This window comes from Allobosea sp. (genome assembly GCF_051860145.1).
Lineage (GTDB): Bacteria > Pseudomonadota > Alphaproteobacteria > Rhizobiales > Beijerinckiaceae > Allobosea.
The window spans coordinates 55,884-110,749 of sequence record NZ_JBHYEM010000005.1 but is presented as its reverse complement, the minus strand read 5'-3'; the positions used below and the strand labels follow the sequence as shown (position 1 = coordinate 110,749).

At 67.5% G+C, this 54,866-nt stretch carries 52 protein-coding genes and 1 tRNA gene (2 of these 53 cut by a window edge); 30 read left to right on the top strand and 23 right to left on the bottom strand.

Annotation, left to right across the window (positions count from 1 at the left end; genetic code table 11):
- From ACTIF2_RS10600 to upp, 6 genes are all read left to right on the top strand, one after another.
- Positions 1 to 698 carry the 3' portion of a glycine--tRNA ligase subunit alpha gene (locus tag ACTIF2_RS10600; protein ID WP_439497027.1) on the top strand. Its footprint begins 247 nt before the window's first position, so 698 of the gene's 945 nt are visible here — the last part of the coding sequence; the start codon falls outside the window, past its left edge; its stop codon occupies positions 696 to 698.
- Positions 698 to 3,061, top strand: coding sequence for a glycine--tRNA ligase subunit beta (gene glyS / locus ACTIF2_RS10595; protein WP_439497026.1), 2,364 nt, complete (start codon positions 698 to 700; stop codon positions 3,059 to 3,061). Before ACTIF2_RS10600 ends, glyS begins: the two co-directional genes overlap by 1 nt.
- Positions 3,062 to 3,323: 262 nt before the next feature.
- A complete protein-coding gene (locus ACTIF2_RS10590; protein ID WP_439497025.1) occupies positions 3,324 to 3,491 on the top strand; it encodes a Thivi_2564 family membrane protein in 168 nt (55 codons plus the stop codon).
- Positions 3,492 to 3,607: 116 nt separating this feature from the next.
- Positions 3,608 to 4,870, top strand: coding sequence for a GTP cyclohydrolase II (locus tag ACTIF2_RS10585; protein ID WP_439497024.1), 1,263 nt, complete (start codon positions 3,608 to 3,610; stop codon positions 4,868 to 4,870).
- A 14-nt stretch (positions 4,871 to 4,884) separates the two neighbouring features.
- Entirely contained in the window at positions 4,885 to 6,102 is a 1,218-nt protein-coding gene (locus ACTIF2_RS10580; RefSeq protein ID WP_439497023.1) for a URC4/urg3 family protein, read from the top strand.
- Between the two features lie 31 nt (positions 6,103 to 6,133).
- Positions 6,134 to 6,775: a uracil phosphoribosyltransferase gene (gene upp, locus ACTIF2_RS10575; RefSeq protein WP_439497022.1), complete on the top strand. Its 642-nt coding sequence runs from the start codon at positions 6,134 to 6,136 to the stop codon at positions 6,773 to 6,775.
- Positions 6,776 to 6,889: 114 nt separating this feature from the next.
- Here upp and ACTIF2_RS10570 read toward each other — a convergent pair whose 3' ends face one another.
- The 9 genes from ACTIF2_RS10570 to ACTIF2_RS10530 form a co-directional block, all read right to left on the bottom strand.
- Positions 6,890 to 7,330, bottom strand: a complete 441-nt coding sequence (locus ACTIF2_RS10570) for a DUF1236 domain-containing protein (RefSeq protein WP_439497021.1) — start codon at positions 7,328 to 7,330, stop codon at positions 6,890 to 6,892.
- A 120-nt stretch (positions 7,331 to 7,450) separates the two neighbouring features.
- Positions 7,451 to 7,978 carry an ureidoglycolate lyase gene (locus ACTIF2_RS10565; protein WP_439497020.1) on the bottom strand — a complete coding sequence of 176 codons (528 nt, stop codon included), beginning with the start codon at positions 7,976 to 7,978 and terminating at the stop codon, positions 7,451 to 7,453.
- Between the two features lie 87 nt (positions 7,979 to 8,065).
- Positions 8,066 to 9,043 (bottom strand): tripartite tricarboxylate transporter substrate-binding protein, encoded by a 978-nt coding sequence (locus ACTIF2_RS10560; protein ID WP_439497019.1) that lies wholly within the window; start codon positions 9,041 to 9,043, stop codon positions 8,066 to 8,068.
- A gap of 65 nt (positions 9,044 to 9,108) precedes the next feature.
- Complete coding sequence (locus ACTIF2_RS10555) at positions 9,109 to 10,611, bottom strand: tripartite tricarboxylate transporter permease (protein WP_439497018.1); 1,503 nt, start codon at positions 10,609 to 10,611, stop codon at positions 9,109 to 9,111.
- A gap of 3 nt (positions 10,612 to 10,614) precedes the next feature.
- Complete coding sequence (locus ACTIF2_RS10550) at positions 10,615 to 11,133, bottom strand: tripartite tricarboxylate transporter TctB family protein (protein ID WP_439497017.1); 519 nt, start codon at positions 11,131 to 11,133, stop codon at positions 10,615 to 10,617.
- Positions 11,133 to 12,122, bottom strand: a complete 990-nt coding sequence (locus ACTIF2_RS10545; RefSeq protein WP_439497016.1) for a LysR family transcriptional regulator — start codon at positions 12,120 to 12,122, stop codon at positions 11,133 to 11,135. The genes ACTIF2_RS10550 and ACTIF2_RS10545 overlap by 1 nt, the downstream gene beginning before the upstream one ends.
- Before the next feature lie 136 nt (positions 12,123 to 12,258).
- Positions 12,259 to 13,170 carry a DMT family transporter gene (locus ACTIF2_RS10540; protein WP_439497015.1) on the bottom strand — a complete coding sequence of 304 codons (912 nt, stop codon included), beginning with the start codon at positions 13,168 to 13,170 and terminating at the stop codon, positions 12,259 to 12,261.
- Positions 13,171 to 13,301: 131 nt separating this feature from the next.
- Positions 13,302 to 13,964 carry a glutathione S-transferase family protein gene (locus ACTIF2_RS10535; RefSeq protein ID WP_439497014.1) on the bottom strand — a complete coding sequence of 221 codons (663 nt, stop codon included), beginning with the start codon at positions 13,962 to 13,964 and terminating at the stop codon, positions 13,302 to 13,304.
- 75 nt (positions 13,965 to 14,039) lie between these two features.
- On the bottom strand, positions 14,040 to 15,197 hold the full coding sequence (locus ACTIF2_RS10530) for an acyl-CoA dehydrogenase family protein (RefSeq protein WP_439497013.1): 1,158 nt from the start codon (positions 15,195 to 15,197) through the stop codon (positions 14,040 to 14,042).
- Positions 15,198 to 15,520: 323 nt separating this feature from the next.
- Between ACTIF2_RS10530 and mgtE the strand changes: the two genes are divergently transcribed.
- Positions 15,521 to 16,894 carry a magnesium transporter gene (mgtE, locus tag ACTIF2_RS10525; protein WP_439497012.1) on the top strand — a complete coding sequence of 458 codons (1,374 nt, stop codon included), beginning with the start codon at positions 15,521 to 15,523 and terminating at the stop codon, positions 16,892 to 16,894.
- A 118-nt stretch (positions 16,895 to 17,012) separates the two neighbouring features.
- Here mgtE and ACTIF2_RS10520 read toward each other — a convergent pair whose 3' ends face one another.
- Entirely contained in the window at positions 17,013 to 18,959 is a 1,947-nt protein-coding gene (locus tag ACTIF2_RS10520; RefSeq protein ID WP_439497011.1) for a M23 family metallopeptidase, read from the bottom strand.
- A 130-nt stretch (positions 18,960 to 19,089) separates the two neighbouring features.
- The gene (locus tag ACTIF2_RS10515) at positions 19,090 to 22,029 is read right to left on the bottom strand and encodes a sensor histidine kinase (RefSeq protein ID WP_439497010.1); all 2,940 of its coding nucleotides are present in this window, start codon (positions 22,027 to 22,029) and stop codon (positions 19,090 to 19,092) included.
- A gap of 217 nt (positions 22,030 to 22,246) precedes the next feature.
- On the opposite strand from ACTIF2_RS10515, the gene ACTIF2_RS10510 reads away from it, so the two are divergent.
- From ACTIF2_RS10510 to ACTIF2_RS10490, 5 genes are all read left to right on the top strand, one after another.
- Positions 22,247 to 22,642, top strand: coding sequence for a phasin (locus ACTIF2_RS10510; protein WP_439497009.1), 396 nt, complete (start codon positions 22,247 to 22,249; stop codon positions 22,640 to 22,642).
- A 95-nt stretch (positions 22,643 to 22,737) separates the two neighbouring features.
- Positions 22,738 to 23,697, top strand: coding sequence for a hypothetical protein (locus tag ACTIF2_RS10505; RefSeq protein ID WP_439497008.1), 960 nt, complete (start codon positions 22,738 to 22,740; stop codon positions 23,695 to 23,697).
- A gap of 139 nt (positions 23,698 to 23,836) precedes the next feature.
- Positions 23,837 to 23,913, top strand: a tRNA-His gene (locus tag ACTIF2_RS10500).
- A gap of 213 nt (positions 23,914 to 24,126) precedes the next feature.
- Positions 24,127 to 24,555: an Hsp20 family protein gene (locus tag ACTIF2_RS10495; RefSeq protein ID WP_439497007.1), complete on the top strand. Its 429-nt coding sequence runs from the start codon at positions 24,127 to 24,129 to the stop codon at positions 24,553 to 24,555.
- 112 nt (positions 24,556 to 24,667) lie between these two features.
- Complete coding sequence (locus ACTIF2_RS10490) at positions 24,668 to 24,934, top strand: BQ00720 family protein (protein WP_439497006.1); 267 nt, start codon at positions 24,668 to 24,670, stop codon at positions 24,932 to 24,934.
- Positions 24,935 to 24,944: 10 nt separating this feature from the next.
- Here the strand turns inward: ACTIF2_RS10490 and ACTIF2_RS10485 are convergent, their stop codons facing one another.
- Positions 24,945 to 25,718 carry an alpha/beta hydrolase gene (locus tag ACTIF2_RS10485; protein WP_439497005.1) on the bottom strand — a complete coding sequence of 258 codons (774 nt, stop codon included), beginning with the start codon at positions 25,716 to 25,718 and terminating at the stop codon, positions 24,945 to 24,947.
- Positions 25,719 to 25,830: 112 nt separating this feature from the next.
- Between ACTIF2_RS10485 and ACTIF2_RS10480 the strand changes: the two genes are divergently transcribed.
- Complete coding sequence (locus ACTIF2_RS10480; protein ID WP_439497281.1) at positions 25,831 to 27,048, top strand: glycosyltransferase family 4 protein; 1,218 nt, start codon at positions 25,831 to 25,833, stop codon at positions 27,046 to 27,048.
- 130 nt (positions 27,049 to 27,178) lie between these two features.
- Complete coding sequence (gene infC / locus ACTIF2_RS10475; protein WP_439497280.1) at positions 27,179 to 27,721, top strand: translation initiation factor IF-3; 543 nt, start codon at positions 27,179 to 27,181, stop codon at positions 27,719 to 27,721.
- A 203-nt stretch (positions 27,722 to 27,924) separates the two neighbouring features.
- On the opposite strand, the gene ACTIF2_RS10470 is transcribed toward infC, so the two are convergent.
- From ACTIF2_RS10470 to ACTIF2_RS10445, 6 genes are all read right to left on the bottom strand, one after another.
- Complete coding sequence (locus ACTIF2_RS10470; RefSeq protein WP_439497004.1) at positions 27,925 to 28,218, bottom strand: GYD domain-containing protein; 294 nt, start codon at positions 28,216 to 28,218, stop codon at positions 27,925 to 27,927.
- A gap of 221 nt (positions 28,219 to 28,439) precedes the next feature.
- On the bottom strand, positions 28,440 to 29,459 hold the full coding sequence (locus tag ACTIF2_RS10465) for an amino acid ABC transporter substrate-binding protein (RefSeq protein ID WP_439497003.1): 1,020 nt from the start codon (positions 29,457 to 29,459) through the stop codon (positions 28,440 to 28,442).
- 46 nt (positions 29,460 to 29,505) lie between these two features.
- The gene (locus ACTIF2_RS10460; RefSeq protein ID WP_439497002.1) at positions 29,506 to 30,837 is read right to left on the bottom strand and encodes an aspartate aminotransferase family protein; all 1,332 of its coding nucleotides are present in this window, start codon (positions 30,835 to 30,837) and stop codon (positions 29,506 to 29,508) included.
- On the bottom strand, positions 30,834 to 31,727 hold the full coding sequence (locus ACTIF2_RS10455) for a MurR/RpiR family transcriptional regulator (protein WP_439497001.1): 894 nt from the start codon (positions 31,725 to 31,727) through the stop codon (positions 30,834 to 30,836). The genes ACTIF2_RS10460 and ACTIF2_RS10455 overlap by 4 nt, the downstream gene beginning before the upstream one ends.
- A 108-nt stretch (positions 31,728 to 31,835) precedes the next feature.
- Complete coding sequence (locus tag ACTIF2_RS10450; RefSeq protein ID WP_439497000.1) at positions 31,836 to 32,660, bottom strand: 3-oxoadipate:acetyl-CoA acetyltransferase; 825 nt, start codon at positions 32,658 to 32,660, stop codon at positions 31,836 to 31,838.
- A gap of 67 nt (positions 32,661 to 32,727) precedes the next feature.
- Complete coding sequence (locus ACTIF2_RS10445) at positions 32,728 to 33,321, bottom strand: TetR/AcrR family transcriptional regulator (protein ID WP_439496999.1); 594 nt, start codon at positions 33,319 to 33,321, stop codon at positions 32,728 to 32,730.
- Between the two features lie 117 nt (positions 33,322 to 33,438).
- On the opposite strand from ACTIF2_RS10445, the gene ACTIF2_RS10440 reads away from it, so the two are divergent.
- The 3 genes from ACTIF2_RS10440 to rplT all read left to right on the top strand — a co-directional run bounded on the left by ACTIF2_RS10440 (position 33,439) and on the right by rplT (position 35,406).
- Entirely contained in the window at positions 33,439 to 34,641 is a 1,203-nt protein-coding gene (locus ACTIF2_RS10440; protein ID WP_439496998.1) for an MFS transporter, read from the top strand.
- A 161-nt stretch (positions 34,642 to 34,802) separates the two neighbouring features.
- Positions 34,803 to 35,003, top strand: coding sequence for a 50S ribosomal protein L35 (gene rpmI, locus ACTIF2_RS10435; RefSeq protein ID WP_043233081.1), 201 nt, complete (start codon positions 34,803 to 34,805; stop codon positions 35,001 to 35,003).
- A 28-nt stretch (positions 35,004 to 35,031) separates the two neighbouring features.
- On the top strand, positions 35,032 to 35,406 hold the full coding sequence (gene rplT / locus ACTIF2_RS10430; protein ID WP_439496997.1) for a 50S ribosomal protein L20: 375 nt from the start codon (positions 35,032 to 35,034) through the stop codon (positions 35,404 to 35,406).
- Positions 35,407 to 35,623: 217 nt separating this feature from the next.
- On the opposite strand, the gene ACTIF2_RS10425 is transcribed toward rplT, so the two are convergent.
- Positions 35,624 to 36,385: an LOG family protein gene (locus ACTIF2_RS10425; protein WP_439496996.1), complete on the bottom strand. Its 762-nt coding sequence runs from the start codon at positions 36,383 to 36,385 to the stop codon at positions 35,624 to 35,626.
- A gap of 261 nt (positions 36,386 to 36,646) precedes the next feature.
- Between ACTIF2_RS10425 and pheS the strand changes: the two genes are divergently transcribed.
- The 7 genes from pheS (at position 36,647) to ACTIF2_RS10390 (ending at position 45,096) form a co-directional block, all read left to right on the top strand.
- Positions 36,647 to 37,729 carry a phenylalanine--tRNA ligase subunit alpha gene (gene pheS / locus ACTIF2_RS10420; RefSeq protein ID WP_439496995.1) on the top strand — a complete coding sequence of 361 codons (1,083 nt, stop codon included), beginning with the start codon at positions 36,647 to 36,649 and terminating at the stop codon, positions 37,727 to 37,729.
- Positions 37,730 to 37,757: 28 nt separating this feature from the next.
- Positions 37,758 to 38,945: a glycosyltransferase gene (locus tag ACTIF2_RS10415; RefSeq protein WP_439496994.1), complete on the top strand. Its 1,188-nt coding sequence runs from the start codon at positions 37,758 to 37,760 to the stop codon at positions 38,943 to 38,945.
- The gene (pheT, locus tag ACTIF2_RS10410; RefSeq protein WP_439496993.1) at positions 38,942 to 41,365 is read left to right on the top strand and encodes a phenylalanine--tRNA ligase subunit beta; all 2,424 of its coding nucleotides are present in this window, start codon (positions 38,942 to 38,944) and stop codon (positions 41,363 to 41,365) included. The genes ACTIF2_RS10415 and pheT overlap by 4 nt, the downstream gene beginning before the upstream one ends.
- A gap of 196 nt (positions 41,366 to 41,561) precedes the next feature.
- Positions 41,562 to 42,473 carry an alpha/beta fold hydrolase gene (locus tag ACTIF2_RS10405; protein ID WP_439496992.1) on the top strand — a complete coding sequence of 304 codons (912 nt, stop codon included), beginning with the start codon at positions 41,562 to 41,564 and terminating at the stop codon, positions 42,471 to 42,473.
- On the top strand, positions 42,470 to 43,549 hold the full coding sequence (locus ACTIF2_RS10400) for a tartrate dehydrogenase (RefSeq protein WP_439496991.1): 1,080 nt from the start codon (positions 42,470 to 42,472) through the stop codon (positions 43,547 to 43,549). The genes ACTIF2_RS10405 and ACTIF2_RS10400 overlap by 4 nt, the downstream gene beginning before the upstream one ends.
- Before the next feature lie 82 nt (positions 43,550 to 43,631).
- The gene (locus ACTIF2_RS10395) at positions 43,632 to 44,336 is read left to right on the top strand and encodes a TerC family protein (protein ID WP_439496990.1); all 705 of its coding nucleotides are present in this window, start codon (positions 43,632 to 43,634) and stop codon (positions 44,334 to 44,336) included.
- Between the two features lie 19 nt (positions 44,337 to 44,355).
- The gene (locus ACTIF2_RS10390; protein ID WP_439496989.1) at positions 44,356 to 45,096 is read left to right on the top strand and encodes a TerC family protein; all 741 of its coding nucleotides are present in this window, start codon (positions 44,356 to 44,358) and stop codon (positions 45,094 to 45,096) included.
- Between the two features lie 6 nt (positions 45,097 to 45,102).
- Here ACTIF2_RS10390 and ACTIF2_RS10385 read toward each other — a convergent pair whose 3' ends face one another.
- Positions 45,103 to 45,714: a 4'-phosphopantetheinyl transferase family protein gene (locus ACTIF2_RS10385; RefSeq protein WP_439496988.1), complete on the bottom strand. Its 612-nt coding sequence runs from the start codon at positions 45,712 to 45,714 to the stop codon at positions 45,103 to 45,105.
- Between the two features lie 132 nt (positions 45,715 to 45,846).
- Here ACTIF2_RS10385 and ACTIF2_RS10380 point away from each other — a divergent pair, with 132 nt between their 5' ends.
- The 4 genes from ACTIF2_RS10380 to ACTIF2_RS10365 all read left to right on the top strand — a co-directional run bounded on the left by ACTIF2_RS10380 (position 45,847) and on the right by ACTIF2_RS10365 (position 48,860).
- Complete coding sequence (locus ACTIF2_RS10380) at positions 45,847 to 46,578, top strand: AzlC family ABC transporter permease (protein WP_439496987.1); 732 nt, start codon at positions 45,847 to 45,849, stop codon at positions 46,576 to 46,578.
- Positions 46,565 to 46,882 (top strand): AzlD family protein, encoded by a 318-nt coding sequence (locus ACTIF2_RS10375; RefSeq protein WP_439496986.1) that lies wholly within the window; start codon positions 46,565 to 46,567, stop codon positions 46,880 to 46,882. The genes ACTIF2_RS10380 and ACTIF2_RS10375 overlap by 14 nt, the downstream gene beginning before the upstream one ends.
- Positions 46,883 to 47,006: 124 nt before the next feature.
- Positions 47,007 to 47,873 (top strand): branched-chain amino acid aminotransferase, encoded by an 867-nt coding sequence (locus ACTIF2_RS10370; RefSeq protein ID WP_439496985.1) that lies wholly within the window; start codon positions 47,007 to 47,009, stop codon positions 47,871 to 47,873.
- Positions 47,874 to 47,879: 6 nt separating this feature from the next.
- Positions 47,880 to 48,860: an NAD(P)H-dependent flavin oxidoreductase gene (locus ACTIF2_RS10365; protein WP_439496984.1), complete on the top strand. Its 981-nt coding sequence runs from the start codon at positions 47,880 to 47,882 to the stop codon at positions 48,858 to 48,860.
- A 9-nt stretch (positions 48,861 to 48,869) separates the two neighbouring features.
- Here the strand turns inward: ACTIF2_RS10365 and murJ are convergent, their stop codons facing one another.
- Together murJ and ACTIF2_RS10355 are read right to left on the bottom strand one after the other, a co-directional pair.
- Complete coding sequence (murJ, locus tag ACTIF2_RS10360; RefSeq protein ID WP_439496983.1) at positions 48,870 to 50,396, bottom strand: murein biosynthesis integral membrane protein MurJ; 1,527 nt, start codon at positions 50,394 to 50,396, stop codon at positions 48,870 to 48,872.
- 153 nt (positions 50,397 to 50,549) lie between these two features.
- Complete coding sequence (locus ACTIF2_RS10355; protein ID WP_439497279.1) at positions 50,550 to 51,536, bottom strand: glycosyltransferase family 2 protein; 987 nt, start codon at positions 51,534 to 51,536, stop codon at positions 50,550 to 50,552.
- A gap of 212 nt (positions 51,537 to 51,748) precedes the next feature.
- Between ACTIF2_RS10355 and ACTIF2_RS10350 the strand changes: the two genes are divergently transcribed.
- Together ACTIF2_RS10350 and ACTIF2_RS10345 are read left to right on the top strand one after the other, a co-directional pair.
- Complete coding sequence (locus tag ACTIF2_RS10350) at positions 51,749 to 52,579, top strand: ChbG/HpnK family deacetylase (RefSeq protein WP_439496982.1); 831 nt, start codon at positions 51,749 to 51,751, stop codon at positions 52,577 to 52,579.
- Between the two features lie 138 nt (positions 52,580 to 52,717).
- Positions 52,718 to 54,412, top strand: a complete 1,695-nt coding sequence (locus ACTIF2_RS10345; protein ID WP_439496981.1) for a methyl-accepting chemotaxis protein — start codon at positions 52,718 to 52,720, stop codon at positions 54,410 to 54,412.
- 180 nt (positions 54,413 to 54,592) lie between these two features.
- Here the strand turns inward: ACTIF2_RS10345 and ACTIF2_RS10340 are convergent, their stop codons facing one another.
- Positions 54,593 to 54,866, bottom strand: the final stretch of a protein-coding gene (locus ACTIF2_RS10340) for a superoxide dismutase (protein WP_439496980.1). The gene runs 326 nt beyond the window's last position; the window shows 274 of its 600 coding nt (coding positions 327-600); its start codon lies off the right edge, out of view; its stop codon occupies positions 54,593 to 54,595.

The window sequence follows — 54,866 nt, the reverse complement described above, 5'->3', positions numbered from 1 at the left end:
GCCTCCAGCACTACTACCAGTTCCAGGTCATCCTGAAGCCGTCGCCGCCGGATTTGCAGCAGCTCTATCTCGACTCGCTGCGCGCCATCGGCGTCGATCTCGCCTTGCACGATGTCCGTTTCGTCGAGGATGACTGGGAAAGCCCGACGCTCGGCGCCTGGGGCCTCGGCTGGGAATGCTGGTGCGACGGCATGGAGGTCAGCCAGTTCACTTACTTTCAGCAGGTCGCCGGCGTCGAATGCGCGCCCGTGGCGGGTGAGCTGACCTATGGGCTCGAGCGCCTCGCCATGTATGTCCAGGGCGTCGAGAACGTCTACGACCTCAACTTCAACGGGCTCGAGGGCGAGGACCGCATCTCCTATGGCGACGTCTTCCTCCAGGCCGAGCAGGAATTCTCGCGCCATAATTTCGAGCATGCCAATACCGAGATGCTGTTCCGGCATTTCGGCGACGCCGAGGCCGAGTGCAAGGCGCTGCTCGAGGCAGGCGAGGCCGCCAAGGGCAGCAACGACCTCAGCCACAAGCTGGCGCTGCCGGCCTATGACCAGTGCATCAAGGCGAGCCACATGTTCAACCTGCTTGATGCGCGCGGCGTGATCTCGGTCACCGAGCGCCAGAGCTACATCCTGCGCGTGCGCGATCTCGCCAAGGCCTGCGGTGCAGCCTGGCTGAAGACGGCGGGCGGGGGAGCGATCTGATGCCCGATCTCCTGCTCGAACTCTTCTCGGAAGAGATTCCCGCCCGCATGCAGCGCAAGGCGGCCGAGGACCTGAAGAAGCTCGTCACCGACGCGCTGGTCGAGCGCGGCCTCGTCTATGAGGGCGCCAAGGCCTATGCCACGCCGCGCCGGCTCACCTTGCACATCGCCGAGCTGCCGGTGCGCGGCCGCGACGTGCGCGAGGAGCGCAAGGGCCCGCGCGTCGGCGCGCCCGAGGCGGCAGTCCAGGGCTTCCTCAAGGCGGCGGGGCTGGCCTCGCTCGATCAGGCCACCATCGTCAGCGATCCGAAGAAGGGCGACAGCTATGTCGCAATCATCGAGAAGCCGGGCCAGGAGACGGTTTCCGCCATCGCCGAGATCGTGCCGCAGGTGATCCGCGCCTTCCCCTGGCCGAAATCGATGCGCTGGGGCAAGGCCTCGGCGGCGGGCGCGAGCCTGCGCTGGGTCCGCCCGCTCCACTCCATCCTCTGCACCTTCGGCCCCGAGACCGAGGATCCGGAGGTCGTGCATTTCGAGGTCGACGGTATCGCCTCGGGCAACGTCACACGCGGCCACCGCTTCCATGCGCCGGAGCCGATCACGGTGAAGCGCTTCGAGGACTATGTCGCGAAGCTGGAGAAGGCCAAGGTCGTGCTCGACGCCGACCGGCGCAAGGAGATCATCGCGACGGACGCGAAGAACCTCGCCTTCGCTGCCGGCCTCGAACTGGTCGAGGACGAGGGTTTGCTGGAGGAGGTCGCTGGCCTCGTCGAATGGCCGGTCGTGCTGCTAGGCGATTTCGAGGAGCGCTTCCTCGAGATTCCCGGTGAGGCGATCCGCGCCACCATCCGCGCCAACCAGAAATGCTTCGTGCTGCGCGATCCCAATTCCGGCGAACTCGCCAATCGCTTCATCCCCGTCTCGAACCTGATGGCCAGCGATGGTGGCCTGGCGATCACCGCCGGCAATGGCCGCGTCGTGCGGGCGCGGCTCTCCGACGCCGCCTATTTCTGGCAGACCGATCGCGGTCCGCTGCCCGATCTCGACACGCTTAGGGGCTGCGCCGACAAGCTCGAACTCGACCTTGCCAAGCCGCTCGACCAGCGCATGGCCAAGCTCGACAGGCTCGGCGTCGTCTTCCACGCCAAGCTCGGCACGCAAGGCGAGCGCGTGCAGCGTATCGCGGCACTGGCGAAGGAGCTGGCCCCGATCGTCGGCGCCGATCCCGCGCTGGCCGAGCGCGCCGCCAGGCTCGCCAAGGCCGATTTGCCGACCGAGATGGTCGGCGAGTTCCCCGAATTGCAGGGGTTGATGGGCCGCAAGTATGCGGAGCTGCAGGGCGAGAACCCCTCGGTCGCCGCCGCGATCGAGGAACATTACAAGCCGCTCGGCCCCTCCGACCGCGTGCCGACCGATCCGGTCTCGGTCGCCGTCGCGCTCGCTGACAAGCTCGACACGCTGGTCGGCTTCTGGGCGATCGACGAGAAGCCGACCGGAAGCAAGGACCCCTATGCGCTGCGCCGCGCGGCGTTGGGTTTGATCCGTCTGGTGGTTGAGAATGGGGTGCGGTTGCCGCTTGAGAAGTGGCTCCATTACCAGGTGAATGGTTTTGAGTTTGCGTGGCTTGCGGCTCCCCGTTGGGGGGCGGTTGATCAAGTCTTTGCGGCACTGAACACCGCTCTTTCGCAAGCTTCTAAAAGCGACTTAGATCGATCGTTCTTAGACGCGTCGGATGCTTTGATGCAGGCCGCTCGCCTACTAAATGTCGACAACGAAGCGGAGCTTATCAGACAAGCTGTCGCTGCGGGTAAGCCGAAGGCACTCGACCTCCTCTCCTTCTTCCACGACCGCCTGAAGGTCATGCTGCGCGACCAAGGCGCGCGGCATGACCTGGTCGACGCAGTGCTGGGCGAGGGCGCGTCGGGCAATGACGACCTCCTGCTCATCACCCGCCGCGTCGCGGCGCTCGGCCGCTTCCTCGACACCGAGGACGGCAGGAACCTGCTCGCCGGCTATCGCCGGGCCGCCAACATCCTCAAGGCCGAGGAGAAGAAGGACGGCGAGGGTGCCTTCGCCGGCGCGGTCCATCTTCAACTGATCGCCGAGACAGGACTGATCGAGGAGAAGGCGCTCGCAGTCGCGCTCGCGCAGGCGACGCCGAAGGCCGAGGCAGCCGTCGCCGCCGAGGATTACGAGGGTGCCATGGCGGCGCTGGCCGAGCTGCGTCCGGCGGTCGACGCCTTCTTCGACAAAGTCACGGTCAACGATCCCGATCCGGCCCTGCGCGCCAACCGTCTCAGGCTGCTCAACCAGCTGCGCGAGGCGACGCGCGCCGTGGCGGATTTCGACCGCATCGCGGGGTGACGCTTCGCATCATGGTCGGGCTTGACCCGACCATCTCGTGAAGAACGGCACGGTTTGAAGGAGCCCCGTCCTGCCCGGGATTCTCGGGTCTGCGCTTCGCTCCGCCCGAGAATGACGTGGTTGAGGCTAAGCCGCCTCCACCGCTCCCGGAACCTATTCCCACCCTGCGACGTTCTGTCCGCAGAGGTTTTCGTGTCGCGAGCGCGTCGTGCGCACGGCCTCCGGGGGGCCGGCGAGCGGCCGCGACCAAGGGATACTGCTCATGTCATTGCTGATTTCGCTTCTCATCACGATTCTGGTCATCGGTCTGGTGCTCTATCTGGTGCGGATGCTGCCGCTCGACGCCCAGATCAAGAACATCATCCAGATCATCGTCATCATCATCGGCATCATCTCGTTGCTGCGTTACCTGAACGTCTTCACGATCTGACCGCGCTGCGCGCGTATTATTGACGGCGGCAAAAAGCCGGTTCAGACTTTACTCGGTCCAAGGGCCCCGGACGTCGCCGTCGCGGGGCCCTTTCCGATTCGAGAGCGAGCAAGGCGATGACCTCGCAGAACCGCACCACCCATATCCGCCTGACGTCGCATCCCGAACCCGGCAGCGCCGCCTCGCGCTTCCCGATCCATTGGGGCGCCGGAGACGCGACCGAGCGCGGCCCGATCATCGCCTCGACGACGAGCCCGGGAGACCGCAACGTCATCGGCGCCCATGGCGGCTCCTATTCGGTCTATCGTGCGCTCGCCATCTCGGCCCGCGCCATGAACCCGGCGCAGCGCCCCGACCTGACCAATACCCAGCCGACCACCGAGATCCCGCCGCAGCCGCAATGGTCGCAACCCGGCAAGATCGTCTCGCTCGACCCTTACGGCCACCGCGTCGCCCAGGATTTCGGCCGGCTGATCGCCGAGGGCATCGACATCCGCCCGACCATTGCCATCACGAAGGCCCGGCTCAACCTGCCGGAGATCCTCGCCGCCATGGCGGGCCATCGGCTGGCGCCAGACGAGGGCATCCTGCACAAGTCCGGCGACATCAGCGTCACCAAGATCGCGGTCGACCCCGTCTGGCACCTGCCGGGCATTGCCGAGCGCTTCGGCACCAGCGAGCAGGAACTGCGCCGGACGTTGTTCGAGCAGACCGGCGGCATGTATCCCGAGCTCGTCACCCGGCCGGACCTGCGCGTCTTCCTGCCGCCGATCGGCTCGATCACCTGCTACATCATCGGCGAGGTCTCGGCGATCGCCGACCCGAAGCGCAAGGTCGCCTGCCGCGTCCATGACGAGTGCAACGGCTCCGACGTCTTCGGCTCCGACATCTGCACCTGCCGGCCCTATCTTGTGCATGGCATCGAGGAGGCGGTGAAGGAGGCGCAAAGCGGCGGCGTCGGCCTCATCGTCTATAACCGCAAGGAGGGCAGGGCGCTCGGCGAGGTCACAAAATTCCTCGTCTACAACGCCCGCAAGCGCCAGGAGGGTGGCGATTCCGCCGCGACCTACTTCGAGCGCACCGAATGCGTCGCCGGCGTCCAGGATGCCCGCTTCCAGCAGCTCATGCCCGATGTGCTGCACTGGCTCGGCGTCACCCGCATCGACCGGCTGATGTCGATGTCGAACCTGAAATATGACGCGATGGTCGAGAGCGGCATCGAGATCGGCGAGCGCGTCGCCATTCCGCCCGAGCTGATCCCGCTCGACGCCTCGGTCGAGATCGAGGCAAAGAAGGCGGCGGGCTATTACTCCCCCGACGGCGCACCCGGCGACAATGCGCTGAAGGCCACCGTCGGCCGCGACCTCGACAAGTTCTGAGAGCAGCCACCCGCATGCCCGACCACGACCCCGAGGCCGTTCGCCTGCTCCTCAAGCCGGCCGCGATCCGCGAGCGGGCTCGCGAGATGTTCCGGCTCGGCCATGATGGCAGGCTGCTGCATTTCACCGTTCACCCGGAGCGGCTCGAGGCCTGCGCCGACTACGTGCTCGACACGATCCGCACCAATTATCCGACGCTCGACATCCCGTTCCACGCGCGCTGGCGGCATTTCACGGTCGGCGGCATCGATCGCTGGAGCGTGCTCGATCTCGGCGCCCATTTTTCCGATGCCGGCGCGCGTGGCCGCGCGGCTTATGACCTTGCCGTCGTCAGCGTCCTGCTCGATGCCGGCGCCGGGCCGGACTGGCATTATCACGACGGCGTCACCGGCAAGGCGATCGGCCGCTCGGAGGGGCTTGCGCTCGCCTCGCTCGATATGTTCGCGGGCGGCCTGTTCTCCAGCGATCCGGCGGAGCCGCTGCGCGCCGATGCGGTTGCGTTGAAGCGGCTCGATGCGGCCCAGCTCGCGGAAGGTTTCCAGGCCGGCCCCGCCAACCCGCTGCTGGCACTGCAAGGCCGTGCCGCTCTGCTGAACCGGCTCGGCGAAGAGCTGGAGCGTCAGGAGTTGGCGCGCCCCGGAGACCTCTTCGACCGCTTCAGCGAAACCGCGGCGGGCGGCTCGATCCGCGCCGCGCATATCCTGTCGGAGGTTCTGGCCGTCTTTGGCGGCATCTGGCCCTCGCGCCTGACGCTGGCGGGGATCGCGCTGGGAGACACCTGGCGCCACCCGCTCATCGCCCGGGACAGCCCGACGCCGGGGCTGGTGCCCTTCCACAAGCTGTCGCAGTGGTTGTCCTACTCGCTGATCGAGCCGCTGCAATGGGCGGGGATCACCGTCGCCGATGTCGATGAGCTCACCGGGTTGCCAGAATACCGCAATGGCGGCCTCCTGGTCGATCTCGGCGTGATCGCGCTGAAGGATGCGGGTGACGCCGGCCGCGCCCATGAGGTCGGCTCGCCGCTGGTCGTCGAATGGCGGGCGCTGACGGTCGCCATGCTCGACGAAATCGGCGACCTCGTGCGCGCGCGGCTCGGCCGCAGCCGCGAGAGCCTGCCGCTCGCGAAAGTGCTGGAAGGCGGGACCTGGGCGGCCGGGCGGCGGATCGCGCGCGAAAAGCGCGAGGATGGCGGTCCGCCCTTGACCATCGTCAGTGACGGCACCGTATTCTGATCTCAAGAAACCGGCAGGGGGTATTTCGCCTATGACGACAAGCTCGAACGGCGTCACCGTCGTCGACCATCCGCTGGTCCAGCACAAGCTGACGCTGATGCGCGAGAAGGATCGCTCGACCAAGAGCTTCCGCCAGCTCCTCAACGAGATCGGCATGCTGCTCTGCTACGAGGTTACGCGCGACCTGCCGCTCGAGCTGACCGAGATCGAGACGCCGCTGACCAAGAGCATGCAGCCGATCATCGCCGGCAAGAAGCTGGTCTTCGCGCCGATCCTGCGCGCCGGCGTCGGCTTTCTCGACGGCATGCTGGAACTGGTTCCGGCCGCGCGCGTCGCCCATATCGGGCTCTATCGCGATCCCGACTCGCTCCAGGCGGTCGAGTATTATTTCAAGGCGCCGTCGGACATCGCCGAGCGCATGGTCGTGGTGATGGATCCGATGCTGGCGACTGCGAATTCCGCCGTCGCGGCGGTCGACCGGCTGAAGGAACGCGGCGCCCGGGATCTGCGCTTCGTCTGCCTGCTGGCTGCGCCGGAAGGCATCGCGCGCCTGCGCGCCGCCCATCCCGACGTTCGCATCTGGACCGCGGCGATCGACGAGCGCCTCAACGACCACGGCTATATCGTGCCGGGCCTCGGCGACGCGGGCGACCGCATGTTCGGCACCCGCTGAACAGGCGAAGGCCCGCCCCATCGCTGGGGCGGGCCCTGCCCGAGGACGGTTGGGTCTCGAAAGAGACCGCCCTCAGAACACCGCGATCATGCGATCGCGCTTATTCGATCACTCTTATTCGATCACCTGCACGATACGGCGCGTGCGGGGCTCGACGAGCACGGTCCGGTTGTTCACGACGGCATAGCGATACTGCGTCGCGCCATACTCGGCCGGGACCTCACGATAGACCACGCCACGCTCCGGCAGGACCTCACCGACCGTAACCGGCTCGGCATAGGTGTAGGACGGCACGCGCTGCTCGACGACATAGCGCTGGAAGCGCGGGGTGTTGTCACCCACGATCGCTCCGGTGAAGCCGCCGACCACCGCGCCGCCGACGCCGCCGGCAACTGCGCCGATCGGGCCGCCGACCACAGCGCCACCAACCGCACCCGCGGTCGCGCCGCCGACGATGCCACTGGCTGCGCCGCCCTGGGCGCCTTCCGGATTCTGGGCGAAGGCCGCGGCCGGAACCATAGTAAGAGCCGCTACGAGAGCAAGTTTCTTGAACATTTCCGTTCTCCTTCCAACGGGGAAGCTGGGAAAGGAACGGGAGGCGCCAGATTAGGTTCCTCAAAAAATAGGTAACGAGGTGTAACCGATCACAACAAGATGATCGATAATTTCACGATATCAACGACTAACGCCGATGGAGACGTGAACGGCCCTGCGAGAAAAGTCGATGACCTCGGTTCTTTTTGGGCGTTTGTCGGGCGTGACAAAAAGCTCGTTCACCGTCGCCTCCTCCGACAGGAACAGGAAATCCGCATGGGGCCCGCACTCCGGATAGGCGTCGATGGCGTGCCAGGTGCCCCGATGCAGGATGACGCCCGTCCCGTCGATGCGGAAGGCGCGCAGGCTCTCGGGCCCTGGCGCGTCCTCGCCGGGCGGCGCGACGACGATGATCGCCGGCGGCCCGGCCAGCGGCATCCGCGCTTCGCTGACATGGAGATGCCGCTCGATCGTCGTCACGACGAAAGGCCGCGCGTGATAGCGCACGATCTGCAGGCGGGCCTTGCTCTCGGCCTGGAACGGCTTGATCCAGATATCGTAGCCGTCACGGCCGGCGTCGCGGGGGCCTTCCGGCGCCAGCAGGCGGCCATAGGGAGCGAAGGCCTCGGCTTCGAGGGCGGCGACGGGAAGCTCGATCGTCGATGTCATGGCGCCATCCTATCGCCTGGCCGTCCGCAAACAAAAACGGCGGGCCTTGCGGCCCGCCGTGGTCAAGCCGCTTCGTTGCGGCGAGGCTTACTGCTTCACCGCTGCCGACAGAACCGGCGTCAGCTTGTCGGCATCGCGCTTGATCAGCGCCGCAAAACCGTCCGGCGTGCGCTCGGCGGCGGTGGGGATGACGGTGCCGAGGTCGAGCAGGCGCTTCTTGACGCCCTCGTCGTTCAGCGCCTTGTCGAGCGCGTCGACCAGCTTGTCGACCACGTCCTTGGGCGTGCCCTTCGGCGCGGCGATGCCGTTCCAGGCTTCGATCTGGTACTCGGGCAGGCCGGCTTCCTTGGTGGTCGGGACGTCGGGCAGCGCCGGCGAGCGCTCGGCCGAGGCGATCGCATAGGCCTTGATGGTCTTCGCCTTCACCTGCTCGGCGACGCTGACGATCTGGTCGCACATGAATTCGATCTGTCCGGAGACGAGATCGTTCAGGGCCGGGCCGGTGCCGCGATAGGCGACCGAATTGAGCTTCGGCACGCCGAGCTGGCCCTTGAGCAGGGTGCAGGTCGTCCACGACACCGAGCCGACGCCGGCATGCGCCTCGTTCACCTTGTCGGGGTTGGCCTTCACGAAGGCGACGAATTCCTTCAGGTCCTTCGGCGCAAAATCCTTCTTCGCCACGATCAGGATCGGCGTGCCACCGGCGAGCCCGATCGTCTGCATGCCGTTGATCGGATCGTATTTCAGGTTGGGATAGGTCGAGGGCGCCGCCGAGAAGGTGCCGAGATGGCCCATCGCGATGGTGTAGCCGTCGGGCGCAGCGGTCAGCGCGCGGGTGATGCCCGTCGTCCCGCCGGCTCCCGCGACGTTTTCGACCACGACCTGCTGGCCGAGCGTCTTGGACATGTTCTCGCTGACGATGCGGGCGATGATGTCGGTCGGGCCGCCTGCCGCGAAGGGCACGATCATCGTGATCGGCTTCTCCGGATATTTCGATTGCGCCAGTGCGCCGCCGGCGGCGGTCAGCGCGAGTGCGGCCGCAAGGCCATAGACGAGCTTCTTCATGGGTGATCCTCCCTGAGATCGGTTATGGACAGAACTGGAGCGAGGTTGCGCGTATGGCAACCCCGTCATTCGGTGAAGACCTCGTCGCGCTTCTTGGCGATCGACGGCAGGAGCGCGATGACCAGAACGATGACGGCGACGGCCAGCAGGGCCGCCGAGATCGGACGCTCGAAGAAGGTCATGAACGAGCCGCGCGAGATGATCAGCGCCTGACGCAGCTTCTCCTCCATCAGCTTGCCCAGCACGAAGCCGAGCAGCAGCGGCGCGGGCTCGAAGCCGAGCTTGATCAGCAGATAGCCGAACAGGCCGAACATCGCGGTGAAGGCGACGTCCATCGGCTGGTTGTTTACCGAGTAGATGCCGATGCAGCAGAAGATCAGGATCGCCGGGAACATCAGGCGATAGGGCACCTGCAGCAACCTCACCCAGACGCCGACCAGCGGCAGGTTGATGACGAGCAGCATCAGGTTGCCGATCCACATCGAGGCGATCATGCCCCAGAACAGCTCCGGGTTCTTGGTCATGACCTGCGGGCCGGGGATGATGCCGTGGATCGTCATCGCCCCGACCATCAGGGCCATCACCGCGTTCGGCGGGATGCCGAGCGTCAGCAGCGGGATGAAGGCGGTCTGCGCGCCGGCGTTGTTGGCCGATTCCGGCCCGGCGACGCCCTCGATCGCGCCCTTGCCGAAGCGCGACGGATCCTTGGCGATCTTCTTTTCGATGGTGTAGCTGGCGAAGGGGCCGAGCACCGCGCCGTTGCCCGGCAGGATGCCGAGCGTGCCGCCGATCGCCGTGCCGCGCACCACCGGCATGATCGACTGCTTGATGTCGCTCCAGGCCGGCAGCAACCGGCCGATCTTGGCCTTGACCACGTCGCGCGCCTCGGGGTTCTCGAGATTGCGCAGGACCTCGGCGAAGCCGAAGACGCCCATCGCCAGCACGGAGAAGTCGATGCCGTCGGCGAGCGGCGGGAAGCCGAAGGTCATGCGTTCCTGCCCGGTCTCGAGGTCGGTTCCGACCGTCGAGAGCAGCAGGCCGAGCATGATCATGCAGAACGCCTTGAGGATGGAGCCCCGCGCCAGCACGACCGCGAAGCACAGGCCCATCACCATCAGCGAGAAATACTCGGCCGGGCCGAAAAGCAGTGCGAGCTTTGTCAAGGGCGCGCCGAGCGCGGCGATGATCACGGTCGCGACGCAGCCGGCGACGAAGGAGCCGATCGCCGCGATGCCGAGCGCGATGCCGGCGCGGCCCTGCTTGGCCATCTGGTGGCCGTCCAGCGTGGTCACGACCGCCGTGGCCTCGCCGGGAATGTTGACGAGGATCGCGGTGGTCGAGCCGCCATACTGGGCACCGTAATAGATGCCGGCGAGCATGATCAGCGCGCCTGTCGGGTCGAGCCCGAAGGTGATCGGCAGCAGGATCGAGATCGTCGCGATCGGTCCGACGCCTGGCAGCACGCCGATCAGCGTGCCGACCAGGCAGCCGACGAAGCAAAGAGCGATGTTCTGAAGGCTGAGGGCGACGCCGAAGCCGAGCGAGAGATGCGCGATGGTTTCAAACATGCCTCAGATCCCCAGAAGCCAGGGGGCCAGCGGGATCGGCAGGCTCAGGGCATATTTGAACAGCAGGATGCAGGCGACCGACATCGCGATCGAGAAGAGCAGGAGCTCCTTCCATTTCATGTCGTCCGCGGCGAGGCCCGAAACCAGCATGACGAGCGGGCCCGATACGACCAGTCCCAGAGCCGGGATACGGATGGGGCCGAAATCGAAGCCGCGAATGGTGAGGCCGAACAGGCAGGCGCCCCCGAGCACGAACAGGACGCCGCGCCAGGACCAGCCCGTCAGCGGCTCGCCCTTGAAGCGCAGCGAGCCGATGCACAGCATCAGGCCGAGCGCGCCGCAGATCACCGCGAAGGCCTTGGGCAGCATGCCGGGCCCGATCTGGCGCAAGGTCCCCATCGAGAGGTCCCAGGAGAGGATGAAGGCGAGGACGGCCAGCGCGATCATGAAGGCGCCGGCGGCGAGATCCTGTTGCGAGCGGATGCGCAGTCCTTGCGCCCGCTCGATTGTGTTCAAGCTCATCAGGCTCCTCCGACGTGGGATCTGGCGGACCGGGCCGCACGTTTCAGTTTCTGGGTGGACAAGGTGAAGGGCAGGACGTTGTTCTCGTCGATCAACGTGACGCTCTCGCGCAGGATCGTGAGGAAGTCATCGCGGGCCGCGAGTTTCTGGTGCGGCCGCCAGGCGACGCCGACCAGTGCGCCGGGCGGTGGCGGATCGAGCAGTGCGCCGCGCAGGCGGCGCATCGTCACGCCCGGGAAGCTCAGCCGCGAGACCCAGTCCGGCGCCAGCGCCATGCCCAGGCCGGCAGCGACCGCCGACATCATCGCCGGCTTCTCGGTCGCCTCGATCGTGACGTTCGGCACCGTCCCGACGCTTTCGAAATAGGCCATCACCAGGTCGTAGGCGAAGGGCCGGATGCGCTTCGACGGCACGACGAAGGGCTCGCCGATCAGGTCCGGCATCGTCAGATGCTCGCGGGCGGCGAGCGGATGGCTCTCGTTGAGCACGACGATCGGCCGCTCGACGCGCAGGATCTCGAAGGCGCAATCGGTCGGCTTGCGGGGCGGGCGAACCAGGGCGACGTCGAGCTTGCCGGCTTCCAGCATCTGGATCAGCGCCGCCGTCATCGCCTCGACGAACTTGATCTCGACTCCGGGATGGCGCTGGCGGAAGGAGACCAGCGCCTGAGGGATGAAGCTGGAGGAGGCGGCGTCGATCGCCCCGACGCGCAGCACCTTGCTCGATGCGAGCGAGGCCTCGCGCACGGAGCGGGATGCATGGTCCATCTTGGCGAGGATGCCCTTGGCTTCTTCGAGCATGATCAGCCCGGCGCGCGTCAGCGCCACCTGGCGGGTGGTGCGGGTGAGGAGGCCGACGCCGAGCTCGTCCTCGAGCGCGCTGATCTGGCGTGAGAGCGCAGGCGGCGCGAGACCGAGCCGTTCGGCCGCCCGGCCGAAATGCAGCTCCTCTGCCACCGCGATGAAACATCGCAGTTGCCGGACATCCATGGCGTTCGTCTGCTCCCCTCTGGCGTATCGTTTTTTGCGATATCTTCCAGTCGCTGAAGTTATGCCCTTTAGCGGCAATCGCTATGAAAGCGACCGTAGAGCAATTCATAATTTTTTGGCAACAAAGCTCCGGCGCCTAGATGCTGCTTTTTCGTGCATGGCTTTTCCGACCCCGGCGGAAGAGCCGTCCGTCGATCAGCGCGAGGCCCAGGAAGATGGCCGCCATGCCGAAGACATGCCGTGGCAGTAGGATCTCTCCGAGAAACCCGACGCCGAGCAGGATGGCGCTGACGGGGATCAGGAAGGTGACCAGCATGGTGTTGCTGCCGCCGGCCCGGCGCATGATCTGGAAGAACATCACATAGGCGAGCGCCGTCGAGAGGACCGCGAGGCCGACCATGGCGCCGGCCGCGACAAGGCTGGGCGTCGGAAGCAGCCAGGGCGGGTTCAGCACCAGGACCAGCGGCAAGGCCATGATCGTCGTGGCGCTGAGCTGGCCGGTCGCGGTCACCAAAGGCGGCAGGTCGCGGAAGCGGCGGCCGTAAAGTCCGGCGAAGCCGTAGGACAAGGCCCCGCCGAGACAGGCGAGCTGAGGCCAGAGCGCGCCGCCGAGCCCGCCGACCGCATCCGGCCCCATCAGGATGGCGACCCCGGCGAGCCCGGCCAGGACGCCGGCGATCTTCAGGGGCGTCGCCTTCTCGTTGGTCCCGAACAAGTGGGCGACGATGACGCCGAAGACCGGCGTCGTCGCGTTCAGGATCGCTGCGAGGCCGCTGCCGATCTCGGTCTGGCCCCAGAAGATCAGCCCGAAGGGGATCAGGTTGTTGAGCAGGCCCATGCCGAAGAAGGCGAGCCACATCCGGCGACCGACGGCCATGGAGAGGCCGAGCGCGCGGACCGCGATCTGGAGCACCGCGGCGGCCAGCCCGACGCGGGCGAGCACTACCGCCAGCGGCGGCCATTCGGTCACGGCGATCTTGCCGAAGAAGAAGGACGCCCCCCAGAGCAGCGACAGCGCGAGCAGTAGAAGCCACTCGCGCGGACCCATCACGAGGGCCGCAGGTGCCGGCGGAGAGCTGGGAGCGCGCGTCATGTCGGCCGGGCTTTCGGGTGAAACGGCGACAGGTGCCGTCCTTGATCGCTAGGCCGATGTCATGCGTGTCGCCACCCGCTTTCTGGTCAGGCCGGCTCCGCCTCGCGGGCTTCCCACATTGTCTTGAAGGCCGGCCGGGCATGGCAGGCGGCGAGCCAGGCCTTCACATGAGGGGCCTCGGCGAAGAGCTCCGGCGCGCCCGCCATGGCGTAGCGGATGACCTCCGCGACGTTGATGTCGACGACCGTGAAGCGGCCGCCGACCAGATGGCCGTCCTTGCTCAGCGCCTCGTCCAGCACTGCGATCGGTGCTCGCAGGGCCTTGGCTGCCTCGTCGGCGATTGCGGCGTTGCGCTCCTGCGGCGGCTTGGCGACGCGGTGGTAGAGCAGGTTGAGCGCGTGGGTCTCGCATTCGGTGGCGGCCCAGAGCGACCACATCGCGGCCAGGCCCTCTTCGGCGACGTCCTTGGGCGCCAACGGTCCGCCATGCTTGCGGGCGAGATAGAGATTGATCGCGAGCGATTCGTGCAGGACGAAGCCGTCATCGTCGATCGACGGGACATGGCCGTTGGGATTGACCTTCAGGAACGCCTCGCTGCGTGTATGGATCGGCGCATCGGCGGCCTTTGGGTCGGCGACACGATACACCTGGATCACCGGCACATGCTTGAAGGGCAGGCCGAGCTCGTTGGCCAGCCAGATGTTGCGCGTCGCGCGCGAGCGGTAGCACCCGTAGATGGTCAGGGTCATGATCGGGCTTTCGGCGTCAGAGAGAAGAGAATTCTCCGAATCCAGCCGGATCGGAGACGATAATCTCTACGGACGTCAGGCCGTCTGGCGCAAGGTCTCGCGGGCGATGATCAGGCGTTGGATTTCGGAGGTGCCTTCATAGATGCGGGTGATGCGCGCATCGCGGGCGTAGCGTTCGACCGGGAAGTCGCGGCAATAGCCGGCGCCGCCATGGATCTGGATGGCGGTGTCGGTGCAGCGGTGGGCGGCTTCGGAGGCGAACAGTTTCGCCATCGAGGCCTCCCTGGCGAAGGGCTCGCCGCGGTCCTTGCGCGCGGCGGCGTCGAGGATCAGCAGGCGCGAGGCATGCAGGTCGAGCTCGCGATCGGCGATCATCCATTGCAGGCCCTGGAAATCACTGAGCGCCTGGTCGAACTGGCGGCGCTCCTTCGCATAGGATTTCGCCGCCTCCATCGCGGCCCGCGCGATGCCGAGCGAAACCGCGGCGACGCCGATCCGCCCGCCGGCGAGCTCGCCGACGGCGACGCGGAACCCGTCATTCTCCCGGCCCATCAGATTCGGGGCCGGGATTCGCGCACCGTCGAAATGGATCGTGTTGGTGGCCGAGCCGGTCTGGCCCATCTTCTTCTCGGCCTTGCCGATCGTGACGCCCGGCGTATCCGCCGGAACGAGGAAGACCGAGATGCCCTTGCCCTTCGCCGCGTCGGGATCGGTCACGGCCCAGACCACGAAGAGCCCGGCATATTCGCCGCTGGTGATGTAGATCTTCTGGCCGTCGAGAACGTAATGCTCGCCGTCGCGGCGCGCCTTCAGCCGCATGCCGGCCGGGTCGGAGCCGGCGCCTGATTCCGTGAGGCAGAAGGCCCCGGCCGGATAGGTGCCGTCGGCGAGGCGAGGCAGGTAGGTCGCCTTGTGCTCGGCGGTGCCGACCGCCTGGATCACCTCGCCCACCATATTGGTGACGGAGGTCGTCACCGCGGTGGAGGCGCAAGCCGCGGCCAGTTCCTCGAGCGCCAGCGCGAAGGCGACGGTGCCGGCTTCGCTGCCGCCGAACTCGGCCCGCACGTTCAGCGCCATGAAGCCGTTTTCGGCGAGCGCCTTCAGATTGGCGAGGAACTCGGCGCGGCCCTCGCCGCGGTCGAGCCTGTCGGCGAGCGGCGCCAGCCGGTCGGCCGCGAATTTCCGCGCCGTGTCGCGGATCAGCTCTTCCTCGTCGCTCAGCGCGAAATCCATGGCGGCCTCGTCATTCCCGGCGGTGAGCTTAGAGGGCACGCAAGGGAGCGCCAAGCCGTCCGGCGCGCCTGCCAACGCGAACCGGGAAGCGCATCGCCGCGCGGCATGCTGCAGCGCAAAAGATTTCGTTTGACGGCGGCCGTCGCCGGGTGCATTGCGACCCCGCCTTAGGCCTTCCCGCCGACGGCTTCACAGGAACTCCAGCGCAATGCCAACCGACAGTCCCAGTCGACAGTCGATGCCGTCCGCCGCCTCGCGCGCCTGACCGGAGACCCCGGCTCGCCTGCGATCGGCCATGACGGCCGATCGAAAAGGATAGAGCCATGAACGCCGTTGCCACCGCACCGGAGCGGGATCTTCTCGCTGTCACTCTCGCCCAGACCCTGGCGCGGGAGCATATCGCCGACATTGTCGAGACCCTGAACGATCAGGACGAGGACACGGTGGCCGCCGTGCTCCTCGCCTTGCCCTTCGACCGGGCCGTCGAGGTCCTCGACCAGCCCGAGCTCGCCGCCGCGTCTGAGGCGCTCGCTTTGCTGCCCGAGGCGCGCGCCGCGCAATTCCTCTCCGCGATGGCGGCCGACCGGGTGACCGACGTGGTCCGGGAGTTCGACGAGCCGCTGCGGCTGCGCATGCTCGGGCGCGTCGACCACGAAACCCGCGCGACCCTGAACCGGCTGCTGACCTATCCGGAGCAGAGCGCCGGCTCGATCATGACGACGGAGTTCGTCAGCGTGCCGGCCGACTGGACGGTGTCGCGCACGCTCGACTATGTCCGCCATGTCGAGCGCACCCGCGAGACGATCTACGCGATCTATGTGCTCGATCCTGCCGCCGGCACGCTGCTTCGCGCCGTCTCGCTGCGTCGGCTGATCAGCGCCGAGCCGCAGGCGCTCGTCGTCTCCGCCGCGCCCGACCGCGCGCCGATCAGCGTCACCCCCGATATCGACCGCGAGGACGTGGCGCGCCTGATCTCGAAATACGACCTTCTCGCCGTGCCGGTCGTCGATGGGGCCGATCATGTGATCGGCATCGTCACGGTCGATGACGTGATCGACGCGATGATCGCCGAGACGACCGAGGACGTGCAGAAGCTCGGCGGCATGGAGGCGCTCGACGAGCCCTATAACGAGATCAGCTTCGCCCGGATGATCCGCAAGCGTGCCGGCTGGCTCAGCATCCTGCTGGTCGGCGAGATGCTGACCGCCTCGGTGATGCAGCATTTCGAGGGCGAGCTCGAGAAGGCGATCGTGCTGACCCTGTTCATCCCGCTGATCATGAGCTCGGGAGGCAATTCCGGTTCGCAGGCGACCTCCCTGCTGATCCGGGCACTGGCGCTGCGCGAGATCAGGCTCGGCGACTGGTGGCGCGTCGCGCTGCGCGAAATCCCGACCGGCCTGACGCTGGGCGCCATCCTCGGCGCGATCGGCATCGTCCGGGTCGTGGTCTGGCAGAAGCTCGGCCTCTACGACTATGGCGAGCACTGGCCCCTGATCGCCGCGACCATCGGTGCGGCGCTCGTCGGCATTGTCACCTTCGGTTCGCTGACCGGCTCGATGCTGCCCTTCATCCTGAAGCGCCTCGGCTTCGATCCCGCCAGCGCCTCGGCTCCCTTCGTGGCGACGCTGGTCGACGTCACCGGGCTGGTGATCTATTTCGGCGTCGCCGCGACGATCCTGGGCGGGACGCTGCTCTAGAGCGATTTTCGTTCTGACGTCATTGCGAGCGTAGCGAAGCAATCCAGGGGCGGCAGCGCTCTACGCCCCCTGGATTGCTTCGTCGCTTCGCTCCTCGCAATGACGATTGCCGATCCAGTCAGCCGGAATGCCCGTTCTGGACCGTCACGGTCGGCGCCGTGCCCTGCTGGCGCAAGGCGTCGATCTGCCGCCTGTGGTCCTTGAATTCGGCGAGCGCCGCTCCGGCGAGCGCATGGCTGCTCGGCAGCTTCACCTTCATCGGGTCGACGAAATGGCCGTTGATCGTGACCTCGTAATGGACATGGGGACCGGTCGAGAGGCCCGTCGTGCCGACATAGCCGATGATCTCGCCCATATGCACCTGCGCGCCGGGCCTGATCTGCTTGCCGATGCTCGCCATGTGATTATAGGCGCTGGCATAGCCGTTCGCGTGCTCGAGCTCGATGCGGTTGCCGTAGCCGGCATGGACGCCGGCCGCGACCACTTTCCCGTCGCCGGCGGCCATGATCGGCGTCCCGCGCGGCGAGGCCCAGTCGACGCCGCTATGCAGCCGCGCATAGCCGAGAATCGGATGGCGTCGCATGCCGAAGGGCGAGCTGATCCGGCCGTTCTGGACGGGCCTGCGCATCAGGAGCTTGCTGAGCGAGACGCCTTCCTCGTCGAGATAGGCGAGATCGCCGGTTTGCGGCGAGACATAGCGATAGACGCGCTGCGTCTCGCCCCCGGCGGTCAGCGCGGCGTAGAGCAATTCGCGATGGCCGGTCGGCGTGGCCTCGTCCTCCGTGAAGATCAGATCCAGCCGGTCGCCGATGGCCGCCCTCTGCTTGAGGTCCATGCCAGCCGCGAAGACCCGGATGAAGTCGTCGATGACATCGCGCGGCACGTTGCTTTTCACGGCGCCTGAATAGGCGCTCTGGTAGATCGTCGCGCGGTCGCCGCGGTCGTCGTCGCCGTCATCCGCCTCGTCGTCGTCCTGCGCGTGCTCGCGCCGGCCATCCGTCTTGGCGACCGCGACGAAGCGGCCGCGGTCGTCGGCGGCGGCGATCTCCTGCGGGCCCTTCTCGTCGAAGAGCGTGACGCGCTGGATGGTCCGCTCCCTGCCTTCGGGCGCGATCAGGAGGCGCAGGTGCTGGCCGTCCGGCAGGTCGGTCTTGGCGCGTCGGCCGAGCGCGGCGACGATCGCGGCGGCGCGGTCATCCGTGGCGCCATTGGCCTTCAGCGCATCGGCGAGCGTCTGGCCATGGCCGAGCACGATGTCGCGGTCCTCGAACGTGTCCGGCGCTGCGCTGCCCATCGGGATGTCCGTGACGTTTTCCGGCACGATCCGGACGTCGAGCGAGCCGAAGCGGCCGGCGGCGTTCGGCGCGGCTTCGGGCTCGTCTGTTCCGGCCATGTGCAGCGTGCGCGAGAGCATCCGCTGGTTCGAGTAATCGGGAGGCAATTGCCGGGCCCCGCCCGAAAGCCGCATCAGTTCGGCGATCTGGTCTTCGACCGCAGCCTCCGACAAGCCGCGCGCATCGGCCGGGATCGACAGTTCCGCCAGATCCCGGCGAACCACGGAGACATCGGCATCGGCCGGATCGGTCGCGTTCTGCGGCTGGCTCTCGCGCTCCGCCCCGGCGAGAATCCCGGCGGGGTCGAAATCCGGGATGTCGAGATTGGCGGCGGGCAGCGGCGAGAGTTCGGCCGAGACCTGAACGAGCGCATGGACCTTGGTGATCTCGCGCTCGCCGACGCTTTCAGTGAGCGGGGCACGGAAATGCCGCGTCATGCCGATCGAGAAGCCGTGCTGGACGAGGAGGTCCGCCTTGCGGCTGGACTGGCCGGCCACCGGGGAACGGGTGGAGGCGAGCGGCACCCGTTCCGGTGCCTGCGCGACGGCGCTGTCGCCTTCGGAGACATAGAGGGACGAGGCCAGGAGTCCGGCGCCGACAAGGCCGAGCAACACGCTGGCGCCGAGCCAGCGCCATGAAAACGAGGCGTGGCCCGTCGCGTGAGGCCGCCGGGAGCCCGAATCGAACGAATCGGCTAGCGCCTCGGCATGGTCGTCGTGGAAGGAAGGCAACTCGGCTCCGTCTGTCCCGGCAGATCTCCCATCCATGGACGGAGAGCATCGAAGGCGCCCGTCTATGTGCCGCCGCAAACGGCGAAACTATGACAGGTCGGGATATGCCCCGCCGATCGTGCCGGGCCGCTCAGCCCGCCAGCACCCGCTGGGGCGGGAAGGTGATCTCGACCAGCGTTCCTTCCTTCTTGACGCTGGTGATGGTCATGGCGGCGCGGTTGGCCTCGACCAAAGCCTTGGTCAGCGGCAGGCCGAGGCCCGTGCCGCCGGAGCGGCGCGTCGTGGGCACCTGCCGGAAGGGCTCCAGCGCCAGCGCGATCTCGCCATCGTCCATGCCGATGCCGGTGTCGCGCACCCGCAGGATCGCCTCGCCCTGGTCGCCGAGCGCGGTCGAGACGATGACCTGGCCGCCGGCATCGGTGAATTTCACCGCGTTCGAGAGCAGGTTGATCGCGATCTGGCGAATCGAGCGCTGGTCGGCCACCACCGGCGGCAGTTTTGGCGAAAGCCCGGAGCGCAGCACCACGCGGCCGCGCTGCGCCTCGGGCTGCAGCAGGTTGACCACCGACAAGGCGATCTCGTTCAGATTGACGCTGACGAAGTCGAGATCGAGCTTGCCGGCCTCGATCTTGGCGAGGTCGAGCAGGTCGTTGACCAGGCTGATGACATAGCCGCCAGATTGGTGGATGTCGCGCAGGTATTCCTTGTAGCGCTCGTTGCCGATCGGCCCGAAGCGCTCCTCCGCCATCACCTCGGCGAAGCCGATGATCGCATTGAGCGGCGTGCGGATCTCGTGGCTGATCTTGGCGAGCACGTCGGATTTCTGGGCGCTCGCCTTCTCGGCCGCCTTGCGCGCCTCGACCAGCTCGCCCTCGGTCTTCTTCCAGGCGGTGATGTCGCGCAGCACTGCGCAGAAGCGCCGCTCGGCCCCGTCCGCGATCTGGCCCATCGTCATGAACAGCGGAATCCGGCCGCCCTGGCGGACCCGGCCGATGACCTCGCGCCCGTCATTCAGCACCGAGGCGACGCCGCCGCCCTTCAGGCCTTCCAGATAATCGAGCGCCGGGGCATGGCTCTCGGGCGCGAAGAGCAGCGTGAACAATTCTCCGGCGACCTCGCGCTGGTCGTAGCCGAACAGCGCCTCGGCCGTCTTGTTGAGCGAGAGGATGCGCCCGCGCTCGTCGACGGTGACGACGCCGTCGGTCGCGGTGTCGAGCACCGCGATCATCTCGCCGATCCGGGCCTCGCGCGCCTCGATGTCGAGGCGCAGGGCATCGACGCGGGCGGAAATCTCGGCTTCCTCGGCCTCGAATTCCGCGGCGAGCTCGGCGTCCTCCGCCTCTTCGGGCGTCAGGACCTTGACCTCGCCGCCGCCATTGGGATGACGGAAGGCCATCAGGGTCGCAGGCTCGCCCTGCCAGGAGACGGCCGACAGTCTCGCATCGACATTGACGAGATGTCCGGTCCGGTCGATCAGGACCATTGCGCCGCCTTCGGCGCGAGCCGCTTCCTTGATCAGGCGGCTGACGCCGCCGGCCGAGGTGAGATCGGCAAGGTCGGCATAGTCGAGCAGGTCGAGCAGGGTGCGGTTGGCGTAAAGCGCCTCCTCGCCCCGGTTGACCAGGACCGCCATCGGCAACCGGTCGAGAACGTCCGCATGCGAATTCGGCAGGCGCTGGCGCCCGCTCACGGAGGCAGGCTCCGCCGCTTCGGTGGGTGCCGGCTCCGGCGGCAAGTCCTCGAGCGTCTCGCGTGGATCGGCTTCGGGCTCGTCGAGCTTGCCCACGGGCTCCTGCGGTGCAGGCGCGTCCGTTTCATCCGGGGCGCTGTTCAACCGCATGGGCGAGGCCGGTGGCAGGCGTGGCTCCGGCTCCGCCTCGTCATCACCCGCGATGCGCGCGCCCAGCGCCTTGGCGATCTCGCGGAAGGCGTTACGCTCGGCGGAGCTGAGCAGCGGCTTCGACGGTTCGAGCACCGGCCTGACCGCGGCCAGATGGCCGTTGCGAAGCGGCACGACATTGGCACCGGACGAGCCGGCATCGCGTGCCGCCGGGGCCTCCGCCGGACGCTCGCCCGGCTCGTCCTCGGTCGCAGGCTGGCTCGCTTGCGGCGGTTCCGGCGCGATTGCGTCCTGCCTCTCGGGGGAGGGCGCTTCTGCCGATGGCGTCGCCGCGTCGGGCAGCGGCTCGGCGACGGCCTCGCTCGCAGCGACCTCAGCATCGTCGGTCGGGGGGACGGCGGCGTCCAGGAAACGCTCGCGTTCGGTCATGCGGGCGAGGCCGAAACCGCGGAAGCCGGCGAAGGCGCGCGTCGCGTCGAGAACCGGCACGCCGGAAAGCTCGACCCGCACGCCCTCGGTCGGACTGGCGGTTCGCCACAGCACAGCGTGCCCGCTCCAGGTCGCTGGCTCCGCCAGCCGCGCCGCGAGATTGCCGTCGCGGTCGAGCAGGTCGCGGCCGATCAGGTCGGACCAGTTCCGGCCGGAAAGTGCAGTCGCGGCTTCGGCCCCGACGATCTCGGCGATATCGGACGAGACGGTGGTGAGCCTGCCGGCGGCATCGCTTTGCCAGAGGAAACGAACGGTCGCGCGCTTCGGCTGCGTGGCGGGAGCGTCCTGCACCGCGGCAGGGGAAGCCGGCACAGGCTCGGCCGAAATCGCGGTCGGCTCAGCGGCAGCGGCGATCGGCCGGGTCGCGACCCCGAGCCGGCGCAGTTCGGATGCGGCGATCGCAACGGCCAGGACCGGCGGCTCGTCTCCAACGGCCAGCAGCTTGCAGCCGCAGGTCACCAGGGTGGCGGTGAAGCCGGGCGTCAGGCGCAGCCGCTCCAGGCGCAGCCCGTCTTTCGGCGCAAGCCCGGCGGCCAGCAGCTTCAGCCGTTCGCGAGTGGGCAGCGGAAGCCCGCCGCGCGCTTGCGCGAGCAGCGCGTGGGCGGCAGAATTGGTGAAGCCGGGCCGGGCCGCATCCTGGTCCCAGAGCAGGAGCGCGCCGTCGACAGCATAAGGCGCGAGCGCGGCATCCTTTGCCGCCTCGGCGCCCAATATCGTCCATTTCTGTTCGGCTTCGCTCATGCCCGTCCGTTCGTCCGAGACCTGCTCCGATATGGCTAACAAAGCTTTAATAGCGCCCAAACGATTGCAAATCCATGGAACCTGCAACCCCTCTCCCGCGTCTGATCGAAACAACGTTAACGTCGCTGTCGCGCCGATTGTCATCGCATCGCAAAAATGATATTGCAGTGCACAATAATCTGGCCGATCGCGAGCCAGCCACACAGGAGGACGACCCATGAACGGCAAGACGCCTTATGAAGTGCCGACCGAAATGCGCGAGTTTGCCGAGCGCAGCGTCGAGCAGGCCCGCAAGGCCTTCGACGGCTTCATCGGCGCGGCTCAGAAGGCGGTCGACAACGCGCATGGCTCGGCCGAATCCGCGCGCGTCAACGCCCAGGACGCGACCCGCAAGGCGATGACCTATGCCGAAACCAATGTCGCGGCCGCCTTCGACCTCGCGCAGAAGCTGGTCAAGTCGAAGGACCTGACCGAGGTCATGCAGCACCAGTCCGAGTTCCTGAAGTCGCAGATGGCGTCCCTCCAGACCCAGCTCAAGGACATGGGCGCCGCCGCCCAGGACGTCGCCGCCAAGGCCGCCGAGACCGCCGCCAAGGCGACCAAGATGAAGTGAGCGACGGCGGCCTCCGGGGCCGCCATGCTCGATGGACCATGATGCAGCCGGGCGGCTTGCCCGGCTTCAACCCATAGATTGCTAGGAGAGCCGTGATGGTGAAGCCTGCTCCGACGAAAGCCTCGTCCAAGGCCCCGATCAGCCTCGCGCCGGTCAAGGCGCTCTCGGATACCGCGCCGGTCGAGAACAAGGTCGCGGCTCCCGCCGCCCAGCCCGTCACGACCGCCACGGCGGCTCCTGCTCCGGCGAAGCCGGCATCGGCCACGAGTGCGCCCAAGCCTGCGCCGGTGGACGCTGCGCCGACCACGCCGGTCGCCACCGCTCCCGCGAAGGCAGGCCCGGTCGCTTCCTCTCCTGTTGCCGCCGCGCAAGCTCCCAAGCCGCTGGCCGCCACGGCGACGGCCAAGCCGCCGGCGAAAGCCGCTGCGACGGCGAAGCCTGCCGCGCGCAAGGTCCGGAGCGCCAAACCGCCGGCCAAGAAGGCTGCCGTCGCCAAGGCTGCGGTCACCAAGCCGGCTGTTACGAAACCCGTCCTTGCCAAGCCCGTCTCCGTCAAGTCGCCGGCTCCGGCGCCGGCAATACCCAAGGCAGCGGCTGCAGCGGAAGCCGTGGTCAAGGCCGCCGTTGCGCCGGTGAAGGTCGCCGAACCCGCCGCCAAGGCGGCGGTGGCCGCAGCCAAGGCCGGGGCGCAGGCTATCGACAAGGCGTCGAACAGCGTCGCGGCAGCGGCGGAAAAGCTCGCACGTACGGTTCCGGCCAGCGTGTCGCCACAGCTTCCGCGCACCCCTGAATTCGCCAGCTTCGCTGCGGAGGCATGGCTGACGCAGACGCTGGCCGTGGCGCGCATGGCGGGGGCTTTGCAGGCCAAGGTCCTTGACCATGCCTGCGCCGAGCTGAAAGCCACGCTGAGCGAGGCCGAGACCCTGGCCCGGACCGAAAGCGCGGCCGACGCTGTGGCGCTTCAGGCCAAGGCGCTCAGCCGCGGTTACGAATCCTATTCGGCGCATCTGACGGATCTGGCGCACACGGCCCAGGCCGCCTTGCGCCAGGATTGAGACGAGCCGCGACGCGACGCGGGATTTTCGGTCGATATGGTGCATTTCGGCGGTTGCAATCGCGCCGCGACGGCACTAGGTTCCGCGCCGCCGGCCATCCCGCGTTTTCGCGCGGCCGTGCGAGGCGCCAGGGTGCCGTGCAGCCATAGCTCAGTTGGTTAGAGCGCTAGATTGTGGATCTAGAGGTCCCCCGTTCAAGCCGGGGTGGCTGTACCATCCGGTCATTCGCCTGGCGACCTTGCGGCAAGTCCTGTCGCTGGCCTTGCTGCAACGCGGTTGCCGCGCCGCAGGGCGTTGTTTCGATAGACTTGAACCTGCCGAGCCCGGTTGCCATATCTTGATCAAGCGGAAGGGCTTCGCCTTTCGCCTTCGGAGTGCCGCGCCATTGGGCTCCGACCGATCGACGAGGCGCCTCCCGGGGGCTTCAGCATGACGCGTACGCCTAGCCTGTCCCATCCGTTCCTGCTCGGGTTCGACGACATCGAACGCGCGCTCGACCGGGTCGCGAAAGGCGCCAGCGAAGGCTATCCGCCCTACAATATCGAGCGGATGCCGCGCACTGAGAATGAGCCGGATCGTCTTCGGATCACTCTCGCAGTGGCGGGGTTCTCGCGCGACCAGCTCGAGATCACGCTGGAAGAGAACCAGCTAACCATTAGAGGCCGCCAGAGCGACGACAAGAGCCGGCAGTTCCTGCATCGCGGCATCGCGGCGCGCCAGTTCCAGCGCTCCTTCCTGCTCGCCGACGGCATGCAGGTCCTGGGCGCGGACCTGTCCAACGGTCTGCTCGCGATCGATCTCGTGCGGCCGGAACCGGAGCGGCTCGTCAGGCGTATCGATATCGTCAGCCGCGATTGAGCAAGGGTCGGAAACGAAGCGGTCGGAACGGATGTGTCGCGGTTTTGCATTCGTTCATGATCAGGTGACCATCATGAGAACCGCCATTCGCACTGCTCTGAAGGAGGGCGCGATGACAGACGATACCAACATGGTTCGGACCCCGCCGCTGACCCCGGCCGAGTTCGCGGCGCTCGGCACTGGCGAAGTCGCCTATCTCAAGCCGATGAGCTCCGAGGAGCTGGTGCGGATCTTCCCGCAGGCTCCCGAGATCCAGCCGGGCCTCAAGCTCTTCGCCCTGCTCTCGGCCGATGGCGCTCCGATTCTGGTGACCGATTCGGCCGAAGCAGCGACGGCCAATGCCTGGGAGCACGATCTCAGGATGGTCAGCCTGCATTGAGGCGGGCGCCTCACGCGGTGGCGATCTCCGCCACCGCCGCCTGCAGCCTTGCGATGTCGGGCGGCGTCGACAATCTGTGATCGCCGCCCTTGATCAGCGTCAGCGCGACCGGGTCGCCGCTCAGGTGCTCGACCAGCTTCATCGCCTGCTGCCACGGCACGTCCGGGTCCTGCATGCCCTGGAGGATATGCACGGGGCAGCCGGTCCGGATCTCGCTTCCGAACATCAGGTGACGCCGCCCGTCCTCGATCAGGGCGCGGGTGATCGGCGTCGGCTCCGGTGAGTATTCCGAAGGCCGCAGCCAGACGCCGTCGCGCATGATCGTGTCGCGAATGTCCTGCGGCATCTGCGCCCACATCAGTTCCTCGGAGAAATCGACAGCCGGCGCGATCAGCACCATGCCGGCCGGGGCGAGCGCGCTGCCGCGCAGCTTGCGCGCCGCGAGCAATGCGATCCAGCCGCCCATCGACGAACCGACCAGCACGGGCCGCTGCCTGCAGCGCGCGGCGATGACGGCGAGCGTATCCTCGAGCCAGTGCGACAGCGTCCAGCGCCCGAAATCGTTTCCCGTCTCGCCATGTCCGGCATAGTCGAAGCGCAGGAAGGCGCGTCCGCTCCGTGCCGCCCAGTCGGACAGCGCCTCGGCCTTGGTCGCGCGCATGTCGGAGCGAAAGCCGCCGAGCCAGATCACGGGCGCACCCGCGCCCTCCTGCTCCAGGACGGCGATACGGCGCCGTTCCTCGCCGGTGCCGACATCGAGCCATTGCGGGGCGGGCTGCTCCACCTCAAATCTCCTGTGACGAATCTTCGGTTCCGGGTGATTATAGGCTGCGAGCGGCCGCCGCACGTGGTCATACTGTCCGCCCCCGATCCGAGAGATTTTTGAAACGGTGAACATGTCCTTGCGGCCCGGCGCGCATCTTTCGCTGCCTTCGACGGATAATCATCCGCTGAGCGGGCGCACGATCCTGCAGATCATTCCCGATCTCGAGGCCGGCGGGGCCGAGCGCACGGCGGTCGACATCGCCCAGGGCCTGACCGAGGCGGGCGCGCGGGCGCTGGTCGCGACCGAGGGCGGGCGCCTCGTCGCCGAGCTCCAGGCCAAGGGCGGGGTCTGGCTGCCGTTCCCGGCGGCCTCGAAGAATCCGTTCGCGATGCTGCTGAACGCGCGCAAGCTGATGCTGCTGTGCCGGCAGGAAGGCGTCGAGCTGATCCATGCCCGCTCGCGCGCCCCGGCCTGGGTCGCGCTCGCTGCGGCGAAGGCGCTGAAACTGCCCTTCGTCACGACCTATCACGGCTCCTATGCCAGCCGTTCGCCGGTCAAGACCCGCTACAATTCGGTGATGGCGCGCGGCGACGTGGTGATCGCCAACTCCGCCTATACGGCCGATCTCATCATCGCCAAGCACGGCTTTGCCCGGGACCGTATCCGCGTCGTCCATCGCGGCACGGATTTCTCGGCCTTCGCGCCGGCTGCCGTCGGACCGGAGCGGGTGCAGGCCCTGCGCCGTGCCTGGGGCGTCGAGCCGCATCAGCGCATCGTGCTGCTGCCCGGCCGGCTGACCGGCTGGAAGGGCCAGCGCGTCCTGATCGAGGCGGCGCGCCTGTTGCGTGATGACGGTGATGCGGACACCGCCTTCATCCTCGCCGGCGATCATCAGGGCCGCGACGGCTACGTCAAGGAACTCGACCAGGCGATCGCCCGCGCCGGGCTTGAAGGGCGGGTCAAGCGCGTCGGCCATTGCGCCGACATGCCGGCCGCGCTCCTGGCGGCCGCCGTGGTCACCGTACCCTCCACGGAGCCGGAGGCCTTCGGGCGCGTCGCGGTCGAGGCGCAGGCCATGGGCGTGCCGGTCGTCGTCTCCGATCTTGGCGCCGTGCCGGAAACGGTGCTCGCGCCGCCGCAGACTGCCCCCAGTGAGCGCACCGGCTGGCGGGTGCCGCCCGGCGATGCGCCTGCTCTGGCGGCCGGACTCGGCGAGGCCCTGGCGCTGCGCCCTTCGGCGCGCGATGCGCTGGCGCGGCGTGCCCGGCTCCATGTCGAGCAGCATTTCTCGCTCCAGACCATGGTGAGCGAGACGCTCGACGTCTATTGCGCCCTGTTGGGGCGTTAGTTTTTTGCGCTTGGCGGGTGTTGCGCTTCGTTTGGCGAGAGTTACGCCTCGTTTGGATTGACAACGCCCGGCTTTGTGCAATGTGTCTGGTCAACGGTGCCGAAAGCACCAATCACAGGAGCATACTGCCATTCGTCGTCCCTTCCGCGCTGCACCAACCCCGACCAAAGACGGCCCGCGCTCTAACCGAGACATCCGCGGCGTCCGCGACGTTCAGCTTATCGACGATACCGGCGCCAACCGCGGCGTGGTCTCGTTCTTCGAGGCTTTGAAGATTGCCGAGGATGCCGGTCTCGACCTGGTCGAGATCGCCCCCAACTCCGAGCCTCCGGTCTGCAAGATTCTCGATTACGGCCGCTTCCGCTTTCTCGAGCAGAAGAAGGCTTCGGAGGCGCGCAAGAAGCAGCGCACCATCGAGATCAAGGAGATCAAGCTCCGCCCCGGCATCGACAAGCACGATTACGACGTCAAGATGAAGGCCATGCACGGCTTCTTCGAGGAGGGCGACAAGGTCAAGGTGACCCTGCGCTTCCGCGGCCGCGAGATGGCGCACCAGGATCTCGGCGTGAAGGTGCTCGAGCGGGTCAAGGTCGACACCGTCGAAGTCGCCAAGGTCGAGAGCGACTGGCAGCTCGAAGGCCGCCAGATGGTGATGGTGCTGGCGCCGAAGTGAGCGGCCGGTAAGCTGTCCTGGTAGCGCCAGCCGGGGCTGCCGGTGATCTTCCGCTCTGCAATTCACAAGGCCCGGCCTTCGCGCCGGGCCTTGTCATGTCCGGCCGCGCCGTCGAAGGACGCCGGAGCCTCACGATGGATCCCGGTCCGCGCTTCGCTTGCCCGGTATGACGCGGGTGGGTTTCCGGCAAATCACATCAGGCTCTAACTGACGGAGCGGACGATCTCCCGATAGGCGGCTTCGGGAAAGGCCTTGAGCGTGCGCGTGCGCACGCTGCCGAGCATTGCGAGCTGCAGGTTGAAGCGGGCAGCCACCGCGTCGTCCGGAGCCTCGTAGATGGCGACCAGGTCATATTCGCCCATCGTCATGAAGAAGGCCTTGAACTCGCCGCCCATGGCCTGGAGCGCCTTCTTGGCCGTGTCGAGACGGTTGGGCGAATCCTTGACGTTGCGTGCGCCCTGATCGGTCCAGTTGGCCAGCATGATGTAGGTTGTCATCGCGCTTCTCCCCGATAAGGCCCGGCCTTTCCATCGGGAGCGATATGTGGCGGCCCGCTCGTCGCCGCGTGACTCCAGATAGGCGTTGAACCGCCCGCCGGGCTTCTATCGCCAGTCTAGCATGGCGGTCGGGGTGATGCCGAGCCTGTCAGCCGAGGCAGGCGGTGCCCGCGAGGGCGGCTCCGGCAGCAGGGCAACTCCCGCTGCCGGGCGCCTGGGCTTCACCTGATGGGATACGGATATTGCAGGCCGCCGCGCGAGGCGAGATCGTTCAGGCCGCGCTTGAGCTGCAGCCGCGAGTCCTGGCCGACATTGCGCTCGAAGCTTTCGCCGTAATTCCCGACATGCTTGACGATCCGGTAGGCCCAGTCATTGGTCAGGCCGAGACCCTCGCCGAATTTGCCTTCGACGCCGAGCAGGCGCTTGATCTCCGGATTGCCCGATTTCAGCATCTCGTCGACATTGGACTTGGTGACGCCAAACTCCTCGGCGTTGAGCATGGCGTAATGTGCCCATTTCACCAGCGCGAACCAGCTCTCGTCGCCGCGCTTCACCGCCGGGCCGAGCGGCTCGCGCGAGATCAGCGTCGGCAGGATGACGAAATCGTCCGGCTTGGAGAATTTCAGCCGTTCGGCCGCAAGGCCTGAGGAATCGGTGGTGAATGCGTCGCACCGCCCCGCCTCCAGCGCCTTCACGCCCTCCTCGTTGGTGGAAAAGCCGATGATCTCGTATTTCAGCTTGTTGGCGCGGAAGAAATCCGCGAGGTTGAGTTCGGTCGTGGTGCCTTGCGTCACGCAGATCGACGCGCCGTTCAATCCCTTTGCGTCGGTGACGCCGGCCGATTTGCGGACCATGAAGCCCTGGCCGTCGAAATAGTTGATGATCGGCCAGGACATGCCTGCCGTGGTGTCGCGCGACATCGTGTAGGTGGCGTTGCGGGCGAGCATGTCGACCTCGCCGCTCTGCACGACGACGAACCGCATCTGCGGCGTCGTCGGCACGAACTTGACCTTGTTGGGATCGTTGAAGATCGCCGAGGCAACGGCGCGGCAGAGATCGATGTCGAGCCCGTCCCAGCGTCCGTCCGCCCCCTGCAGGCCGAAGCCGGGCAGGGCGATGTGATTGCCGCAGATCAGCTCGCCGCGCGCCTTGACGCGCTCGAGCGTGCCGGTCTGGGCGCCGGCAGCGCTTGCCGCCAGCACGGCGGCGAAGGTCAAGGCTGCGCCGGTCAGTCGTTTCATCGGTGTCATGGTCTTCCCCTGTTGTTTTGGTGGTTCGCGGCGGGCGTCAGGACGCGCGTGCGATGGCGGTATCGACGGCCTCTCCGAGCCGTTCGACGATCATGTCGACGGTGGCTTCGTCGACGATGAAGGGTGGGGCGAGCAGGACATGGTCGCCGGCGAGCCCATCGGCGGTCCCGCCCATCGGATAGACCAGAAGCCCATGCGCCATGGCGGCCTGCTTGATCTTGGCATTGAGCTTCAGCTTCGGGTCGAACGGCGTTTTGCTCGCCCGGTCGGCGACGATCTCGATGCCCCAGAACTGGCCGCGTCCGCGAATGTCGCCGACATGGTGGTGGTTGGCGAAGCGCTCGTTCAGCCGGCGTTCGAGCCGCGCGCCCTGCAGCCGGACATTGGCGAGCAGGTCGTCGCGCGCGATCACCTTCTGCACCGCGAGCGCCGCCGCGCAGGCAAGCGGGTGGCCGTTATAGGTCTGGCTGTGCGGGAAGGCGCCCGAGCCCTGCCGGATCGTCTCGACGATCGGGGCCGAGACCAGCATCGCGCCGATCGGCGCGTAGCCGCCGCCCAGGCCCTTGGCGATCGCCATCAGGTCGGGCGCGATGCCCTCCTGCTCGCAGGCATGGAGCGTCCCGGTCCGGCCCATGCCGCACATCACCTCGTCGAGGATCAGCAGGACGCCATGGCGGTCGCAGATCTCGCGGATGCGCTTGAAATAGCCGGGCGCGGGCGGAACGGCCCCGAGCGTCGCGCCGACCACGGTCTCGGCGACGAAGGCCGCGACCGTGTCCGGGCCGAGCGCGAGGATCTTCGCCTCGAGCTCGTCGGCCATGCGCAGCCCGTATTCTTCCAGGGTCTCGCCGCTCGCCTGGCCGCGATAGGCGTAGCAGGGCGAGATATGGTGGCCCTGCATCAGCATCTCGGTGAAGGGCGCCCGGTCCTTCATCCGGCCGCCGACCGAGAGCGCGCCCGCCGTGATGCCGTGATAGCTCTGGCGGCGGGAGATGAAATTGACGCGTCTGGTCTCGCCCTTCTCGACGAAATAATGCCGCGCCAGCTTGAGACAGGCCTCGATCGCCTCCGAGCCGCTGCTGCAGATGAAGACCCTGGCCATGCCCTTCGGCGCGCGCGCGATCAGGTTCTCGGAGAGCTCTTCCGCGGCTTCGCTGGTGAAGAAGCTGGTATGGGCATAGGCGAGCTTGTCGATCTGCGCATGCATCGCCGCCAGCACGTCCGGATGGCCATGGCCGAGGCAGGAGACCGCCGCGCCGCCGCTGGCGTCGATATAGGCCTTGCCCTCGGTGTCGGTGATGATGACGCCCTGTCCGCTGACCGCGACGGGATAGCCGCCGGCCAGGTTGCGGTGGAGGATCGCGCTCATGCTTGGCTCCGCTTCGTCGAACGGGGAGTGGCGTAGGTGTCGAAGGCGTCGAGCTGGGTTTCGCTCGCGCCGATCGCGCTGAGCGCTGCCCGGCCCCGGCGCGCGGTCATCAGCGCCGCGAGGCATTCCACCGCGGCGAAGGCCGGCGTCATGGTGTGGAAGAAGGATGGCGTCTCGGTGCGGACCAGCACGGCCTCGTCAGCCAGCGCGGCGAGCGGCGAGCGCAGGCTGTCGGTCAGCGCGACGATGCCGGCGCCTTGCTGTCGCGCATAATCCGCCGCCTGCAGGGTCAGGCGCGTATAGGGCGCGACCGAGACGACGAAGAGCGCGTCGCCCGGCCCGATGCGGCGCAAGGCATCGATGCCGCGCCCGCCGGCGCCGTCGACCAGGGTGGAGTCCGCCCCGATCAGCGCATGGATGTAGTCGAGCATATAGGCGGCGGGAAAGGACGAGCGCAGCCCGAAGCAGAACAGGTGCCGCGCCGCCACGAGCCGGCCGGCCGCACGCGTCAGCCGTGCGAGCGAGTCCGGCTCGCGCAGCGCCTGCATATGCTCCGTCAGCGCCGCGAACATGTCCTGCGCCAGCGCGGTGTCGCCCTCGTCGCCATGCCGTTCGAGCAGTTCGCCGGCCCGGCCGGCAAAGCCCTCCGGCCGCCGGCGTATCGAGGCCGCATAGGCGGCGCGCAGCGCGTCATATCCCGGCAGGCCGAGGCTCTGGGCCAGTCGCGTGAAGGTCGCCGGCGACAGGCCGGTCCGCCTGGCCTGCTCACGCGTCGTCAGCAGCGCCACGTCGGCTGGATGGTCGAGCACCCAGCGCGCCGCCAGACGCAGCTGCGTCGGCAACTCTTCGAAGCGTTCGGTGAGTCTGGCGGTGAGGCTCGACTGGTCCATGCCGTCATGCTGGCTCGGGAGGGATTGAAACAGATATTCCATATCTGGTGATAAGAAACAAATGTTTCATTCCGGCTGCCGCGAACCGTCACGGCATGCCTGCCCGGCTCAGGTGGGCAGGTGCAGCAGCGTGCGGGCTTCAGTCACGGTGGCGGGCCGCCGGCCATAGTCCGGGCAGAGATCGACGATGCGCTTCACCAGCGCGGCGTTGGACGGGGCAAGGGTGTCGCGATCGAGCCGGACATTGTCCTCGAGCCCGGTGCGGCAATGGCCGCCGAGCTCCAGCGACCAGCGGTTCAGCGTGATCTGGTCGCGCCCGATTCCCGCGCCCGTCCAGGTCGCGTCGGGTGCGAGGCGCTTCAAGGTGGCGATGTAGAATTCGAAGGTGGCCCGGTCGACCGGCATGGCGTTCTTCACGCCCATGACGAACTGGACATGGAGCGGGCCCTTGATCGCGCCGGCCGTGTGCATTTCGGCCGCCTTGAAGATCATCGAGAGGTCGAAGGCCTCGACCTCCGGCTTGACCTGATGGCTCAGCATTTCGGCGGCGAGCCAATCGACCAGCTCAGGGCTGTTCTCGTAGACGCGGGTCGGGAAATTGCAGGATCCGGTCGAGAGCGAAGCCATGTCGGGCCGGAGCGGGATCATCCCGCCGCGCTCGCGCCCGGCCCCGGAGCGCCCGCCGGTCGAGAACTGCACGATCATTCCCGGACATTGCTGGCGCAGGCCCTCCAGCAGCCGCGCGAAGCGGTCGGGATCGAAGCTTGGAGTGCCGTCCTCGCTGCGGACATGGCAATGGGCCAGCGTCGCGCCGGCCTCGAAGGCCTCCTGCGTCGACTCGATCTGTTCGGAGATCGAGATCGGCACGGCGGGGTTGTCGCGCTTGGTCGGCAGCGAGCCGGTGATGGCGACGGTGATGATGCAAGGGGTCATGGTCGTCCGGGCTCGGCCTGTGTCAGCGGTCCAGATAAGGCCCACGACGGCGGGCGGCGCAAGCCCGTCAGTGCCGTACCAGCAGCCCGTCGAGCAGGGCGTTGAAGGCGGCAATCGCCTTGCGGGACGCCTCGGCCGGGTTCGGTGCATGCGCGATCCACTGCGAGGCATGCAGGGTCGCGCCGCTGATCAGCCGGGCTGCGGCCTCCGCGTCGATCTTGATGATGACGCCGGCTTCGGCCAGGCCGCCGAGGCTCTCGGTCATCGAGCGGATGCATGCGCTCTGGGTCGGCCAGTTCCACGGGTCGCCGAGCACGGCCGGGCCGTCGCGCAGGACGATGCGCTGGATTTCCGGCTCAAGGGCCATCTCGATATAGGCGGTGCATTCGTCGCGGAAGCCGGTCCACGCGTCGGGGCTCTTGCGGGCGACCACGCGCAGGCGCTCGTTCATCTCCGCGTCGATCTCGACGATCACCGCCTCGAGCAACCCCGTCTTGCCGCCGAAATGATGGTAGAGCGCGCCGCGCGTCAGCCCCGCAGCGGCGGTCAGCTCGTCCATCGAGGCCTCGGCGTACCCGATCGTCCCGAACGCCTTGCGCGCCGCGCTCACGAGCTTGCCGCGCGTCTCCGCGATCATGTCCTTGCGTGGCTTGCGCGCCATCCATGCCCCCTTCGCATACGTTGCGTATGTTAATTGACATGCGCCGTGTCTGCAATTAGTCGTTTTGCATACGCTGCGTATGTAAGCGCCATTCCGATTGAAGGAAGAGGCTTGGCAATGACCAATCCCTATCGCGAGATTTTCAGGGCTCCCGGCTCGGTCGGCTTCTCCGCCGCCGGCTTCATCGCCCGCATGCCATTCTCCATGGTGACGATCGGCATCGTCACCATGCTCTCGCAGGCGCGCGGCGAGTACTGGCTGGCCGGCGGCGTAGCGGCGACCTTCGCCCTCGCCAACGCCCTGATCGCGCCGCAGATCTCGCGGCTGGTCGATCGTCATGGCCAGAGCAGGGTGCTGGTTCCGGCGACCTTGGCGACCCTCGTCGCGCTCGCCGGGTTGATGCTGGCGACGCGCCTTCAGGCGCCGGCCTGGGCGCTCTTCCTCTTCGCCGGCCTCGCCGGGCTGACGCCGAGCATGATGGCGATGGTGCGCGCCCGCTGGACCGAGATCTACCGCGGCACGCCGCAGTTGCGCACCGCCTTCGCCTTCGAGTCGGTCGTCGACGAAGTCATCTTCATGATCGGCCCGGTGATCGCCATCGGCCTCAGCGTCACCTGGTTCCCCGAAGCCGGACCGCTCGCAGCCGCCATCCTGCTCGCTGTCGGCATGGGCCTGTTCGTCGCCCAGCGCGGCACCGAGCCGCCGGTCCACTCGCAGGAAGCGAGCGGCGGCTCCGTCATCCGGCTGCTGCCGGTGCAGATCCTCGCGCTGCTGATGGTCGCGCTCGGCGCGATCTTCGGCACGGCCGAGGTCACGGCGGTGGCCTTCGCCGAGGCGCAGGGCAGCAAGGCTTCAGCGAGCCTGGTGCTCTCGGCCTATGCCGCCGGCTCGCTCATCGCCGGCCTGATCTTCGGCACCTTGCGGCTGCGCCTGTCGCTCGCCGCCCAGCTCGTCGCCGCGCTCGCGCTTTCGGCGGTGACGACGCTGCCGCTGCTCATCGTCTCCTCGCTTTGGATGCTGGGCGTGGTGCTGTTCGTCGCCGGCGCCTCGATCTCGCCGACGATCATCGTCGCGATGGCGCTGATCGAGCGCCATGTTCCGGCCTCGAAGCTCACCGAGGGCATCACCTGGGTGATGACCGGCATGGGCATCGGCATGGCGGCCGGTGCAGCGGCCTCGGGCTGGCTGATCGACACCTACGGCGCGCGCAGCGGTTTCTACGTCTCGATCGCCGGCGGTTTCGCTGCGCTCGCCATCGTCGCCATCGGTTTCTGCCTCATCGCCGAGCCGCGGCGCGAAGAGCGCCCGGCGTTGGCGTGAGCGCTCCAGGAGGCCGCGCTTGCCATGGCGCGGCTTTTCTGGCATAGGCCCGCCCTTCGATCGCCCGGCTGATAAGGGCTGCCGTGGCGATCGTCTTTGCTTCCAGCAAGCAAAAAACGAAGCGGCGCATCTCGCGCGTCCGCGACCATTGAGGAGCTGAAATGCCCAAGATCAAGACGAAGTCGAGCGCCAAGAAGCGCTTCAAGATCACCGGAACCGGCAAGGTGCTCTACGCCCAGGCCGGCAAGCGTCACGGCATGATCAAGCGGACCAACAAGCAGATCCGCAATCACCGCGGCACCGCGACCCTCTTCGAGGGCGATGCGGCCAACGTGAAGAAATATTTCCTGCCGAACGGCTGACGCCCTCTAACCTTTCCGGAGATCACACATGGCTCGCGTGAAACGGGGCGTAACGTCCCACGCCAAGCACAAGAAGACACTCAAGGCCGCCAAGGGTTTCTATGGCCGCCGCAAGAACACGATCCGCGCCGCCAAGGCGGCCGTCGATCGCTCGATGCAGTACGCCTATCGCGACCGCAAGAACAAGAAGCGCTCGTTCCGCGCGCTCTGGATCCAGCGTCTCAACGCTGCGGTGCGCGAGCATGGCCTGACCTATTCGGTCTTCATCGGCGGCCTCGCCAAGGCGGGCCTCGAGCTCGACCGCAAGACCCTCTCGGCGCTCGCCATCGACGACGCGGCTGCATTCTCGGCTGTGGTCGAGACGGTCAAGGGCGCGCTCGGCGCGGAAGCCAAGGCCGCCTGAGCGGACTTTGCTCGCAGATCTGGAAAAGGCCGGCAGCGATGCCGGCCTTTTTCGTTGTTCGGCTTCCGTCATCCACTCCGCCGTCATTCCGGCTGTAGCGAAGCGGAACGCCGGAATCCATCATAGGGCACTGCGCTCTACGATGGATTCCGGAGCTGCGCCGCTGGCGCGGCTTGTCCGGAATGACGAGCGACTGTCGTTTCGGGCGCGGCAGAGCCTACGTCTGCACACTGTCCTTCGCTGCCGGCGTCCAGGTCTCGCCGGCGCCTTCCACGATCCGCGCATAGGCTTCCTCGGGCGTGTCGGCGTGGCAGAACAGCGAGAGGTCCTCGGGGCGGATGAAGCCGGCTTCAGTCATGCCTTCGAGCTTGAGTAACCCCTGCCAGAAGGCGCTGTCATAGAGCACGATCGGCACTGGCGGCATCTTGCCGGTCTGCGTCAGGGTGATGATCTCGAACAATTCGTCGAGCGTGCCGAACCCGCCCGGAAAGACGACGAGGGCCGCCGCCCGCATCGCCAGATGCATCTTGCGCATCGCGAAATAATGGAAGCGGAAGGTCAGGTCCGGCGTCGACCAGGCGTTCGGCTCCTGTTCGTGGGGCAGGGTGATGTTGAAGCCGATCGAGAGCGCGCCGGCTTCGGTCGCGCCGCGATTGGCCGCTTCCATGATGCCGGGTCCGCCGCCGGTGGCGATGACGTGGTGCCGTCCGGCTTCGCCATTCCTCAGCGCGCCGCCGCGTTCGGACGCGATCCGCGCGAATTGCCGCGCCGCCTCGTACCAGCGGTTGCCCTCCCGCACCCGGGCCGAGCCGAAGACGACGATGGTCGAGACGATGCCGCGCGCCCGCAGCAGGTCCTCCGCCTTCTGGTATTCGAGCATGAAGCGCACGCCACGCGTCGAATCGCCGAGGATGAAATCGGGATCCTGCGCCGCGAGGCGGTAGGAGGGCGAGTTCTTCTGGGCGCTGTTGTCATGCATGGGCAGGCATCTCCGTGATGGTGCCTGAATAGCCGCAGCGCGGCCGCCTTGTCGCCCGCCGCTACGTCGCGGCCGGCCCCCACCGCCGACATCTGGGCGCCGCCGCCGGGCCTGCGGTGAGACAGAACTGTCATGATATCGCGTCCGCACGGGCAATCAGTCGTGGGGCGAAACGGCTGCGATGCTTTGCCAGCATGATTGCCCCTAGCATCGCCGCGGACGACACCATAGAAGATGCCTCGCAAACGGATCAGATCAGGCATGAACGAGATCGATACCCTCGGTGTTTCCCTTCTTGGCGAGATCGCCGCCGCGCAGGATGAGGCCGCGCTCGAACAGCTGCGCATCTCCGCGCTCGGCAAGTCCGGCTCCGTCTCGGCGCTGCTGAAGACGCTCGGCGCCATGACGCCCGACGAGCGCAAGGAAAAAGGCCCGCTGATCAACGGCCTGCGCGACAAGGTTCAGGGCGCGATCAGCGAGCGCAAGGATGCGCTCGGCGAAGCCGCGCTCGATACCCGCCTGGCCGCCGAGCGGCTCGACATCTCGCTGCCGGTGCGCGAGGGGCCGGAGGCGCGCGGGCGCATCCACCCGATCAGCCAGGTCATTGACGAGATCACCGCGATCTTCGGCGACATGGGATTCTCGGTCGCGGAAGGGCCCGATATCGAGACCGACGATCTCAACTTCACCAAGCTGAACTTCCCGGTCGGCCATCCGGCCCGCGAGATGCACGACACCTTCTTCTTCGCGCCCGACGCCAATGGCGAGCGCATGCTGCTGCGCACCCATACCTCGCCCGTCCAGGTGCGCACCATGCTGGCCGAGGCACCGCCGATCCGCGTGATCTGCCCGGGCCGGACCTACCGCATGGATTCCGACCAGACCCATACGCCGATGTTCCATCAGGTCGAGGGGCTGGTGATCGACAAGAAGACCCATTTCGGCCACATGAAATGGGTGCTGGAGGAGTTCTGCAAGGCGTTCTTCGAGGTCGAGAGCGTCAAGATGCGCTTCCGCCCGTCCTTCTTCCCCTTCACCGAGCCCTCGGCCGAGGTCGACATCCAGTGCTCGCGCAAGGGCGGCGAGATCCGCTTCGGCGAGGGCGAGGACTGGCTCGAGATCCTCGGCTGCGGCATGGTTCATCCCAACGTGCTGAAGAATTGCGGGCTCGACCCGGATGTCTATCAGGGCTTCGCCTGGGGCATGGGTATCGATCGGATCGCCATGCTGAAATACGGCATGCCGGACCTGCGCCCGTTCTTCGAGGCCGATATCCGCTGGCTCTCGCATTACGGCTTCCGCCCGCTCGATCTGCCGACATTGACCGGCGGCCTGACATCGTGATCGCGCGGGCGAACCAGGGGAGGGCGGCATGAGCCTGGCGGCCGCGGCAGGCCTGTTCGCGGCGCTCGTCGTCGCGGCCAATCTGCTGTGCCTGGCGGTCGCTTGCCTGCGCCTGCGCGAACGCGCGCCCAATTCCGCGCTGCTCCGGCAGCAGCCCGCGATCACGATCGTGCGGCCGCTGCGCGGCATCGAGGCCTTCAGCCGCGAGACGCTGACCTCGGGCCTGATGCTCGACTATCCGCGCTACGAGACGATCTTCTGCGTGGCCGATGGCGACGACCCGATCGTGCCGCTGGTCGAGGAGCTGATCGGCCGCTTCGGCCCCGAGCGCGTGCGGCTGATCGTCGGCGATGTCGCCGTCAGCGCCAATCCGAAGCTCAACAATTGCGTCAAGGGCTGGAACGCGGCCCAGACCGAATGGGTCATCCTGGCCGATTCCAACGTGCTGATGCCGAAGGACTATATCCAGCGTCTGCTCGCCTCCTGGCGCTCCGACACCGGCCTGGTCTGCTCGACGCCGGCCGGCTCGCGCCCGCAGGGCTTCTGGGCCGAGCTCGAATGCGCCTTCCTCAACACCTTCCAGGCGCGCTGGCAATATGCCGGCGAGGCGCTCGGCTTCGGCTTCGCGCAGGGCAAGTCGATGCTCTGGAACAAGCCCTTCCTCGACGCCAATGGCGGGATCGGCGCGCTCGCCGCCGAGATCGCCGAGGATGCGGCGGCGACCAAGCTGGTGCGCGGCGCCGGCAAGCATGTCCATCTCGTTGGCCAGCCTTTCGAGCAGCCGCTCGGCGAGCGCAGCTTCCATGACGTGGTGCAGCGCCAGTTCCGCTGGGCCCGGCTGCGGCGGGTGACCTTCCTGCCCTTCTTCGCGCCCGAGATATTGTCGGGGCCGCTGCTGCCGGCGCTGCTTGCCGTCGGCGCAGCCACGGCCTACGGGGTCTCCGGCTGGGCGGCGCTCTGCGCCGTGATGCTGCCCTGGTATGCAGGCGAGATGCTGCTCGCCCGCAGCACCGGCTGGTATCTTTCCTGGCGGATGCCCTTCGCGTTTCTGGTGCGCGACGTGGTCTTTCCCGGAATCTGGGCTTACGCCTTCGTCGCCGGGGACGTGACCTGGCGCGGCAACGATATGAAGATCCGGACGGATGGCGAGGATCGCCTCAATGGCGGCGCTCCCGCCCTGTCCCATGTGAATGTGAGAAGCGACGGACGGCCATGAAGTTCACTTTGTCCTGGTTGAAGGACCATCTCGACACCACCGACACCCTCGACACCATCACCGAGACCCTGACCCGCGTCGGGCTCGAGGTCGAGGGCGTCGCGGACAAGGCCAAGGCGTTGTCCGCCTTCACCATCGCCTATGTGATCGAGGCCAAGCAGCACCCGAATGCCGACCGGCTGCGCGTCTGCCTGGTCGATACCGGCGCGGGCGAGCCCGTCCAGGTGGTCTGCGGCGCGCCCAATGCCCGCACCGGCATGAAAGGTGTGTTCTCAGCCCCGGGCACCTATATCCCGGGCAAGGACATCACGCTCGGCAAGGGCGTCATCCGCGGCGTCGAGTCGAACGGCATGCTGGTCTCGGAGGCCGAGCTCCAGCTCTCCGAGGACCATGACGGCATCATCGAGCTGTCGGAGGACGCGCCGGTCGGCCAGCCCTACGCGACCTATGCCAAGCTCGACGACGCCACGATCGAGATCGCGGTGACACCGAACCGCGCCGATGCGCTCGGCGTCGCCGGCATCGCGCGCGATCTTGCCGCCGCCGGCCTCGGCGCACTGATCACGCCATCCGTCCAGCCGGTCCGCGGTGCTTTTCCCTGCCCGGTCGATGTGAAGCTCGATTTCGCGCCCGAGGACAAGCATCTCTGCCCGGCCTTCGCGCTGCGCCTGATCCGCGGCGTCAAGAACGGCCCCTCGCCGGACTGGCTGCAGTCGCGGCTGCGCGCCATCGGCCTGCGGCCGATCAACGCGCTGGTCGACATCACCAATTTCATGACCTTCGACCGCAACCGGCCGCTCCACGTCTTCGACGCCGCCAAGGTCAGGGGCGATCTCACGGTGCGCCGGGCCAAGGCCGGCGAGCAGATCCTGGCGCTCGACGGCAAGACCTACACGCTGACCGACGAGCAGGTCGTGATCTGCGACGCGCATGGCGTCGAGTCGCTCGCCGGGATCATGGGCGGCGAGGCCTCGGGCTGTGACGAGAACACGGTCGACGTGCTGGTCGAGAGCGCGCTCTGGGACCCGCTCAACATTGCCCGCTCGGGCCGCGCGCTCGGCATCAACTCGGATGCGCGCTACCGCTTCGAGCGCGGCGTCGATCCCGATTTCTGCCGGCCCGGCCTCGATGTCGCGACGGCGATGATCGTCGATCTCTGCGGCGGCGAGGCCTCGGAGATGGTCTTCACCGGTGACCTGCCCGAGAGTGGCCGCGCCATCGATTTCCCCTGGTCGGAGGTCAAGCGCCTGACCGGGCTCGACCTGCCACAGGTCGAGATGAAGGTCGCGCTGACCTCGCTCGGCTTCCACGTTTCCGGCTCGGGCGAGCGCGTGCGCGTCGCTGCGCCGTCCTGGCGCGGCGATGTCGAGGGCAAGGCCGATCTCGTGGAGGAGATCCTGCGCATCGCCGGGCTCGACCGCGTCGCGTCGACGCCCCTGCCGCGGATCAAGGCGGAGGTGGTGAAGCCGGTCCTGACCCTGCTGCAGAAGCGCACCCGCGCTGCAAAGCGCCTGCTCGCCAGCCGTGGGCTTGTCGAGGCCGTGACCTGGTCTTTCATCTCGCATGATGCCGCCAAGCTCTTCGGCGGCGGCTCGCCAAGGCTTGTCCTGGCCAATCCGATCGCGGCCGAGCTCTCCGACATGCGGCCCTCGCTGCTGCCGGGCCTGATCCGCTCGGCCCAGGCCAATGCCGATCGCGGGCTTGGCGATGTCGCGCTCTTCGAGGTCGGCCAGATCTTCCAGAGCGACCAGCCCGAAGGCCAGCTGATCGCCGCCGCCGGCCTGCGGCGCGGCACGGCGCGGCTGGAAGGGGCGGGCCGGCACTGGGACGGGGCGGCGCAAGCGGTCGACGCCTTCGATGCCAAGGCTGACGTGATGGCGCTGCTCGCAGGGCTTGGCGTTGCCGTCGGCGGGCTTCAGATCGTTGCCGGCGGGCCGGCCTGGGCCCATCCCGGGCGTTCCGCGACGCTGCAGTTCGGGCCCAAGGGCGTCATTGGCGCCTTTGGCGAGATTCATCCCAAGGTGCTCAAGGCGCTGGACGTGAAGGGGCCGCTTGTCGCCTTCGAGATCCATCTCGATGCCCTGCCGCTGCCGAAATACAAGCCGACCAAGGTCAAGCCGAAGCTCGTCCTGTCTGGTTTCCAGCCGGTCACCCGCGACTTCGCCTTCATCGTCGACGCGAAGGTCGCCGCCGGCGACATGATCCGCTCGGCGCTGAATGCCGATCGGAACCTGATTTCGGACGTCTCCGTGTTCGATCTCTACGAGGGGCCGGGCGTGGAGGCGGGCAAGAAGTCGGTGGCGCTCGCAGTGACGCTCCAGCCGGTAGAGAAGACCTTGACCGATGTCGAGATCGACGCGGTAGGCGCCAAGATCGTGGCCGAGATGGCCAAGCGCTACGGCGCCTCGCTGCGGGGATAGGGCTTGTTCTCACGTCATGCCCGGGCTTGACCCGGGCATCTCCTGCAAGAGATTCTCGGGTCTGCGCTGACGCTTCGCCCGAGAATGACGCGCGTTGCCCCCGTCGTTATTGATCCAGATTGTGTAATAATCAGCCCGCGCAATTCGCGAACAATCAGGCTATCGGCTGCTGACCGCCGCAACTTGTCATGGCTGCATGACCATTTCCGAACGTCCCGTCGCGGACAGCCTCTTCCCCGGATTTCGCCTGCTCGACGTCGCCACGTCGGGCGCGCGCATCCGTGTGCGGACAGGCGGGGAGGGGCCGCCGCTGCTCCTGCTCCACGGTTATCCGCAGACGCATGCGCTCTGGCACAAGCTGGCCGAGCGGCTGAAGTCGCACTTCACGCTCGTCTGCGCCGATCTGCGCGGTTATGGCGACAGCGAGAAGCCGCCGACCGATGCCGAGCACGCGCCCTATTCCAAGCGCGTCATGGCGCAGGACATGGTCGAGGTGATGGCAGCGCTCGGCCATGAGCGGTTCGCCATCGGTGCGCATGATCGCGGCGCGCGCGTCGCCCATCGCCTCGTGCTCGATCATGCCGAGCGGGTAACGAGACTTGCGACCCTCGATATCGCGCCGACGCGCGAGATGTACGCCAACACCACCGACGCCTTCGCGAGGGCTTACTGGCACTGGTTCTTCCTGATCCTGCCCAAACCCTTTCCCGAGGACATGATTGGGGCCGATCCGGAAACCTACTGGTTGAGGAAATGCGGCGCGGGCTCGGCCGGCCTGTCGATCTTCGCGCCTGAGGCCCTGGCGCATTACCTGCGCTGCTTCTCCGACCCGCAGACCATCCATGGCAGCTGCGAGGACTATCGTGCCGCCGCGACCATCGACATCCGCCATGACGACGAGGATGGCGGGCGCAAATTCGATCAGCCCTTGCTGGCGCTCTGGGGCGAGCATGGCGTGATCGGCCGCTGCTTCGATCCGCTGGCCCTCTGGCGCCTGCGCGCACACAATGTCCAAGGCCGCGCGCTTCCGGGCGGGCATTATCTGGCGGAGGAGATTCCAGATCTCGTCGCCGCCGAATTCACGGCCTTTCTCGGAGAGAACTCATGACCGGAACCAATCGCGTCTATCGCATCGCCGTCATCGCCGGCGACGGCATCGGCAAGGAGGTCATGCCCGAGGGCCTGCGCGTCCTGGAGGCCGCTTCGAAGAAATTCGGCTTCGAGCTGCGTCTCGACGAGTTCGATTTCTCGTCCTGCGACTATTACGCCAAGCACGGCAAGATGCTGCCCGACGACTGGAAGGACAAGATCGGCGGCCATGACGCGATCTTTTTCGGCGCGGTCGGCATGCCGGCCCAGGTGCCGGACCATATCTCGCTCTGGGGCTCGCTGCTGCTGTTCCGCCGCGAATTCGACCAATACGTCAACCTGCGCCCCGTGCGGCTGATGCCGGGCGTGCCCGGCCCGCTCGTCGGCCGCAAGCCGGGCGATATCGACTTCTTCGTGGTGCGCGAGAACACCGAGGGCGAGTATTCCTCGGTCGGCGGGCGCATGTATGCCGGCACCGAGCGCGAGATCGTCATCCAGGAAACGGTGATGAGCCGGGTCGGCGTCGACCGCGTGCTGAAATACGCCTTCGAGCTGGCGCAGCGCCGGCCGCGCAAGAAGCTGACCTCCGCGACCAAGTCGAACGGCATCTCGATCACCATGCCGTATTGGGACGAGCGGGTGAAGGAGATGGCCAGGAACTATCCCGATATCGCGGTCGACCAGTACCATATCGACATCCTGACCGCGCATTTCGTGCTGAATCCCGACCGGTTCGACGTCGTCGTCGCCTCCAACCTGTTCGGCGACATCCTCTCCGATCTCGGCCCGGCCTGCACCGGCACGATCGGCATCGCCCCGTCAGGCAACATCAATCCGACCGGCGACCATCCTTCGCTGTTCGAACCGGTGCACGGCTCGGCGCCCGATATCGCGGGGCAGGGCATCGCCAATCCCGTCGGCCAGATCTGGTCGGGCGCGATGATGCTCGATCATCTCGGCGAGCATGACGCCGCCAAGGCGATCGAGGCCGCGATCGAGCGGGCGCTGGGCGACGAGCGCACCCGTACCCGCGACCTTGGCGGCAAGCTCGGCACCGAGGCGGCCGGCAAGGCCGTCGAGCAGGCGCTGGGCTGAGGCTGATGCCGGCCGGCGCCGCGGGACAAGCGGCGCCGAGTTGGCTAGAAACGGGCTTTGATTGCCGGAAGGGCCTGTCTTGATGGATTTCTCTTCGCTGTCGTTCTTCGATCCCCTGATCTGGGGCAAGCTCGCCGAAATCATCGCGCTCAACATCGTCCTGTCGGGCGACAACGCGGTGGTGATCGCGCTCGCCTGCCGGGCGCTCGCGCCCGAGCAGCGCACCAAGGGCATCGCGCTCGGTGCCGGCGTGGCGGTGCTGCTGCGCGTCGTCTTCACGGTGCTGATCGCCAGCCTCCTCAACATGCCGTTCCTGCATATCGTCGGCGCGCTGCTTCTGGTCTGGATCGCGGTCAAGCTGGTCATCGAGGATGGCGAAGGCGACGAGGATTCGATCGCCGCCAGCAGCAAGCTCTGGAAGGCGGTCCAGACGGTCGCCATCGCCGATATCGTCATGAGCCTCGACAACGTGCTGGCCATCGCCGCGGTCGCCAAGGATTCGATTCCGCTGCTGGTCGGCGGGCTGGTGATCTCGATCCCCCTGATCGTGCTGGGCGCCTCGCTGATCACCAATCTCCTGACCCGCTTCCCGATCCTGGTCTGGGCCGGCGCGGCGCTGCTCGGCTGGGTCGCCGGCGAGATGTTCGACAGCGACCCCTGGCTGATCACGCGGTTCGGGGCCGATCTTCTGCACAGGCTCGAATATCCGGCCGCGATCCTTGGCGCGCTGCTCGTGCTCGGCCTGGGCTACTGGCTGAAACCTCGCCGGCCCGATCCGGCTATCTGACAAGGGGACTGATTCCGACATGGACTTTTCGTCGAGCCAATTCTGGATATCGCTGCTGCAGATCATCTGGATCGATCTGCTTCTGTCCGGCGATAATGCGGTGGTGATCGCACTTGCCGTCCGGTCGTTGCCTGAGAATCAGCGCAAGGTCGGCATCTGGCTGGGTGCTGGCGCTGCGGTCGGCCTGCGCATCATCTTTGCGCTGGTCGTCACCTACCTGCTCGCCGTGCCCTATCTCAAGGTGGTCGGCGGCATCCTGCTCTTCTGGGTCGCGGTCAAGCTCGCCCAGGGCGAGGAGGAGGCTCATGGCGAGATCGAGGCCGCCGACAATCTCTGGAAGGCGGTGCGCACCATCGCCATCGCCGACGCCGTGATGAGCCTCGACAACGTCATCGCGATTGCCGGCGCCGCCAAGGGCCATCCCGAGCTCTTCATCTTCGGCCTGCTGCTCTCGATCCCGCTGATCATCATGGGCGCGCAGCTCCTGACCTCGATCATCGAGCGCTTCCCGATCCTGATCTGGCTCGGCGCCGCGCTGCTCGGCTGGATCGCGGCCGAGATGATCCTGGGTGACATCGCCGTGCTGCAGTGGCTTCAGGTCAACATGCCGAGCTGGGTTGTGACCGTGCCGGTCGATCAGAATCCGCTCGGCCTCGGTCCGGCGAACATGCCGCATTACGTGTCGGCGGTCCTCGGCGCGCTCTTCGTCTGCGCCGTCGGCTACATGCTCAAGAAGAAGCCGGTCGACCAGCCGGGCTGATATCGCTCAGGCGAGAACGACGATCGCGGCGGCCAGGCTCTCCTGGCCGCCGTTTTGCTTGATGGCGAGGCTCTCGCCGGTGGCGGCGGGCAGCCCGGCCGAGGTCGCGATCGTGAAGCGCTCCTCCGAAACCAGCGTGACGGCGAAGCTCTCGGGCGGCTGGAGGAAACCTGTGCCGAGCGCCTTCACATAGGCCTCCTTGGCGCTCCAGAGCCGCGCGAAGGTCGAAGGGCGCGCAGCCGGGGGCAAGGCGAGCAGGATCGCCCTCTCGCTGGGATGAAGGACTGCGAGCGGCTGCTGTCCGTCCGGCTCGACCCGTTCGACATCGACGCCGATGGGCTGTTCGGCCAGCCCCACCACGACCAGCCCGGCGCGCGTCGCAAGCGAAATATGGCGACCCCGCCCGACCGGTCCGCGCAACAGCGGTCGTCCGCCTGGGTCATGATCGATCCCGATGGCGTCGGCCGGCAGCCCGAATTGCTGGCCCAGCACGCGCCGCGCCGTCGCCTGCCGCAGCGCCGAGCGCTGCGGCAGGTTGGCCGGCCGCTTACCCGTCTCGATCAGCCAGGCGACGGGAAGGCTGGGCGCGATCGCGTCGGATGAGGTCAGCCAGATCATGGCGGCGATGCTAGCGGGCCTGCAGCGCGGCGTCCCATGCCCTGGCGCTCTCCGCGCCGTCCTGCACGCAATTCATGCATCGCCGCCGCCCGTGCACATTGACGCGCTCCTCGCTTCGCTCTTGGAAGAGACATGTCGCCGCCGCCCGATCAGAAACCGGAAAGAGGCCCTGCCGTCATCACCTGGCATGGCATGCTCGTGGGCGTCCGCAAGGTCTCCGTCCTGATGCCGGGGATCATCGTCTTCGCCGTCGCCTTTGGCGCGGCAGCCGCCGCGAAGGGACTGAGCCTGCTCGAGGCGGTGCTGATGAGCGCGCTTGTCTATGCCGGCGTGGCGCAACTCGTCGCGATGGAGCTCTGGCGGCCGGAATGGACCTGGGGCGCGATCGCCGGCGTCGCCGCTGTCACCGCTACGGTCAATGCCCGGATGGTGCTGCAGGGCGCGTCGCTGCAGCCCTGGTTCGCGCCCTATCCCAAGACCCTCAACGCGCTGCACCTGTTCTTCTTCACCGATGCGAACTGGCTGATCGGCACGCGCTATCATGCCGAGGGCGGGCGCGATCTCGGCGTCCTGGTCGGCGCCGGCTTCGTGCTCTGGCTGGTCTGGATCGTCGCGACGGTGCCGGGCTACCTGCTCGGCGCGCTGGTCGCCGATCCGCGCCAATACGGCATCGATCTCGTCATGCCGATCTTCTTTGCGGCGATGATCGTGCCGCTCTGGCGTGGCAGGCGGGCGGCGCTGCCCTGGATCATCGCCGGCATTGTCGCGCTGGTCACGGCCAAGCTCGTCGACGGTTACGCCTTCATCATCGTCGGCGCGCTGTCGGGCGCTGTCGCGGGAGCCTTCATCGATGACGCTGCCTGACCTTACTGGCTGGGGCGTCTGGGCGGCCATCGCGGCGATGGCGGTCGCGACCTATCTCTGCCGCATCTCCGGGGTGGTGATGATGGGCTTCATCCCGCTCACGCCGCATGTCCGGCGCGGCCTTGCCGCCTTGCCCGGCTCGATCGTGGTCGCGACGGTGCTGCCGCTGATCGAGCGCCTGGGGGCTTCGGCGGCGCTCGCGCTGCTGGCCGCGGTCGCCAGCATGGTGCTGCGGCGCAGCGAATTGCTCGCGCTCCTGGTCGGCATGGCCGTGGTGTCGGCAGCGCGCGCTTTCGGGCTCTGATCCATCACCCGGCTGCATTGCTTCCATCACATGACGTCATCGTCCCCTGGCGCGGCATCTGTTGACGCGCGCCACGGCGCGGCAGACGGTGGATTCTTGCAAATCTGACAGATCGAGGACGGCGATGGCCTGGTATTCGCAGACATGGACCTGGTTCGAGGGCGAGTGGCACGAGGGTAACCCCGGCATCATGGGGCCGCGCACCCATGCCACCTGGCTGGCGTCCAGCGTCTTCGACGGCGCCCGCCATTTCGAGGGCACGACGCCGGACATGGACAAGCATGCGGCGCGCGTGAACCGCTCGGCCGCGGGGCTCGGGCTCAAGGCCACCATGGCGGCCGAGGAGATCATCGAGAAGACCCGCGAGGGCGTGAAGAAATTCGCGCCGGGCACCGCGATCTACGTCAAGCCGATGTACTGGGGCGAGGCCGACGGCCTCTCGACCATCATGGCCGATCCGGAATCGACGAAGTTCTGCCTCTGCCTGTTCGAGGCGCCGATGCCAGTGCCGTCGAACGGCTTCTCGGTGACGCAGGGCGCCTTCCGCCGGCCGACGCTCGAGACCATGCCGACCGATTCCAAGGCCGGCTGCCTCTATCCCAACAATGCCCGCGTCCTGCGCGCCGCCAAGGCGGCGGGCTTCGACAACGCGCTGGTGCTCGACATGCTCGGCAATGTCGCCGAGACCGCGACCTCGAACATCTTCATGGCCAAGGACGGCGTCGTGAAGACGCCGGCGCCGAACGGCACCTTCCTGAACGGCATCACCCGCCAGCGCGTCATCTCGCTGCTGCGCCAGGACGGCATCGCGGTCGAGGAGGCCAGCCTGCGCTACACGGATTTCGAGGAGGCCGACGAGATCTTCATCTCCGGCAACTACTCGAAGGTGATGCCGGTCTCGCGCATCGACGACAAGGCGCTCCAGCCCGGCCCGATGTTCCGCAAGGCGCGCGAGCTCTACATGGACTTCGCCCATAGCAAGACCGCCTGAGGCGCGATGGCGCGCCTCGTCACCCGCCTGACCGAGCGGCTCGGCATCGAGCACCCGATCCTGTCGGCACCGATGGCGATCGCGGGAGGCGGGGCATTGGCGGCTGCGGTGACGCGGGCCGGCGGGCTCGGGCTCATCGGCGGCGGCTATGGCGACGGCGCCTGGCTCGACCAGCAATATGCCGCCGCCGGCAATACCCGGACCGGCTGCGGCTTCATCACCTGGTCGCTGGCGAAGCAGCCGCAATTGCTGGCGCAGGTGCTGGAGCGCCAGCCGGCGGCCCTGATGCTCTCCTTCGGCGATCCGCAGCCCTTCGCCGCCGAGATCGCGGCGGCGGGCGTGCCGCTGATCTGCCAATGCCAGTCGCTTGCCCATGTCCGTCAGGGCCTGGCCGCCGGCGCGGCGATCATCGTCGCGCAGGGCGCCGAGGCCGGCGGCCATGGCCATGCGCGCGGCACGCTCCCCTTCGTGCCGGAGGTCGCCGACCTGCTGGCGCGCGAGAGCCCCGAGACGCTGCTGCTGGCGGCCGGCGGCATCGCCGATGGTCGCGGCCTCGCGGCGGCGCTGATGCTGGGCGCCGACGGCGTTCTGGTCGGCACGCGCTTCTGGGCCAGCCGCGAGGCGCTGGTCCACGCCAATCACCACGCGGCCGCGGTTGCTGCGACGGGCGACGAGACCGTCCGCTCCTCGCTGCCCGACATCGCCCGCCAGCTCGACTGGCCGAAACCTTTCGACATCCGCGTCAGCGCCAATGCCTTCGTGGCGAAATGGGCCGGGCGGGATGGCGAGCTCAAGGCTGCGATCGCCGAGGAGGCTCCGACCTATCGCGCCGCCTTCGCTGCCGGCGATCCGCAGAACGCCGCGGTGATCTTCGGCGAGGCTGCGGGGCTCATCGCCGACATTCCCCCCGCCAGCGAGATCGTCGAGCGGCTGGTGGCGGAAGCCGCCGCCAGCCTCGGCCGCGGGGCGGGGTTCATCGCTGTCTGAGGCGGCGGTTCAGCGCAGCAGCCGGATCAGTCCGGCAGCCTTCAGCCCGCTTCCGACGATCACGGCATAGATCCCGCCGGCGACGAGCCCGATTCCGGTGAGCGCCAGCAGTCTCGGCTCGATCGAGAAGCCGGCGAAAGCGGCGAGGATAGCAGGCGCGAAGAGGCGCGCGACCAGCCCGGCGAGGACAGCGGCGCATAGCGTGATGACGATCAGCCAGGGGAGGCGCCGGTCGGGCCGTGTCCAGCCGCGCCGCAGCGCCAGGACGAACAGCGCCGCGACATTGATCCAGGCGCCGGTCGCCGTCGCCAGCGCCAGGCCCGGCGCGCCCCAATCGCGCCAGAGCAACAGCTTCAGCGCGACATTGCAGGCGATGGCGGCAAGCGAGACGATCATCGGCGTCGTGGTGTCGCCGCGCGCCTGGAAGGCCGAGACCTGCGAGCGGATCAGCACGATCGCCGGCAGCCCCACGGCATAGGCGAAGAGCACGGCCCCTGCGGCCTGGCTGGCCGCCGCATCGAAGCGTCCGCGCTCGAACAGGGCCGAGACGATCAGCTCGGGAATGGCGAGGAAGGCGGCGGCGAAGGGCGCGGCCATGACGATTGTCAGCGCGACCGCCCGGTTCTGCGCCTTGTCCGCCCCGGCCTCGTCGCCGGCCGCGAGCAGGCGGCTCATGGTCGGCAGCAGCACCGTGCCGACGCCGATCGCGATCACGCCGATCGGCAGCTGGTAGAGCCGCTCGGCGTAATAGAGCGAGGCATAGGCCCCGCGCGGCAGCAGCGAGGCGATGATCGTGTCGGCGAAAAGTGCGATCTGCACGCCGGCCGAGCCGATCACGGCCGGTCCGAAGGCCTTCAGGAAACGCTTCACATCGGCATCGACGCGTGGCCGCGTCAGCGCGGTCGCGACGCCCGCCTGCCGCGCTGCCAGCATCACCAGAAGCCATTCGAGCACGCCGGCCGCCGCGACGCCCCAGGCGGCGGCATAGGCGGCGCTCGGAAACAGGAAGGCGACGAAGAGCGCCGCGATCAGGCAGATATTGAGCAGGATCGGCGCCGCAGCCGCCGCCGCGAAGCGGTCGACGGCGTTGAGATTGGCCGAAAGGAGCGTCACCAGCGTGATGAAGAGCAGGTAGGGGAAGGTGATCCGCGTCAGCGATACGGCGAGATCGAAGCGCTGCGGGTCGTTGGCGAAGCCTGGCGCGAGCAGGCGCACGATCTCCGGCATGAAGGGCAGGGCGAGGCCCAGCAGCACGATCTGCACGATCAGGTTCAGCGTGAAGACGCGGTTGGCGAAGAGCGCCGAGCTCGCCTCGCCCGCCTGCTGCCTGATGCGGGCATAGGCGGGAATATAGGCCTGGTTGAATGCACCCTCGCCGAAGATCGCGCGGAAATGGTTGGGCAGGCGCAGCGCGACGGAGAAGGCGTCCATCATCGCGCCGGCGCCGAGCACGGCCGCGAGCACGACGTCGCGCGCGAAGCCGCTGAGGCGGGAGAGGAGCGTGAAGCCGCCGACCGAAAGGATCTTTCTGAACATCGCGTCCCTTGCCGGCCGACAGAAACCAAACCTCATCCTGAGGAGCCGCGAAAGCGGCGTCTCGAAGGATGCTCCAGCGCACACTGAAACATCCTTCGAGACGCGATCTGTGATCGCTCCTCAGGATGAGGGCAGAAGCAGTCTAGCCGATTCTCAACGGATCAGCGGCGGCAAGGCGTCGCCGCGCGGATGGTCGACCGTGCGGGCGTCGAAGCCGACGCGCTCGCCGATCAGGTAGAGCGGCCGGCGCTTCACCTCGGCGAAGATGCGCCCGATATATTCGCCGATCATGCCGAGCGAAATCAGCTGGATGCCGGAGAAGAACATGATCGAGACGATCAGCGACGGGAAGCCGGGCAGGTCGGTGCCGAAAAGCAGCGTCCTGAGCAGGAAGAACAGGGCGCTGAAGGTGGAGATCACGGCGATCAGCACGCCGGCCCAGGTCGCGATCTTCAATGGCACCGTCGAGAAGGACGACAGCCCGTCGAAGGCGAAGCTGAACAGCTTGCGGAAACTGAACTTGGTGATGCCGTGCTCGCGCTCGGCCACCTCGAAGGTCACGCCTGTCGAGGGGAAGCCGACCCAGGCATAGAGCCCCTTGGAGAAGCGGGCGCGCTCGGGCAGCGCCCGCAGCGCATCGACGACCTTGCGGTCGAGCAGGCGGAAATCGCCGGCGCCCTCGGGCAGCTCGGTCTCGCCGAAGCTGGCGAAGAGCCGGTAGAAGGCCTTGGCGAAGCCGCGCTTCAGCCGGCTTTCCCCGGCTCGGTCGGCGCGCTGGCCATAGACGTTGAGATAGCCCTCGCGCCATTTCGCGAGGAAGACGGGAATCGTCTCCGGGGGATGCTGCAGATCGGCATCCATGATCACGACGGCGTCGCCGGCGGCATGGTCGAGCCCGGCCGCGATCGCGACCTCCTTGCCGAAATTGCGGCTGAAGGAGATGGCGCTGATCCGCGGATCGCCGGCATTGAGCAGGCGCAGGACGGAGAGCGTCCCGTCGCGGCTGCCGTCATCGACGCAGATCAACTCCCAGGACGAGACCGCCTCGGCGAGCACCGCATTGAGCCGCTCGACCAGAAGCGGCAGGTTGTCGGCCTCGTTATGGACGGGCACGACGACGGAAAGCTCCGGCCGGGCCAAAGGCGGACGCTGCGCTCCGGAACTGGATTGGGGCGATGTTTCCGGCACGACGAACCTCTTGATCCGGCCCTGGCTGGGGCCGGCGCCTGTGTCCTCGCCCCGCGAGACTCGACAGGGCTGACGCGAAGGGCACAGAACCGTAAAGCTGGCTTGCTCACAAGCTCTGCGATCGGCCCTTACACCATCGCAGATGAACCCGGGACAACGAACCGATGGCGACCCGTTTCGTTCTTTGCGCCGACGATTTCGCGCTGACCAGGGGCGTCAGCCGTTCGATCCTGGAACTGCTCGCGCTCGGCAAGCTCTCCGCGACCGGCGCGATGACCAATCGGCCGCATTGGAAGTCGCTTGCCGGCGAGCTCTCGGCTTTTTCGGGCCGGGCCGATCTCGGGCTGCATCTCAACCTGACCTGCGCCGCGCCGCTCGGGGCGATGGCGCGATTGGCGCCCGGCGGCACGTTTCCGAAACTCGGTGAGCTGGCGCGGGCGGCGGGGGCGTCGAGCGCGGCCCGTGCCGAGATCGAGGCCGAGATCGCCCGCCAGCTCGATGCCTTCGAGGAGGGGCTGGGCCGCGCGCCGGATTTCGTCGACGGCCATCAGCATGTCCATGTGCTGCCCGGCGTGCGCGGCGCCGTTCTGCGGGCCATCCAGCGGCGCTATCCGGAAGGGACCATCTATTTGCGCGATCCGGCGGATTCCGCCTCGGCGATCCGCCAGCGAGGCGTGGCCGTCGGCAAGGCGCTGGTCATTGCCGGCCTGGCGTTTGGATTGCGCCCGCAGGCGCTGCGGCGCGGCATCCGAGTCAACCGGGGCTTTTCCGGCGTCTCGCCCTTCGATCCGGCCCGCGATTTCACCGCCGATCTGCGACGCTTCCTGATCGCGCCGGGCCCGGCTCACCTCGTGATGTGCCATCCCGGGCATGTCGATGACGAGCTGGCGACGCTGGACCCGGTGATCGCGACAAGGCCACTGGAGCACGCGGCGCTGATGGCCTTCGTGCCTCCCCGGGGCTTCGAGATCGCGCGTTTTTCCGCGCTGTTCTGATCGCGCCGGCGAAGATGACCGAAAAGGCCGGCTAAGGCCCTGCTGCGCAATCGAATATTTACCGGGATCGTTCAGCTTCGAATCGATCGGTCCGTTCGGATCTCACCAATTGAAGCTTCCGGCGGGGACATCAACACGATGATGTGGTTGAAGCGAGCGGCGGCGACTGCTTCCGGCACGCCAGGGCTGCCGGCCAGGGAGCGCGCGGCCGGTTCGCTCGGCAGCCAGATCGCCGGCGCGGCCGTCGCCATCGTCGCGATCGCCATCATCGTCGTCGTGATCGCCGTCGCGCGCTATAACGACGCCAAGACGCGCGGCGACCTCGACCAGAAGATGACGTCGCTGACCACGATGGTGGTCAATGCCTCGCCGGCGCTGATCCTGGCGCGGGACACGACGACCCTCGGCTATATCCTCGAATCGCTGCGCCGCGACCCGGATTTCGACGCCGGCATCGTCGCCGACGATGTCTCGGCGCTGGCGAGCGCCGGCCGCTCGGAAGAGGCGCGGCTGTCGCTCACCCCGCGATCGCTGACGGCGGCGCTCGGGCGCGCGCCCTGGGACGCCTTGGCGGAGCTGAGCTCGACGCAGCTCGAAGACGCGACCTATGTGACGAAGCTTCACGTCGTGAAGGTCGGTGGTCACCAGAAGCAGATCGGCTATATCGCGATCCGCTTCGACAAGACCCGGCTCGTCGCGCGCGCCGCGTTCGAGCAATTCGTCACCATTGGCGTCGGCCTCCTGATCCTCCTGATTCTCGGCCCCCTGCTCTGGATTTCGCTGTCGCGAACCATGCGGCCGCTGAAGAGCATGACCAGGGCGATCGTCAGCATTTCCGACGGCAAGCTCGATACCGAGATCGATGCGGTGGGACGGCGCGACGAGATCGGCGCGATCGCGCATGCGCTCGGCATCCTCAAGGTCAGGCTGGCGGAGCGCGCGACGCTTCAGGAGAAGCAGCACGTCACCGAGACGGAGCGTCGCCACCATCAGCAGCGCGTCGACGAAGCGATCGGCTTGTTCCGTGGCGAGGTCGGCGTCGCGCTCGAAGCCTTCAAGAGCAATGCCGAACGGATGACCGAGGCGTCCGATGGCCTCGCCCGCGTCGCGGCGGAATCGTCGGGTCGCGCGGCGCGTGCCGCGCAGAACTCGCACGGCGCCTCGGCGAATGTCGAAAACGCCGCGCAGGCCGCCGAGGAGATGGGCGCGGCCATTCGCGAGGTCGAGTTCCAGGTCCGGCGCGTCCGGACGGAGATCGTCGAGGCCGCATCCGTCTCGCGCGATACCGCCAGCTCCGTCCAGGCTCTCGACGAGACGGCCCGTGCCATTGGCGAGGTCGTCAACCTCATTCGCGACATCGCGGCGCAGACCAACCTGCTCGCCCTCAACGCGACCATCGAGGCGGCCCGCGCCGGCGAGGCCGGCCGGGGCTTCGCCGTCGTGGCGTCGGAGGTGAAGAGCCTCGCCTCGCAGACCGCGGATGCGACCGACCGGATCGTGACCCAGGTCAGCGCCATTCAGGGCGCCACCGGCGAGGTCGTCTTCGCCATCCAGAACATCGCGAACCGGATGGGCGCGATCGAGAACTTCGCCAACGCCGTCGCGACCTCGATCGAACAGCAGGCGATCGCGACCGGCGAGATCGCCAGCGGCGTCGCCATGGCAAGCTCCTCGGCGCTCTCGGTCACGAGCGATCTCAGCGTCCTCGCCGACAGCGTCGAAGAGACCGGCCAATCCGCCGAGCAGGTCCGCGGCGCCGCGGGCGAGGTCGCGGCGCAGGCCCTGCGCCTGCGCGCCACCGTCGACCAGTTTCTGCGCAGCGTGGCAGCCTGAGGATTTTCCGCTTCGCCCGAACCGTCATTGCGAGCGAAGCGAAGCAATCCAGGGGAGTGCGAGACCCCTGGATTGCTTCGTCGCTACGCTTCTCGCAATGACGGGGAGCTCAGGTTCTGCCGGCTCACATAAAAACGGGGCCCGCGAGGGCCCCGTTTCCAATCACCTGGGCCGAGCTTGTCAGCCCTTGGCGCCGTCATGGAGTTCCGCGACATAGTCCCAGTTCACCAGGCTCTCGAGGAAAGCCTTGAGATAGTCGGGGCGGCGGTTGCGGTAGTCGATATAGTAGGAATGCTCCCAGACATCGACGCCGAGGATCGGGGTGGCGCCGTGCACCAGCGGGCTCTCGCCGTTCGGGGTCTTGCTGACGGCGAGCTTGCCGCCCTTGACCTCGAGCCAGGCCCAGCCGGAGCCGAACTGGCCGACGCCGGCCGCGACGAAGTCTTCCTTGAAC

Coding starts and splice junctions, on each gene's coding strand:
- glyS (WP_439497026.1), top strand. CDS start 698: ATGCCCGATCTCCTGCTCGAACTCTTCTCGGAAGAGATTCCCGCCCGC.
- ACTIF2_RS10590 (WP_439497025.1), top strand. CDS start 3,324: ATGTCATTGCTGATTTCGCTTCTCATCACGATTCTGGTCATCGGTCTG.
- ACTIF2_RS10585 (WP_439497024.1), top strand. CDS start 3,608: ATGACCTCGCAGAACCGCACCACCCATATCCGCCTGACGTCGCATCCC.
- ACTIF2_RS10580 (WP_439497023.1), top strand. CDS start 4,885: ATGCCCGACCACGACCCCGAGGCCGTTCGCCTGCTCCTCAAGCCGGCC.
- upp (WP_439497022.1), top strand. CDS start 6,134: ATGACGACAAGCTCGAACGGCGTCACCGTCGTCGACCATCCGCTGGTC.
- ACTIF2_RS10570 (WP_439497021.1), bottom strand. CDS start 7,330: ATGTTCAAGAAACTTGCTCTCGTAGCGGCTCTTACTATGGTTCCGGCC.
- ACTIF2_RS10565 (WP_439497020.1), bottom strand. CDS start 7,978: ATGACATCGACGATCGAGCTTCCCGTCGCCGCCCTCGAAGCCGAGGCC.
- ACTIF2_RS10560 (WP_439497019.1), bottom strand. CDS start 9,043: ATGAAGAAGCTCGTCTATGGCCTTGCGGCCGCACTCGCGCTGACCGCC.
- ACTIF2_RS10555 (WP_439497018.1), bottom strand. CDS start 10,611: ATGTTTGAAACCATCGCGCATCTCTCGCTCGGCTTCGGCGTCGCCCTC.
- ACTIF2_RS10550 (WP_439497017.1), bottom strand. CDS start 11,133: ATGAGCTTGAACACAATCGAGCGGGCGCAAGGACTGCGCATCCGCTCG.
- ACTIF2_RS10545 (WP_439497016.1), bottom strand. CDS start 12,122: ATGGATGTCCGGCAACTGCGATGTTTCATCGCGGTGGCAGAGGAGCTG.
- ACTIF2_RS10540 (WP_439497015.1), bottom strand. CDS start 13,170: ATGGGTCCGCGCGAGTGGCTTCTACTGCTCGCGCTGTCGCTGCTCTGG.
- ACTIF2_RS10535 (WP_439497014.1), bottom strand. CDS start 13,964: ATGACCCTGACCATCTACGGGTGCTACCGCTCGCGCGCGACGCGCAAC.
- ACTIF2_RS10530 (WP_439497013.1), bottom strand. CDS start 15,197: ATGGATTTCGCGCTGAGCGACGAGGAAGAGCTGATCCGCGACACGGCG.
- mgtE (WP_439497012.1), top strand. CDS start 15,521: ATGAACGCCGTTGCCACCGCACCGGAGCGGGATCTTCTCGCTGTCACT.
- ACTIF2_RS10515 (WP_439497010.1), bottom strand. CDS start 22,029: ATGAGCGAAGCCGAACAGAAATGGACGATATTGGGCGCCGAGGCGGCA.
- ACTIF2_RS10510 (WP_439497009.1), top strand. CDS start 22,247: ATGAACGGCAAGACGCCTTATGAAGTGCCGACCGAAATGCGCGAGTTT.
- ACTIF2_RS10505 (WP_439497008.1), top strand. CDS start 22,738: ATGGTGAAGCCTGCTCCGACGAAAGCCTCGTCCAAGGCCCCGATCAGC.
- ACTIF2_RS10495 (WP_439497007.1), top strand. CDS start 24,127: ATGACGCGTACGCCTAGCCTGTCCCATCCGTTCCTGCTCGGGTTCGAC.
- ACTIF2_RS10490 (WP_439497006.1), top strand. CDS start 24,668: ATGACAGACGATACCAACATGGTTCGGACCCCGCCGCTGACCCCGGCC.
- ACTIF2_RS10480 (WP_439497281.1), top strand. CDS start 25,831: ATGTCCTTGCGGCCCGGCGCGCATCTTTCGCTGCCTTCGACGGATAAT.
- ACTIF2_RS10470 (WP_439497004.1), bottom strand. CDS start 28,218: ATGACAACCTACATCATGCTGGCCAACTGGACCGATCAGGGCGCACGC.
- ACTIF2_RS10465 (WP_439497003.1), bottom strand. CDS start 29,459: ATGAAACGACTGACCGGCGCAGCCTTGACCTTCGCCGCCGTGCTGGCG.
- ACTIF2_RS10460 (WP_439497002.1), bottom strand. CDS start 30,837: ATGAGCGCGATCCTCCACCGCAACCTGGCCGGCGGCTATCCCGTCGCG.
- ACTIF2_RS10455 (WP_439497001.1), bottom strand. CDS start 31,727: ATGGACCAGTCGAGCCTCACCGCCAGACTCACCGAACGCTTCGAAGAG.
- ACTIF2_RS10450 (WP_439497000.1), bottom strand. CDS start 32,660: ATGACCCCTTGCATCATCACCGTCGCCATCACCGGCTCGCTGCCGACC.
- ACTIF2_RS10445 (WP_439496999.1), bottom strand. CDS start 33,321: ATGGCGCGCAAGCCACGCAAGGACATGATCGCGGAGACGCGCGGCAAG.
- ACTIF2_RS10440 (WP_439496998.1), top strand. CDS start 33,439: ATGACCAATCCCTATCGCGAGATTTTCAGGGCTCCCGGCTCGGTCGGC.
- rpmI (WP_043233081.1), top strand. CDS start 34,803: ATGCCCAAGATCAAGACGAAGTCGAGCGCCAAGAAGCGCTTCAAGATC.
- rplT (WP_439496997.1), top strand. CDS start 35,032: ATGGCTCGCGTGAAACGGGGCGTAACGTCCCACGCCAAGCACAAGAAG.
- ACTIF2_RS10425 (WP_439496996.1), bottom strand. CDS start 36,385: ATGCATGACAACAGCGCCCAGAAGAACTCGCCCTCCTACCGCCTCGCG.
- pheS (WP_439496995.1), top strand. CDS start 36,647: ATGAACGAGATCGATACCCTCGGTGTTTCCCTTCTTGGCGAGATCGCC.
- ACTIF2_RS10415 (WP_439496994.1), top strand. CDS start 37,758: ATGAGCCTGGCGGCCGCGGCAGGCCTGTTCGCGGCGCTCGTCGTCGCG.
- pheT (WP_439496993.1), top strand. CDS start 38,942: ATGAAGTTCACTTTGTCCTGGTTGAAGGACCATCTCGACACCACCGAC.
- ACTIF2_RS10405 (WP_439496992.1), top strand. CDS start 41,562: ATGACCATTTCCGAACGTCCCGTCGCGGACAGCCTCTTCCCCGGATTT.
- ACTIF2_RS10400 (WP_439496991.1), top strand. CDS start 42,470: ATGACCGGAACCAATCGCGTCTATCGCATCGCCGTCATCGCCGGCGAC.
- ACTIF2_RS10395 (WP_439496990.1), top strand. CDS start 43,632: ATGGATTTCTCTTCGCTGTCGTTCTTCGATCCCCTGATCTGGGGCAAG.
- ACTIF2_RS10390 (WP_439496989.1), top strand. CDS start 44,356: ATGGACTTTTCGTCGAGCCAATTCTGGATATCGCTGCTGCAGATCATC.
- ACTIF2_RS10385 (WP_439496988.1), bottom strand. CDS start 45,714: ATGATCTGGCTGACCTCATCCGACGCGATCGCGCCCAGCCTTCCCGTC.
- ACTIF2_RS10380 (WP_439496987.1), top strand. CDS start 45,847: ATGTCGCCGCCGCCCGATCAGAAACCGGAAAGAGGCCCTGCCGTCATC.
- ACTIF2_RS10375 (WP_439496986.1), top strand. CDS start 46,565: ATGACGCTGCCTGACCTTACTGGCTGGGGCGTCTGGGCGGCCATCGCG.
- ACTIF2_RS10370 (WP_439496985.1), top strand. CDS start 47,007: ATGGCCTGGTATTCGCAGACATGGACCTGGTTCGAGGGCGAGTGGCAC.
- ACTIF2_RS10365 (WP_439496984.1), top strand. CDS start 47,880: ATGGCGCGCCTCGTCACCCGCCTGACCGAGCGGCTCGGCATCGAGCAC.
- murJ (WP_439496983.1), bottom strand. CDS start 50,396: ATGTTCAGAAAGATCCTTTCGGTCGGCGGCTTCACGCTCCTCTCCCGC.
- ACTIF2_RS10350 (WP_439496982.1), top strand. CDS start 51,749: ATGGCGACCCGTTTCGTTCTTTGCGCCGACGATTTCGCGCTGACCAGG.
- ACTIF2_RS10345 (WP_439496981.1), top strand. CDS start 52,718: ATGATGTGGTTGAAGCGAGCGGCGGCGACTGCTTCCGGCACGCCAGGG.